We start from the raw sequence: 41910 nt of genomic DNA, 5'->3' as shown, positions 1-41910 counted from the left end.
ATCCGTACAACTTGTAATATTGGAGGGCTGGGGACATCCCCCGTACCCTCAAATGCTAACTCTTATATCTAAATTCCAGTATACAAGCGCATTTCGACGGAACGAAGTATAGCAGAGCCAATGACTCTGACCTGGCCCAAAGGACCAGGTTTCCTGAACTGAAATGAAAAGGATATCGAACTGATGAGAAAAAGAGACGTGATATGTGCGCGGTTCGCGCCGTGGCTCCCTTATCTGTGTGTGGTTCTGTTCCTCATGTCGTTTGCTCTTTTGTCCCGGCACACCTGTGCTGCCTCGGACTGTCTTTCGATTTCCGAAATCTTTGAGCAGGTTCAGCGCCGGTATGCAGCAGCCGATTTTGAGGCTGATTTTTTCCAGGAATCTCGCATAGAAGCGATGGGTATAGTCGATACAGCAGAGGGACACGTCTGTTTCAGGCGCCCTGCCATGATGCGTTGGCACTATAGAATACCGGAGGAATACTTTATTATTTCGGACGGAGAAAATGTGTGGATCTATCGGCCGGCAGATAACCAGGTCATGGTTGGAAGTTGTGCGGACTATTTTGGCGACACCAAACTGGCAGAGTTTTTTACCGAACCTCGCAAGCTCCTTGATGATTTTGTCGTACGGTTGTCAGCCACGGAGTCACAAAAGAAGGACCTGTTTGTCCTGAAGCTTCTTCCCAAGAAAAAGCGGCCGAATCTGGTGGAACTTCTGATGACTGTATCAAAGAACACCTTCGATATCTTGGAATCGGTTACTGCTAACGCTTTTGGCGACAAAACGAGCATTCGATTTTCTGACTTCAAATTTGATCAAGGGCTGGATTTGTCTTTGTTTGTCTTCAAGATTCCCAAGAACGCAGACGTGCTTGAGCTGGAAGGGCAATAGGGCAAATCTGTTTTTCTGATTGTTGGCCTGTGGCGGATACTGGTTGGACGTACATACTATGACTAACACGATAGCCAAGGAAATAAGGGCGCTTTTGAGTGAGCGAAATGCCATTCTGCTCGCTCACAACTACCAGTCCGCTGAAATTCAGGATGTTGCCGACCTCACGGGAGATTCCCTTGAACTCAGCATCCTTGCGGGGAAAACCGATGCGGATGCAATCGTTTTTTGTGGTGTCCTCTTTATGGCGGAGACGGCTGCCATAGTATCTCCCGACAAAACCGTGCTTATGCCTCGCATGGACACAGGGTGTCCCATGGCTGACATGATTACGGTTGAGGCGCTTGAGGCAAAGCTTGCCCGGCTTGGCGAAATCCCCGTTGTAACCTATGTCAACTCCCCTGCCTCGGTGAAGGCACACTCCACTATCTGCTGTACTTCCGCCAATGCTGTTGCTGTTGTAAACAGCCTGCCGGAGCATGAACTCCTCATGACGCCGGATCGGAACCTCTCCCAATACGCCGCATCCAAGACCAGCAAGAAAGTCAACTACTGGGACGGATACTGCCCGATCCACGACCGGTTGTCGGCCCAAGAAGTGATGATTGCAAAGGCAGCCCATCCAGAGGCCCTGTTTATGGCTCACCCAGAATGTCGTCCGGAGGTTCTGGCCCTGGCCGATGCTGTCTTGAGTACCTCCGGTATGCTGAATTTTGCCAAACGTTCTGAGAATCAGTCATTTATCGTGGGAACGGAGGAAGGGCTGATCTACCCGCTGCAAAAAGCAAACCCCCGCAAGTCGTTCTACAAGGTCTCCGACAACATGGTATGTGAAGACATGAAAAGAACAACGCTCAGTGATGTCCTCAGAGCCATAAGGACAATGACCTATGAGGTGAAAGTGCCCGAAACAGTTCGGAAGAAAGCCTTCAGGGCAGTAAAACGGATGCAGGAAATTACTGGGAAGTGAGGGCTCGTATGGGTTTGTTAAGACCGTGCTCAAAGGGGCTTGCTGAGTACATATTCCTCGTAATCGTCGGCCGACATGAGGAGCTCTAATTCGTCTAAGGAATAGACCCTGGCTCGAATCACCCACCCTTGGCTGTATGGTGAGCGATTGATTAGTGTGGGGTTGTCAATGACATCTCGGTTCACTGCCAGCACCTTCCCGCAGACAGGGGCATAGAGATCGTTAACCAGCTTTGCACATTCAACGCTGCCGAAGGGCTCGCAGTACACTATTTCATCACCTTCGTTTGGGAGTTCTATGTAGTTAAGATCACCCAACTCCAATTGGGCGTAATCGGTTATTCCGAGAGTCACTGTGTGATCGCCTTCCCGGCGGACCCATATATGCTCCTCGGAGTAATGCAGTTCGTCCAGTACTAACAAAGCGGCCTCGCCTTCGTCTTTGCCACTATCGTATCAATCCCGGATGCCTATATACCGAACCAAGAGTTCTTGTAAGAAGAAGTACGGAAAACCTCCGGATTTCCGCGGGCAACCTAGCCTCCGCCGATCTCTTCAAGGGTCTTATCGGAGATATCAAAATTGGAATATACTTTCTGGACATCGTCTGAGTCTTCCAGTCCGTCCATGAGGCGAAGCATCTGTTCGGCCTCCTTGCCTTCAAGTTTAATCGTGCTTTGGGGCAACATCGTGATCTCGGCAACGACATATCCGAGCGCTCGATCATCCAGTGCCTTCTTCACCTGCTCAAAATCTTCCGTGGAAGTAATGACCTCGAAGGCTCCTTCCTCGTCATGGATGTCTTCTGCCCCTGCATCCAGTGTTATATCCATGAGGGTCTCTTCGTCCACGCTTCCCTTCTCGAATGCAAACAGCCCCTTTTTTTGAAACATCCAGGCCACGCATCCTGCCTCACCCAGGCCTCCCCCGGCCTTGCTGAAGGCATGGCGTATATCGGCCACTGTACGGTTCTTATTGTCGGTCAAAGACTCCACGAGCACAGCCGCCCCGCCAGGCCCGTATCCTTCATAATAGACCTCTTCATAGGCGGCGCCTTCCAGATCACCTGTTCCTTTCTTTATTGCTCTTTCAATGTTGTCCTTTGGCATGTTTTCTGACTTTGCTGCAGCGATAGCCGTACGGAGGCGAGGGTTGGCATCCGGATCGCCTCCCCCAAAGCGAGCAGCAACGGTGATCTCTTTTATCAACTTGGTAAAAATCTTGCCTCGCTTGGCATCTGTCGCGCCCTTTTTGCGCTTGATCGTGCTCCACTTTGAATGCCCGGACATCGTGCCTCCTGAGTTGGCCTTTTACATACTTGCCTTTCGTGAGATCAGTTTTTTCCCAATCCTACGACATATATTTCCCTGCTTGCCTTCCTGGTGCTCTTTGGCCTTACGTGCACGACCCTGCCAAAGGACTTCTTGACCTGGTCCGAAAAAACCTTGAAGTCAGCCCCGTGAAAGATCTTACAGACAAAGGCTCCTCCGGCTTCCAGAACGTGACCTGCAATAGCCAGGGCCGATTCACACAGTTCAAGGGACCTGTGTGCATCCAGGAACTTGTTCCCTGTGCTAGAAGGCGCCATATCGCTCAATACCGTGTCAAACGGGCCTCCAACGGTGTCCAAGAATGACGCGTCAGGGCGTAGCACGTCGTGCTGGACAAATCGAACGTTGGGCGGAAGCTTCAGAGAAATCGGCGTGATATCCACTCCAACAACGAAACCTTTGCTCCCCACTGTCCTTGAAGCAAACAGCAGCCATGAGCCGGGGACGCAGCCCAAATCAAGCACACGGCCACCTTTTTTCAGGATACGAAAGGATTCTTGTATCTCTTGAAGTTTAAAGACTGATCGAGCTGGGAATCCTTCCTTACGAGCACGTATTGTATAAGAGTCATTCCATCGGTTAAGTTTCACCGCGGAGGCAATATATCAACAATTGGATCTATTGCAAGACAAAATTGACGGCTCCCTAAAAAGCTGGTTTATGCCGCTTTGCGGCGTCCTGTCGGCAACGAACTTGATGTTTAAGTTCGTTGGAAGTCCATCTGTCCGCCTCCGGTGGATTCCGCTTCATCCCCGCTCTGTTAAATTCTCGCTATGCGAGACGGCGAAGCCGATTTAACAGGGTAAGTCATTGCGATCCGCCTAGGCGGACCTGACTCCTCAAGATTGCGCCTGACGGCTTAGGAAAAGACGCGCGCCTTGCAACTGGTCCGCCTGAGGCGGATTACTGTGCCGTCTGTTTGCGGATTTTTTGCGAGTCCATCAAAATTGCCGCTAAAAGAGTGAATCGACCACATCAGAGATCGTGCGGACGCCAACAAGCTCCATAGTATCCGGTCTTTTGAGATGTTTCAGGTTGTCGTCTGGAAGGAGGCACCGCTCAAAGCCCATCTTTCCTGCCTCATGCACCCTCGGTTCGATCCGACTGATTGGCCTGACCTCTCCGGTCAACCCGATCTCTCCCAGCACCACTGTGTGTCCCTTGACAGGTTTGTCAAAGAGACTCGATGCAATAACTGAGACAATCCCCAGATCCACGGCTGGCTCATCTATTCTTACGCCACCTGCTACATTCACAAAGATATCATCGTCTTTCAACTGCAAGCCGAGTTTCTTCTCCATGACTGCTACCAGAAGAGAAACCCTGTTGTAGTCAACTCCAAGGACTGTCCGCCGCGGTGTGCCAAAGCCGGACTTGGCAACAAGACCCTGGATCTCAAGCAATATGGGTCTAGAACCCTCAATACTGGCTGTAACCACAGAACCAGGGACCAAAGAGGTACGTTCGGGGAGGAATACCGAAGAAGGATTCAGAACCTCGCAAAGCCCGCTGTCCTTCATCTCAAACACACCGATCTCATTGGTGGAACCAAACCGGTTCTTTACTGCCCGCAGTATCCGGAAAAGGTTGTTTTGGCCCCCTTCGAAATAGAGCACCGTATCAACCATATGTTCCAGCAGCTTGGGGCCGGCAATGGCTCCATCTTTTGTCACGTGTCCCACCAGAAAAATCGGAATACCTGTACGCTTCGCCAGGAGCATTAGGTGCATAGTGGCCTCCCGAACCTGGCTTACGCTACCTGGGGCAGAGGTCAATTCCGGGCTAAAGATGGTCTGAACGGAATCAACTACCATGACATCGGGCTCCATCTCGCCGGCCATGGCTCTGATCGATTCAAGGCCTGTCTCCGAGACGGCCCAGAGTCCATCTGAACATGTGCCCAGTCGGTTGCTTCTGAGCTTGATTTGCTGTACAGATTCCTCACCGGAAATGTACAGCAGCTTGTACTTGTGCGATGCAAGTCTGTGTGAAACCTGAAGCATGAGGGTGGATTTGCCGATGCCGGGATCTCCACCTATTAGGATAAGAGATCCTGGGACCACTCCCCCTCCGAGGACACGGTCAAATTCGTGTATTCCTGTGGCAATACGTTTGACCTGGCTGATTTCTACACTGTTGATAGGAACCGGCCGGGATGGTGAGGTTGCAGAAAATGCATGAACTGCAAGCCCGGACTCCAACTGGCGCCTTTCCTCAACGAGGCTGTTCCATTCACCACAGTCCGGACATCTTCCCATCCATTTTGGCGCTTGATAGCCGCAGTTTTGACACAAGAAAACCGTCTTGCCTGCCTTCTTACGTTCCATGGCAATTTCATTTGGACACTGAAAGCGTTTAGATCCAGAGAAAGACAATCAGAGATGGGCTTTGCACTTCCGGCAGTAACCAGTTACCTCAAACTTGTGGCCCTTGATCGAAAAATCATATTTCTCTGCCAGCTTCTTTTCAAGCCGTATCAAAGACTTTTCTTGGAATTCGATGGTCTTGCCGCATTTTATACACCGAAGATGACAATGGTGTTCGTGGCCGTAGATGTGCTCATAGTGAAGGTGGCCATCTTCAAAATAGGCCTCTTGAATCAGACCGGTCTCCAACAGATGCGGAATCAGGCGATAGATGGATGGCTTTGAGACCTTATGTTTGTTTCGTTTCAAGCGTAAATAGAGTTCGTCCACGTCAAAGTGATCGTGAGTGGCAAAGATCTCCTTGATAATGAGTTCACGCTCGGGGGTATTTCTAAGGCCTTTTTCTCGAATAAACTCTCTGAACACCTCAATTTCGCTTTTCATCTCTCACCCCTCGGTCAATTGGATAAGAAAAGTGCCTTTTTCTGACTGCAGAGTTCCGTCGAAGGAGGGACTACATAGAATCGCAGAGCGATTTTGTGAGTCGGCATGTTTTTTCTTTAACAGCTTGTAGCACCCTAGTCAATAAGCAAACCCTTCCATTAGGTTCATTCTAGGTTTGACAATGATAGGTGAATTGGTCAACAGGCTGGGGGCGTCACGCCTATGAATGGGCGGGGTTCAATGCGTCGCCAAAAAAAATGACCACAAGAATCACCCACCCAGACTAGACACATCTGCAACCAGTCGATGCCCAATTGTGAAGCCGCCCGTTTTACATGACCGCGAGACAAAGATCCGTGCAGTTTTGCGGGCAGTGATTAGGAAATAGAGATTATCACTAGAAGCAGGGAAGTGGGCGCCTGGGTTACGTCCCTACATATACTCCTCTTCCTGTTCTCTTAATTTTGCCCTGGCTAAACGCCCTGGAAACGATATTTCTTACCTTCTTTTCATCAAACCCAGTGTTGTTCATCAACGTGGGGACGTCAACGCCTTTCTTCGATCTATTGATGATCTTGAGCACCTGGTCAGTCGCAGTCGGCGCAGTGGCTTTTTTCTTCGCAGGAGCTTTTTTCTTCGCAGCTTTGGCCTTGACTTTGGTTTTGGCTTTCGGTTTCTTAGAAATATTAGCCTTCTCGATCTCATCAACCGCGCTGACCAGTCTTTCTGTCTTCTTTGTGATGGCCTTCAGTTCCTTGGCTACGGCTTGAAGATCCTTTGTCAGACTTTTCATCCGTGGTTTCCTTCCTTTGAGATTTCTATTTCAATAGCTGTTTGCTCAACTGCTGCTGTGGACACTAAATGGCGTCTTTGAGGCCTTTGCCCGGTTTGAACTTTACAGCATTGCGTGCCTTGATCTTTATCTTTTTGCCTGTCGCGGGGTTTACGCCTGTACGGGCCTTGCGACGGATTTTGGCAAATGTGCCGAAACCAACCAGTGTGAGCTTTCCGTCCTTTTTCTTAAGAGCTTTCTTGACACTGTCAACAAATGAGTTCAGCGCCTTGGTGGCCGCAGCCTTTGAGATCCCCGCATCCTTTGCCATCCGTTCCACCAGTTCTGCCTTTGTCATGATACTTTCCTCCTTTGGTCTGAGTGAATAACGAGCCATGTCGAACGTTATCGCTCAATAGAACAGGATTTTTCCGAAAGTCAAGAGAAAAAACACAATATATGGGCTCAAAAATGTCAGGAGGCACAATATAATGTAGTGAGCCGGGCCTTTTTTGTTGGTTCCCGCGATGGCGATGATTCGGCGTGCCAGAGAGCTTCTCTCAAGAAAAGTGTGGGTGTGACCGTATCTGTCACGGGTGTAGCTGTAGTAGTCTGCCGTGCGCCGCGGTACAACGCAGGAGATGCGGCATCCCTCGTGTGGCGCATCTTCGACATCGGCTTTCCCAAAGGGCAAAAAACACGGCAGATTTTTCGGTCTTCATGGACGTCACTGTCGGTGGATTTGCGAACAAGGCATCATCAATGCTCAACTATATGTTATTCTTGGTTTTTGTCTTCTGTTGCCATGTTGTTTATGCAACATTCGGAGGGTCAACTATTTCGATACGAAGCCGACTGCCACCGCTGTAGCGGTAAGAAACCAAGGAAAACTGCGGCGCGATTTGGTGGGAGCGAATCAGGGTAACCCAGGCGAGTCGAAGAATCCGGATAAAGCAAAAAAATGAAAAAAGCTCGGAAAGCTTGTTACGAAGACGGTGAAGGAACTGCCCTTGTCAAATGTGTAGGGACTCTGACACCATTTTTTCCGAAGGCCGGCTGTAAAGAGGCCATGGCGTTGAAACCAAGACAATACGTTCGAGTTGATCCGCGCGCTCTGTCTTCATGTTAACCGGCTTGCTACCCGTCCACGAAACACTGCCACAAGGTGAACCCCGGCCCTGCAGGCGGAGAGGTTTGTTTTGAAATACACCCTATTAGAATCTGTGTATCATTTGCACGGACTATACCCTGAATCCGACCCCTTTTCCCACTCAACATACTCTTTAAAGTGCTTTTTCAAGCCCCGAGAAATTGTTATTGGGGCGTTTGTTGTGGAGTTTTTGGTCTGGATGATGGCAGGATGAGCCGCATTAAACAGGCAAGAACTCCACCGCGATGACTCCGAAACTCTTAAAGTAAGGTCATTGAGGGCCTTAGGCGATAGGACGGCGCATCGGAGCCCATAAAAGCTGCTGCTAAGCATCGAGTAGATGCTCATATTGGTAGGTTTAGTTTGCTTATCTCGAGGCACCTCTGGTCCAAGGAATCTTTGATGAAATCGATAAGTTGGAGGGTTTCCTCGTATAGCTTTCGGCCAAGCTCTCGGCTGGCCTGAAAATGTAACCTCTGGTAGTCCTTCCTCCTCTTATCCAGCCGGTTCTCGATGATATCCTCCATGGACCAATCCACATTTCCAACCATCATCCCCCGCAGCATCCCGATTAACCCCAGTCGGTCCAGATCATCTGCATCAAAGACCACCTTCTCAGCCACAGTCTCCGGGGGCAACATAGAGGTCTCCGTGTGCCGGACCACGATCCGCACAATCTGTTCGCGCATTTCATTGCCTATGCCAACAGCTCTCAAGTATTCGTCGGCGATGGTCGCCCCTCGCAGTCCGTGCAGCCGTCCGGTAATGGTCCCTACCCGACCGATATCGTGAAACAGGCCTCCACAGATCAGCGCGAATGGATCTACCGAGTCAGGTATACTCTGAGCGATTTCAATAGCATATTGCGTGACAGCCATGACATGAGAGTAGTCATGACCCTGCAATTTGTGGTGTTTGTCTCGAACGAACACCTCTATCTTGCGAATAATGGCTACCTCCTCCTCGCTCAAATTTCTGGTGAACATAGATGAACTCCTCTCTCACACGGCATATTATGGCTAATTGAAGGACCATTGTCCTATATCTTGAGCACATATCGGGGAAGCAACTTGGCCACCAGTTCACACAGATTCAGCTCCAATGTTTTGAGCACTACTTCCCGGCCCCGATAGGTGTAAGGGATTTCCCTAACGTCGGAGAGCACCTTTTTGCCCCGGTCATTGAGCAGGTCTACCTCGAAGTATCTGTGATCGTTATGTTCGAAGACCCGGCAAACACTCAGCAGGTCCGGGAAGGTATAGCCAGACCCATGGGGGATGATGTTGGCCTTCTTCAACCTATCATATACCCCCAACCTTTTTGATCGCTGTGCAAAGCCCAGGGATTCGATTTCTTTCTCATCTATGTTGGGCTTGCCCTTTACCAGATAGGCCGGCAAGTCCGCCCTCAATACTAAGGGAAAGATATGCTCCGGGTTGTTCTCATGCAGTAGGTGACAACCGAGGATGATCTCGTTCATATTCGCCAGCCCTTGGTGCACTTCGTTAGAGATGAGCTGAAACCCGCCGAAAAGCCCCTCGGCCGCCAGAATACGCTTTTTTTTGGAGTATCCTTCCGCATAGCGGTAGAACTCATAGTATTCCTTGGCCCGAGAGCCGGTCAAAACGTGGAGGGGGCCGAAGGGAGTATCGAACCTCTCCGCCGTGTCTCTAAGGAGCATGCTGCGGTCATAATAGAGGCCGAATCCTATCGAGTTATCCCCTGTTAATTCAGGGGCAGACGAATGGATGATAAAGACATATTCGGAGAATTTGACATCCCCCAGGGGTTTTACCCAAAAGAGGTCTATGAAGTGGTTGGAGAGGTGGAAGTCCCACTGGATCTCAATCCCATCAATTTCTCTCTTTCGGTCTTTTAGTTTGTCGACCATACAGACCAGCTCTGAGCTGTCGGGCAATCGGTCTAGTCCTCCCACCAGCATCCCGCAGGTATTAGGTTTTACATCCAGGATCACCAGTTCGATGTCACCATCGCCCCAGGTAAGTTTTCCCCCATAGCCAAACCCGCTCTTCCACCGGGCGGCATTCCGGCTAATGGTCATGTCCGGACTAGAAATGAAGGTGGCATCCGACTTCAGGCCAAGCCGCTCCTGAACCCAGTGGATCTTGGCCAACCCATACTTCATATTGGCCCGACAGAGATGGGTCGCTCCATCCCGCAGACCGGTGGAGAATATGTGGGCCTCAGCCCGGGCCAAAAGCTCATCCTTATGTTTCATGTTCTATACCCTGTATAAATTCAAGATCATTGACGTTACGCTCGAATCAAGAATGGGTTATCCATTCGCCGTATTTACTTCATAAAAAGGTTAGACAGATTCCCGGGCGCTCTTTTCTTCCAGGCACCTCGGTGGTAGGCATCGCTGACAAGCAGAGGAAACGTAAGAGTGGCTTCACCAAAGACCATCTGCTCGTACTTCAGGTCTACTTTACCCCAGGAGCATGCCTCTTTCAGCGTGGACCCTGATAGTCCCCCATCCCGCTCATCAGCCACGGTGAGCTGTATGGCGTACTTATGCATGGGCTTTTCTTCACCCAAGATATCTGTGGCCACCACGACGTCCTGAGTGAAGTTCTTGGGTACCCCACCACCTACCATGATGATGCCCGTATCTTTGACGGCCAACTTGATCTCTGTCAGTTCACGGAAGTCCCGGACGGAATCGATGGTAACATGCCCATCTTTCTTGTGCCATTGATGGTACACGAGTCCGAAACCAGCAGAGCAATCAGAAAATGCAGGGACAAAGATTGGCGCCCCTTTCTTATAAGCAGAGTGAATTGCGGATCTTTCCGCTTTTAACCCTTCCCTGTCCAAATAAGCTCCCATGGCATGGATGAATTCTCTGGAGGAATACGGTCCTGGAGGTAACATGTCGGCAATTTTTGCTATGGCCATGTCACAGACTCTCAGTTCATCTTCGTCGATATACGTATCGTAGATCCGGTCAATGGCAAGTTCTCGTAACGCCGTATCGTCCGCGAATGCGCTCCCCATATAATGTCTAAAACCGAGCGCCTCGAAAAAATCCTGATCTACGATGATTGCGCCCGTAGATACGATGACATCCACCATATTGTGATCAACCATATCCGCAACTATATGCTTTAAGCCGGCGCTGAATAGAGAGCCTGCGAGTGTAAGGATAATTTTGCAGTCGTGGTCTGCCAGCATACGGTTATACACATCCGCGGCACTCGCAAGATTCCGTGCCTGGAAGGCCATCAAAGCGTAACGCTCTATGATCGGTCTGGCATCAAACGTCTTGATGTCGATATGCTCGATCGGTTTTCTTAGGAGATCTTGTTTCTCCATCAGCTTCCCTTTCTCTTTGCGAAGATCATGCTTAAAACCCGGTAGACCAATTTGGCGGCCATAAAATCCGATGTTCTGTTGGCAGGATTGGGCAATAGCTCAGTCACATCCATTCCGATCACGTCCTTTTCCCTTGCCACTGATTCAACAAGCCCCAGCAGAGTATACCAATCCAATCCCCCTGGTTCCGGAGTCCCGGTGGACGGCATAATGGAGGGGTCAAAAACGTCCAAATCAATCGTGATATAAACATTGTGTGTTAATGCCTTCAGCATTTTGCGGGTTACGTCTGAACGCTTAATAATTTCATGGGCGAAAAACGTCCGGTCACGATTCAATCTGTTCAGTTCGGAAGAATCCATACTCCGAATGCCCGCCTGAACATAAGGACAGATTTCACCAATTCTTGACATAACACAGGCGTGATTGTACGGGCTGCCCTTATACTCACTACGCGTATCAGAGTGAGCGTCAAACTGAAGAACGGATAGGTTTCGGAATTTTTCTGCCGTGGCGCGCACCAATCCCACCGAAATGGAATGCTCGCCACCTATTCCAACGATGAATTTCCCGTCCTGCAAAATGCGCCTTGCACGTTCATAGACAACAGTGACCATTGCTTCCGGATCGTCCGGGCACGAAACGGGGTCCAGAGTGACAATGCCGTGCTTGAACACCTCGGAATCGGTTTCAATGTCGTATAATTCCAGATTGGCAGAGGCATCTATTAGAGCCTGGGGTCCACGGCTTGAGCCTCTCATCCATGTGGATGTGCCGTCGTAGGGAACGGGTAAAATGGCAATGGATGCCGTTTCATACCGGCAAAATTCTTCGGGAACAGCGCCAAAAGCGCCAGGATGCACACTAAATTTCATGAGAATCCCTATGATGGAGTCGGATGGCTCTGGCAAAGGCTGAGCCGCGTTCTTGTATGTGAACTGCGGGGGACTTCGACTGGAAGAATTGGACGATATAGTCCTTGGCTCTCTCCACATCGAATGGTTTGCATGAAAACAGGTCCACAAATACGAAGTTTTTCCTTGGGTAGGTATGAAGTGAGATATGACTCTCGGCGATGACGGTCACTCCGGTAATCCCTTCATCTTCGGGTACCAGCCCGCTGTATCGAAACACGTAGGGTTGGGTTATCTTTGTCATGCCGATCTTATCGGGTAGCTCGTTCAACAGTTTGAAGCAAGCGTTAAGATCATCTAGGATTACCGGATTGCAATCATTCAGATCCAGCATTAAATGGGGGCCGTATCCACGGGTCTGGTTCTTCATTTTTCATAAATCCTCCTAAAAACGATTTCGATCCTGAGCCAAATGGAAAACTTGGAAAACGCGTCACCACTCGTCCGCCGCGTCACCTCACATTGCGCCAGAACATTCTCAGATAGCGTCTTTCAGGGCTTTGCCGGGTTTAAACCTCATCGCATGACGGGCCTTAATGGTTATTTTTTCACCAGTTGAGGGATTTACTCCCTGACGGGCTTTCCGATAAACTTTTGAAAACGTGCCCAAACCAGGGAGTGTGATTCTGCCATCCTCCTCTTTGATGGCCTCCGCGATGCTGTCAAAAAGCGAGTCAAGGGCCCTGCCTGCCTCATCCTTTGAGATGCTGGCTTCATTTGCAATCTGTTCAATGAGTTGTGTCTTTGTCACTACTTTCCTCCTTTGTTGATCAGAATAAAGGTTTCCACGAAACCCAGGGTCTTTGGGAGCAATGCAGCTCCTTTTATTCGAAAAAGAGGGGGGACGAATCCCCCCTCACGGGGTCACGACGACAGTATTTATTCAATCTGTTTGCGCGGACCCCCTTTTCTCTTGACCCTATTCCGGCATCACCTCGTAGTTGGTAACAGCAAGGGTCTTATTGCCCTTACTGTCTTCGCCAATAACACCAGAAGCCTTGACAATCTTATTGTCCAGTTTGAACAATTCTTGTCCAGCGGCGTTGTTGACGACAACATATTCCTCGACCATGTCGGCTATAATGACGGCGGTTACATTGTCCATATCATCCCAAGCCACTGCATACACTGTTCCAGTAATCGTAACCTGGTCTGCGGCACACACATTCGTTGCACACACGACACAAAGCAATACCAGGGCGCAGAGTCCCGAAATCAAAGACCTTTTGTTCCGTTTCATTGTCAATTACTCCCTTCTTAATTGTATGGTTTTTCCCGTGGATCATCCTTGCCAATCACCATCCGTTTTCAACCTGTAACTTTTCACTGTAACGGTCTTGCGACCTTTGATTGCCTTTCTGACCACGCCGATGACCTCTATCTCTTGCCTTATGAGCTCCCGCAATTCTTTCCCCTTTTCATCTTGTTCAATTACGTACTCCTGCTCATCTGAGCCCGAAATAGCAGCAGCAAGCGCATTGCCTTCTTCATCCCAATCCACCGGGATCATAATGCCCCTAACCGTGGTCAGTTCATCGCCTGTTCCCTGGTTTTTTTTCACCTCCTTTCTGAATGCCGTTGTGCTCATAGTCAGGCTCTACCGGCCTTCTCTTTCATCAGCTCTTCGAACTTCTCTGTCTCCGCATTGAAGCCGAAGCTTCCCTTTTCCGCTTTGACTTCCTCGACCACGACTGAGCCGTCATGGCCCGCATTCTCTGCGATCTGCCTCAGCGGCTCCTCAAGGGCCCTCTGAACGAAGTTGACACCAAACTGCTGGCCTCCGGCAAGCTTGAGCTTCTCCAGTCCCGAAATACACCGAACAAAGGCTACGCCACCACCGACTATAACCCCCTCCTAAACAGAAGGACTGCCCGCTGTCACAAGCTTCAGACCCTGCCGGTAGATCGCCTGAGCAAGTACTGTGGCTGTGGTCGTCCCGTCTCCAGCCAAAAGCATTACCCGTGCCAGAACTATAATCATTTGATATTGCAGGGTTTGTTGTGTTGAGACAAAATGGCAAGCGGAACTACTGGTTCCGATACTTGCAGAAAAATATACCCTTTGCCCTCCGTAAAGACTTCTATGATTGTTCAACGGACTGAAATAAATGGAAAACTTGTAGACCGGAACTCTAGATTCCGGTATTTTTCATGATTAGAACTCATGGTTCTGTTTTTTGTGTTGTAAGCCTTAAATTTGTGGTGCAATATGTGGAAAAGGGCTTGAGGTTTTTGAGCCACGACAATAAATTGATCTAATCTCAATCACCATTGATATGACCGTGGAGGTATGGATGAAAGGCGTTCTGGTTGCTTCTAAAAACCAATCGGCCTGTAATGCGATCCGGGCTAGCATGCGCTCAGAATATAGGGTCGATGTGGTGTCCAGCCAGGGTGGCTGTTTGGAGATCTTTCGGAAAAAGCGGTATGAATTCCTATTTATAGATGTGGAAATTCTTTGCGGCTCGATGCCTGACAACAACTACAAGACGACATTGCAACCATTTTGGCATGCGTATCCGACGGCTCAAATCATTGTCATGTCATCTCAGGAAATGATCAGGGAAGCCGTGAGGGCAGTCAAGGCGGGAGCCAGCGATTATCTCACCTATCCTATCAATCCGGATGAGGTCAAACATGTCACCGAAAGTATTTATGAATCTATCATCATGGAATCCGAACTCGATTATCTTCGGGACAGATTTTGGCAAGAGGATTCCATCGAAATCGTGCGGACGAGAAGCTCCTTGATGAAAACGGTCTTTGATAAGGTGCGATCCGTGGCGCCAACCAAAAGCACGGTCCTGCTGAGCGGTGAAACAGGAACGGGAAAAGGCGTGTTAGCGAGACTGATTTATCGGCATAGTAACCGAAACGATGGCCCGTTCATCAGTGTTCATTGCGGCGCGATCCCGGACAGCCTTTTGGAAAGTGAGCTGTTCGGACACGAGAAGGGTGCGTTCACAGGGGCTGTCCGGAGAAAGCTGGGCAAGTTTGAGATCGCCCAGGAGGGCACGATCTTCCTTGACGAAATCGGCACCATTACGCCCTCTGCACAGATCAAGCTCTTGGAAATACTCCAGGATGGGACTTTTCATCGCGTTGGAGGGGAAGAGACGATAGAGGCCAATGTGAGAGTCATAGGGGCCACGAATACGGACTTAGTGAAAATGTGCGAAGCCGGCCAATTTAGAAGAGACCTCTATTATCGGTTAAATGTGTTCCCGCTCGAAATCCCGCCATTGAGAGAGAGAATGGAGGACGTCGCATATATTGTCGAGGTCATTCTTAAAAGGCTGAACAAATTTGATCTAAAGGAGATTCGCGACATTCATCCAGATGTGATGGAAGCCTTTAGAAACTACTCATGGCCCGGAAACATCCGTGAACTGGAAAACCTTATGGAGCGTGCCTATATATTAGAAGCGTCTCCAATACTGACGCCTGAGGGCTTCCCAAACGAGCTTTTTACCTCTGATCCTTCGCAGGTACAAGTCAAGGCGGACATTTCTCTTACCCTGGCCGAGGCGAGACGTGCGGCTATGGAACACACTGAAAGGTACTATTTGGAAGGGGCCTTGGCTGCAAACAAGGGTCAAATAAAACAGACTGCCGAGGCAGCCGGAATCAGTGCCCGTCAACTACATAAATTGATGAAAAAATATGGCATCAGAAAGGAAGAGTTCAAATCACCTATTAAGCTTACCCACAGAGAAGAACTTTGAGTTCCGATAGTTAAGAAAACCGGAACTCAAAGTTCGTATCATTTAATCCTCCATTATTTCAATAGACTGCATTACATACATCGCTCTATCACCCGCCTGATCAAGTTTCCTCCCATCAAGATCGGAACTGTTAGTTCTGGTTTCTCTTCGTGACAATCATACAAAAACCTGCATTATCAATAGGTTAAGAATGTGGCACGACTGTTGCCCATTAAGGGAAATTCTATGGCACAGGTGCGGGGGCGTCTTAACGGGAAGATCCTGGACACCAACCACAAGATTGCTCAGAAAGGTATTGACATGAAAAAAAACAAGAGATTTTTTTTGGCAGGTCTTTGTGCTCTGGTATCGGCTTTGTTTGTCTTTTCGGCGAATGTATTGGCGTCCGAAGTATCCATTACGGAAACGGCCGAGTCATACTACGAAAGGGGAGCCGATGGTGACTACGGGGACTCAGGTGGATGGAGCGACAAGGAGGGGGATATGAAGAACGAGTATGAAGAGGAATACAAAGAGGAACCTGAGGAGAGGAACGAGGAGTACGAGAACACCCCACCAGATCCAGAAGACGAACCTTCCACAGAGGAACCATCTGGGGGAAATGGCGACTACTACAAAGATGAGTACCAAGACGAAAGTGAAAAGAGTGACGAGCAGAACGAGAACACCCCACCAGATCCAGAAGACGAATCCTCCTCAGAGGAACCATCTGGGGGAAGTGGCGACGACTACAAAGATGAGTCCCAACACGAAAGTGAAGAGAAGCAAGATGAGTTCGAGAGAACTCCATCAGATCCAGAAGACGAACCTTCCACAGAGGAACCATTTAAGGAAGACGAGTTGGCGACTGTTGACCAAGGCTAAAATGTGAAACGCACAGGTTGAGGCGGAGCGTTAAGAATACAGGCAAGCGAGGTAGCCCTCAAACCAGTAGGCGCAAAAGGTGATAGACACAAGAGTGTAACTAGTTTTCATCCAGAAATGGCCCTTTTCTCCGCCTCCGGCGGATCAATCTGTGGGATCGCTTGTGCGGCGTACCAAATTACAAGATGATGGCCGTGTGCGACTTCATGGTCCTGCCGTCTACCGATGAGACACAGTCAGGCACGTTGGCCGGAATCATCGCTCTGAACAAGCCATATATCACCACCGCACCCATGGAAGGGCTGACCGCCCAGACTTTGGAAAGCGAAGGAGGACTACTATTCACCACCAAGGATATGCTGAAACAAAAGGTGATCCGGCTGGCCTGCCAGGAACAGCTTCGGCTGAAACTCGGCGAGAATCTGAAATGTTATCTGGACGAGGTCGTCTCCTGGGAAGTAGTAGCGGGGCTGTACAACAGGGCCTACGAACTGGCCCGGGAAGCCAAGCGGACCGGCCAGCCCGTTGTTCTGGATCCGGAGTTCTAGAGAAATGAAAAACCTGCACTTCAAAGAGCTGTTTCGACGTCACGGGGGCAATCCTATCATTACTGTCAAAGACATCCCTTACCCGGCCAATTCTGTCTTCAACGCCGGTGCAACCAGGGTGGGTGACGAGGTTCTGCTTTTGATGCGGGTTGAGGACAGACGGGGCATATCTCATCTCACTGCGGCTCGGAGCGGAGACGGGATCGGCAACTGGCGCATCGATAAACAGCCAAGCATGATGCCCAGCCCGGAAACCTATCCTGAGGAGATCTGGGGAATAGAAGATCCCAGGATAACCTACCTCGAGGACCAAGAACGATGGGCCATAGCTTATACGGCCTATTCGGAGGGTGGGCCTCTGGTCTCCTTGGCCACGACCGTTGACTTTGAGAGCTTCCAACGTCTTGGCCCTGTTATGCCGCCGGAAGACAAAGACGCGGCCCTTTTTCCGGTTCGCTTTACGGAACGCTGGGCAATGATCCACCGCCCGGTTTCCACTTTTCCGTCCACTGGAGCTCACATCTGGATCTCATTTTCACCCGATCTGAAGCACTGGGGTGACCATCGTATGCTCATCCTAGCGAGAAAAGGCGCCTGGTGGGATGCCAAGAAGATCGGCCTCTCGCCGCCGCCGCTCAAGACTGACGAGGGCTGGTTGATCCTCTACCATGGCGTCAAAGTGACAGCCAGCGGGGCCATTTATCGGCTGGGATTGGCTCTTCTCGATTTGGAGAATCCCTGCCAAGTTATGACCCGGTCTGACCAGTGGGTCTTTGCGCCTGAAGAAAAATACGAGGTTTTCGGAGATGTTGACAAGGTCGTTTTTCCGTGTGGCTGGATAGCCGATGGGGACACGGTGCGGCTCTACTATGGCGGGGCGGACAAATGCCTAGCCATGGCCACGGCCAGCCTTTCCGAGCTACTGGCCTGGCTCAAAAAGCACAACAGTTACTCTGGGAAATCACTATAGATCTATTTAGAATATATGGCATTTAGAATAATAAAACTAAGCTATCCCGAAAAAGCGCCAAATGAACCAAGGACCTTTATATCAGAAATTGAGGTTTCCAAAAATGGGAATACGGTCTATGACGCTGTTTCTTTTTTTGAGAAGAATATGCTTCCAACACTCCAAAAAAAGCTAGCGCTGAAGAAAGTTGAGGAAAAAGTCGCTTTAAGGGACATCCTGAACATCCACAATGATGACGCAATTAGAGACTTGGCACAAGTAAGAAGGATGACGGCCGCCATAAAATCCGGAAAACACATATTCTTTCAAGGAATCCCTAATGTAAAGCTAGTCAAGACAAAAGACAATCAACTACTACTATTTGACGGGCATCATTCAATGCTAGCTTACATGAATTCCGGGAAAACATATTTGGAAGAGATCCCTCATATGATTATTGCAGATGAAGACAAAGGATATATTGAAGACAAAGATATTGTGGTTTTCTACGGAGAACATGCAAAAGCAATAAAGAACTACGGGTGGAAACAGTATGTAATAAATTGGCAAGCAGTTAAAGAAAAGCAGCTCTGCAGAAGAGTGCAGAGGGACATGGGAGAGTTATTCTGTGCAATCAAAGACAGAATAAAGTAAACATAGTCGACTAGCAGCAAAGGTGAAAAATATGGGAAAAACGCGCGTATGGTAGTTTGCGCTTTCGAAAGTATCACCAAAGTCTTTGAGAAAAAAGAGACAGTAACAGTGAATAAGGTTCGGCAGGTTCAAAGAAGGAGGTCGAGATGAAAAGGAAAAGGGGTAGGCAACGTACAATCACTGGCATTGTCGTCGAGGAAGACTGGGACGAAAACGGCAACGTCATTCGTGTCGCCATCAAAACGCGCGATTACCTGGAATATGTTGTCGAACACAATAAAAAGGGCAAGGAATTGTTGGCTTTCGTCGATAACAAACTGCGGTTTACAGGCACAGTAAGAGAGCGATTAGATGGTGATATGATCATCACTGTGGAGAGCTATGAACCGATCAAGGACAATGATGAAGACGAAGAGGATGAATACAAAGAAGACTATGCGTAACACAGCAAAACGACAATGAGGGAGATGGCAACCTTCTGACCGTACACGGGGAGCGAAAAAAGAGCGCGAGGAGAAAGGTATAAATTTCCACAATGGATAAGGACATCCTTTTTACTGATGAGGGGGAACCTCCTGGTACGTTGTCTACTCTTGGACAAGTGGACAAGCGAACCGGTGTTGTTCCATCGAAGTACAGCATCAGTTCACATTCAGAAAAAGGAAAAATTGTATGCATCGGAAAAAGTCAAGGGGTTTCAAGATTTCAACCAGGCCCACGGACCCTGAGATTTCGTAAACGATTCTTTCCTCAAGCCACCAACGCCGAATGGAACGACTGGCACTGGCAATTGCGCCACCGCGTCACCCGCCTTCCTGAACTGGAGCGCATCATCCGCCTTTCAGAAGACGAGCGTAATGCCATCCTTCGTTCTTCTGCTTCACCTCCAGTGGCGATTACTCCTTACTTTGCGAGCCTACTCGATGAAGAAGACTCGTTACAATCGCTCCGTCGCACCGTTGTCCCGGTCACGGCCGAATACGAGCGCTCCCGGGGGGAAGCAACCGACCCTCTTGGAGAAGAGGGGGACAGCCCGGTGCCCTGGCTGGTGCACCGTTATCCAGATCGGGTCCTTTTCCTTGCAACGGGTTTCTGCTCGACGTACTGCCGTTATTGCACCCGTTCACGGATGGTGGGTTCCCACAGGTCACATCACTTCAACTTGCGTCAATGGCAAAGGGCAATTGACTACATTGAAGCGACGCCCGCTGTGCGGGATGTCCTTCTATCCGGTGGCGATCCATTGACCCTCAGGGACGAGAATTTGGAGTGGCTTTTATCTCGATTGCGACGGATCCGACACGTTGAATTGCTCCGTATTGGAACAAAGGCCCCTGTGGTCTTGCCGCAGCGGATCACGGGAACTCTCACTCGTATGTTGAGGCGATATCATCCTTTGTGGATGAGCATTCACTTTACTCATCCAGACGAGTTGACGCCTGAGGTTCGCCGAGCCTGTGAGTCTTTGGCAAACGCTGGCATCCCTCTGGGAAGCCAGACCGTGCTTCTAGCAGGCGTCAATGACAACGCGGAAACGATGAGGCGCCTGTTTCATGGCCTTCTCCAAATGCGTGTGAGGCCTTACTACCTCTATCAATGCGACCCTGTCTCCGGGTCAGCCCACTTTCGAACGCCCGTTCAGAAGGGCATGGAGATTATCAAGGGCCTGCGGGGACACACCAGTGGCTACGCGGTGCCGACTTATGTGATCGACGCACCCGGAGGGGGCGGCAAGATCCCATTACTTCCCGAATACGTTATCGGACGCGATGGCAGTGATTTGTTGCTTAGGAACTACGAGGGACACCTTTATCGTTACCCGGACCCAGATGGGAATCTCGTATCAGAAAGATCAGGCAAGGCACATGCCGTACAACAAAAGGAGGGCATGTGAAGATAGGACTTTCGTATGATCTCCGTACCGATTACCTCGCCGAAGGATTTACGGAGGAGGAGACTGCAGAATTTGACGGTGCAGATACCATCGAGGCGATCGAGCACACACTGGAGGATTTGGGGTTTGAGACAGCTCGCATAGGTAACATAAGAAACTTGGCAAGACGGCTGCTGGCTGGGGATCGCTGGGATATGGTTTTCAATATTGCCGAGGGACTTAGAGGGTTTGGACGGGAAGCACAAGTCCCTGCCATCTTGGACGCATACGACGTACCGTACACCTTTTCGGATCCTCTGGTGCTCTCGCTGACGCTGCACAAAGGGATGTCCAAGCGCGTTATTCGAGACATGGGTCTTCCCACGCCAAATTTCTTTGTCGTAGAGAGGGTGTCCGATCTGGAGAGGGTTGCTCTGCCCTTCCCCCTTTTTGCAAAACCGGTGGCCGAGGGGACCGGAAAAGGAATCAACGGCGCATCGAAGATTGCAACTCGAGACGAACTCCTTTCCGTCTGTGAGAGACTCTTGCAGACGTACAATCAAGCTGCTCTTGTGGAGATCTTTTTACCTGGGCGGGAATTCACGGTCGGGATCATAGGCACAGGAGAAGATGCAATGGCCATCGGAGCGCTGGAAGTTATTCTTAAAAAAGATGCGGAACCCTACGCGCACTCGTATCGGAACAAGAAAAGATGCGAAGACCTGGTTGAATATCACCTTGCAAAAGACACCGTCGCGGAAGAGGCTGAGGAATTGGCCTTGACTGTCTGGAGAGGTCTTGGCTGCCGCGATGGGGGGCGAGTCGATCTACGTGTAGACGAAGATGGGACACCGAACATTATGGAAGTCAACCCCCTGGCCGGTCTCCACCCTGAGCACTCCGACCTTTGCATCCTCGCCCGTCAGGCAGGCATAACATACAAGTCCCTTATCGGGGCGATCATGTCATCAGCCATCAAACGGTATCCGTCAACAAGCAGGGGCATATAGGTCATAGTCATGGGTGGGAGGGTCATCGGCATTGTCCATAACGAACCGGCTCCACAGGGGCAGGCTTTTTCGGAAGCCTCCATGGACGTAATGGCCCAGGTAGAGGCTGTTGAGAAGGCCCTGGAGGAATTGGGTCATTCATCGGTACGTATCTTTTTTACAAGGGACCTGGGTCGCTTCATCCAGAGAATGAAAGAAGAAAAGGTGGAAATGGTTTTCAACCTGTGTGAGACGGTGAATGAAGATGGAAGATTGTCAGGGCATCCGGCCGCTGTCTTTGAAGTCCTTGAAATTCCCTTTTCGGGCTCCCCGTCCATGGCGCTCATGCTCACAACCGATAAGTTCATCACCAAGCGACTCCTTCACGCCAGTGCGATTGCCACGCCCAATTACACAACTTACAATGCAATGGAACCATTTCATCCCACGGGCCTGACGTTTCCTGTTATGGCCAAACCGAGATTCGAGGATGCCAGCATCGGCATTGATCAGGAATCGATTTTTGAGAACGAGGCACAGCTTAGAAAACGTCTCCCGGAGTTATCAGAGCGCTTCGAGGCCCTTCTGGTAGAAGAGTATATTGAGGGCAGAGAGTTCAATGCTTCCCTTCTCGGTTACCCCTCTCCGAGCGTGCTGCCGGTAGCAGAGATCGATTTTTCCGACTTTCCCGAGAGTCTCCGGTCCATCGTGGGCTACCGGGCCAAATGGGATAAGACGTCTTTTGAGTACCATCACACACCCAGAGAGTTTCCACAAGATCTTCCCCAAGCCCTCCTAATAGCCATAAAAAGGACAGCGCTTGATTGCTTCCGTCTTTTTATGCTCAAAGACTATGGACGCATCGATATGAGGGTCGACGGCCAGGGAAGAATATATGTCCTTGAAATTAATGGCAATCCATGTCTCAGTCCTGACGCCGGATTTTCGGCGGCCGCCGAAAAAGCCGGTATGAGCTATTCGGATATGGTGAGCCGCATCGTGCATTTCATACTTCAAAGGTCCGGAAAAGATGGTCATCAGACCTCTCGTGCCTCAGGATAAGGACAAGATACGCCTTCTTATTGAACTGAGGGGCACCTTCAACAAGAACGAGATTCAGATCGCTATGGAGGTCGTGGGAGAAGCTTTGCGGCATCCGGAACGTGAGGAGTATCATGTCTTTTGCGCGGTGGATCGCACCGGCTCATTGGTCGGGTTCACCTGTTTTGGCCCTATTCCGATGACGGATAATTGTTACGACGTTTATTGGATCGTAGTGGACGAGAAATTTTCAAGAAAAGGGATTGGAGGGAGGCTTCTTGAATGCATGGAAGCGTTTGTCGTCAGGAAAAAGGCAAGGCGTATCTACGTGGACACCTCGTCAACCGCGGCCTACGCAGCCGCAAGATCTTTTTATGAGAAATGCGGCTATCGTGTGGTTTGTGTGCTGCATGATTTCTATCGAAAAAGTGACCACAAGATGATCTTCATGAAGGAGGTTTAGAAGCTTGCTAAGGAAGACCGGGATGAAAAATAAGATCATGGCGTGCATACAATGTGGAAACGCATTTGGCTTCACGGCTGCCGAACAGGCGCGTTTTATTGCTCGCGGTTTCGACAGACCAAAACGCTGCCCGCAGTGTCGAAAAAATAGGGTGCGAGGGATTGAGATAAATAACAGTGGAAAGGGCAAAAACAACAAGAGACGCAGGCGCCGAAGGGATGACTATGAATTCCACGAGAGGTGAAACTCCGGTGATTTCCGTCAACATCATTCCTCGTCCGCTGGTGGGGTGAATGGGATCGATTCGTTTATTTCTTGCCTTTGCCGTTTTGATGTCGCATGCGGATGCATTCGATATCAGTATCATACCCGGACAGGTTGCGGTTCAGGCCTTTTTCATGATATCCGGCTTTTATATGTCGTTGATTCTTGCTCAGAAATACAAGACGTGCAGCGTTTTTGTTTTTTATACAAATAGGTTGCTGCGTCTATTTCCAACGTATTTGTTCATGTTATTTCTGTCGTTCGGAGTTCTCTATGCTTTTGATGTGGGCATATTTGTTTACATTGATAAGTTTAAGAAAGTCTTTACACACGGTGTGTTCATGGCCGTATTGTATTTGTGGGCAAACGTAGCGGTGCTGGGGCAGGAAATGCTGTTTCTGCTTGGCATAGACACCACGAATTACTCCTTCTATTGGGCGCCAAATGGAACGGCCTCAGTAAAAGCCTGGAGCTACATGTTAGTCCCGCAAGCGTGGTCTCTTTCTCTGGAATTATGTTTTTACCTGTTAGCCCCCCTTATTTTGCGACGTAGTATGCGTTGGGTGGGGGCGATCTTCATCCTGAGCCTTGCCTTGCGTCTTTTTATTGTTTCAAAAGGTCCGGAATATGATTTGTTTTTGCGAAGATTCTTTCCCGCTGAATTGTGTCTTTTTCTTATCGGTTATTTCAGCTATTTTCTTTTCACCCGGATCAAAGAGTATAGAAGGAAATATTCACTGGGGTTGATTTGTTGGACAACATTGCTGGCCGTGCTTGTTTTCTACAACGAAATAAACGAGAAATTCTCGCTGGCACTGCTTGCTTTCACTATGTTCTTATCCATGCCACTCATATTCAATCTTACAAAGGACAGCAGGCTAGACAGGTTTCTCGGCAACATTTCCTATCCAATCTATATCATCCACTTCCTCATAATTGCAGTCTTTGAAGAGTATTTTGAAGAAGAATATCCGTTTATCCTGTTGCTGCTGGCTGTCTTCTTCGCTTCGTTGGTCGTTTATTATGCAATAGAAGCGCCTATTGATCGTTGGAGACAGAGGCGAGTTACACCCTTGCTTTCCTATGGTTAGCGAGGCGATAGTGCGGAAAAGAATAAGAGATTTCTCGTCCTTGTGAGTGGTGACCGCGGAGCGGAATAGTTCATGGCAAAGTGAGTTTGTTAAGCTTTTTTTTGGAGATGACTATGCATTACCCATTTAAAGAAAAGCAGACAAACCGAAAATTTCGAGGGCACAGCGAAAACAAGCTGCCAGCGCTAGAGCGATTGGGAAATCCCAGCCTGATTGTTCCCCTCATTATAATTCTGATGCTCTTGTGGCTTGGCATGCCGCTGGCGGATTCAGCCGAAGAATCGCCCGGGAGAGTCACTAATGAAGAGGTGTCTTCTGGGATGACTCCCACCGTGGCAGAGAATAAAATAAAGGAGATTCAAGAGCGTATAAAGGTATCCGAAGCTGCTGAGAATGATAACACAGCGCAGCAGTTTGGGGTGTCACTTTTCGATCTGCAGGCCCGTACTGCTGAACTGCGAGAGACTCATATAATGTATCAACGCCTTCTCACTGCCTTAAAGGAGCAGGCAACTCTGTATAAGGAAGAGGATCTCTTACGGGAGAAGCGAAAAGCGCAGCAACAGGTTGGACTTTCCCAAAAGCCACCGTATTCTTTGAGTTTTTATGATCACCTCCTGGATGAAATGACCGCTTCCAAACAAGAAAAGGAAGCGGCTGAGTTGGGAAAAAGGTCAGCGGAAAGAGCCGTAGAAGATGCCAGGCTGAGGCTTCAAGAGGCGGAAAAGACCTTGCGCCGCCTCAAGGAACAAACAAAAACCGCAGAAACTGGGAAAGACTCAGGTAAATTCAGATGGGATCTTGAACAAGGGACATTGGATGTGGAACTGGCTCATGCGATCCTCGATTTTCAAAAAGTAAATCTTGAAAACCTTCAGTCAAGACTCCGGCTAGCAGAACTGGAAACAGATATCGGACAACAGAGCGTCAGCTGGGTGCGCGGCCGCCTCCATTTTGAGCAAAGTGATCTGGAAAAGCAGCTGCAGAGCCTTGAAAAAAAGAGGGCTGAATTACAAGAACGCCGGGGAAAATTGCTGCGCGAACAGAGACAGATAGAGACCGCATGGCTCCTGGCCCAGCAAAAGATATCAGATGCCAGGAATGAAAGCGAGCTTGTCATAGCCTCTGCCTTCCTTAAAGCACGGGTGACATGGCGCGAAACCTATCAAAGGGTTTTGGAGCAGACCGAGCATATGTTGCATCTCATAAATCAGAGGGAGCAGGTTTGGAAAAGACGTTATGAGCTTGTCAAAGATGAGGCAAGTCATGAACAGATTGATGTCTGGCGGAGAGATGCCGAGACTCAAATCAAGAGCATTGATGGGGTATTGTCTCTGCAACAGAGTTACGGGACCAACTTACAGTCTCAGATTGCAGCTTTAGAAAAACAAGTTTCGGAAGAGGCCGTAAATCCGGAGATAAGACAACATTTACAGGAACAGCGGCAGGCTCTTCAAAAGTTGGCTGAACGAAGCCTTGAGTATCTATCAATGCTGCTGGCCACTAAAGAGCCAAGTCACAGACTTTTGGATGAAATTGTTTCAAGGCGTGAGCATGTTGCGTTGTGGGAGACGGTCCTGGCCGTGGGAAGCAAGGCAAAAGATGTCTGGAACTTTGAACTATGGGTGATTGATGACCAGGCTGTGACGGTGAGAAAGGTCGTGATCGCCCTGTTGATTTTAGTCTTGGGTCTTTTCATGGTTAAGCACTTCATCCGGGTCATGAGGAACCGTCTCCTGCCTCGAATGAACCTGGAAGCAAGCGCCGCCGCCGCACTTGAAAAGATAATCTATTACCTCGGCTTCCTGTTGATCATTCTCTTTGGCTTGCGCATGGTTAACATTCCCCTTACGGCTTTTACTTTCCTTGGTGGTGCTATTGCCATTGGTGTCGGTTTTGGCGCCCAGAACCTCATCAACAATTTCATCAGCGGATTCATTATCATGGCTGAGCGGCCGATTAAGATAGGCGACCTGGTCGAAATAGAAGGGAACTTCGCTAAAGTTGAAGAGATTGGCGCACGGTGCACACGCATACGAACGGCTGGCAATATACATATCCTGGTGCCGAATAGCACTTTTTTGGAAAAAAATATAACAAATTGGACTCTCTCAGACAAGATGATCCGGGCCCGCATCACCGTTGGAGTAGCCTATGGGTCCCCTGTACGTGAAGTGAAACGTCTTATGATTAAAGCCGTTTCGGCCACGGAAGTGTTCTCAAGGTACCTGAGCCTTTTGTGCTTTTCAGTGATTTCGGGGATAACTCTCTCGTATTTCATGCATATTTTTGGATTATAGTGATTCGAATTATGGAGCGTCGCATAATTGAAAGCGATGTGCGATTCCGCATTGATGGCCTCTTCCGTGAAGCTGGCATCGTCATTGCTTTCCCACAGAGGGATGTCCATCTCGATACCACAAGACCTCTGGAGCTCAAGATCTTGAATGCCAATGGTCCGACCGAAAAGATTGATAATTCGTCATGACGAAGGCAACGGGTAGATTGCTCAGAGGTCGAAACCCTTCCAACTCTCGGCGCCAATCCGTAAATAAGAATCTGTAATTCTGGTATGGGCAAAAGTGGAACCTGGAGTTCTCTTAGTTGAATCTCTCACTATTTCAATAGGTTAAATCCCGCTCACCGCTCTATCAGAGAGGACATCGAACTTTCTTCCACGGAAACCGGAACTGACAGTTCCGAGTGCCATTCATTAAAAATTATCAAGAGCTTGAAATATCAATAAGTTAATTTGATTGGCACGGCAGTTGCTCATTTGTTAAAGCCATAAGAGATCTGTATGGGCCGATAGCCTAACCATCAAAAGCAAAACAGGGAAAGGGGGTGATAGTATGAAAAATTCTAGTTTGGTACCGTGGAGCCGGCGTAGCGAACTGACCGGTTTCAGACGCGAGATGGACAGGCTCTTCGATCGGTTCTTTGAGGGGTGGCCTTTCAGGCCTTCCGGTGCGGAAGGCGCGTGGGCACCGTCCGTGGATGTGTCGGAAACCGCCAACAAAGTTGTCGTCAAGGCAGAGGTTCCTGGCATGGATGCCAAAGACATCGACATCACCATCACCGGTGACATTCTGAGCATTCGCGGGGAACGGAAGCAGGAGAAGGAAGAAAAGGACGAAAACTTTCACGGTATCGAGCGAAGCTATGGGGCCTTTTCCCGCTCGATTCGCCTTCCTGCTGAGGTTGAAAAAGACAAGGTGGATGCCGCTTACAAGGATGGTGTGTTGAAAATCACCTATGGCCACAAAATTCAGTTGGATTTTGACTTATTTAGCATCAATTATGGCATCAGTTTAAGATATTTTGGATTATCTCAGAAAACATCGGCTTAGCAATAATCTTTTTGATTTTGGCTGGAACTTTATCCACAGATTTTTTGACATTCTGTAATTCTTTTCGTACAGCTTTGTTATCAATGGTCCCAAACAGTTCTTCCAAAGTAGCCTTGCCATCGAGCAAGACATTTACATATTGGCGGTTTTCGAGATTTTTGACTAAAGGCGTATCTGCAAGCATCGCCTGGAGTGTTTTGGACATGGAGTTGTTACCTGTCTTTCGACGGTTTCCCCGTTTCAGGTCCCTAAAAAAACGCTCCATTATATTGTTAGTTCGTTGTGGCTGTATTGTAACTTTGCCAAATGCAGTTTTAATGTCAATAGGATCGGCGAACAGTTTTTCCCAGTATTTGTCTAATTGCGCAATGAGCTTCCCGTAATCCGTGTTCTTTGAAAACTTGTCATGATTGCTGAGCCAGTCGTGGAATTTCTTGACCCTCTTTTCGATGGTTTGGATGTTCGTATCCACGCCATCACAGTTAAGCCCCTGGCATCCTGACTTTGGAGCGATTCGCATGGCATCCCGAAGTTTCTCAAAAACCTTGATCTTTGATTCAATTTCGGCAATCGTCTGGCATAAAACAGTATCGCTAATGACTTGCTTAAGATCGCCTGAGACCTTGACAAGCGCTTTGTGGTCATTTCTTGCATCGTTTGATCGAACATTTTTCAGCCGATTGATTTGCGCATAAACAACGTTAAGTCTTTGGGCAAACGCGACAAGGGGTTGATCGAATGGAAAACCATATCCTTTGCCCTGATTTTTACCATCCAAAGCCCATTGAATAAGACTGTATGCGATAACTGCCGGAGAGAGCCCGGCGGTGGCCTCCGGCCTGCCTGATGGGTTTTCAACATGGCAGTAAAACGCATCGATCAGGCAAGGATTGTCATCCATGATCTTTTTCAGTGCGCTTGCTCTCTGCCGTAGCCTTGAAGTGATTCCGTGTTTTTTTAATCGGTTTCTGATTATGGCGTACTCATTTCCAAACAGGTCCTTGCCAATGTCTCTGAGGAAATGAAAGTGACAAACAAAGTCAGGTGTGTCAGGCAATACCTTTGCAACAGCTTTCAAAATGCCCCGGCCCATGTCATGAACAACGGCAAGAGGGTAGTCAAACATGCTAATGATCTCACGTAAAAAAGGGATGATTTTGTCTGCCTTTTCAGAGGGGAGTTTCACGTTGCCCAAGACAATTTCCGAGATAGAATCCAATCCGGTCATTAATAACGGGCTGTTACCCTCACAGGTACCATCCAGGTGCAAAACATATCCGCCTTTTACTTGCATGGCTGCTTTGATTTTATCAGCGCGTTGTCGATGGGCTATGGCGAGGTAAACAATGAATTTTTTTCCCAGGTAATCAATTTCGCTGGCACTTATCGGGATGTTTTTGGCTGCCAGCTCATCAATGACTTCCCTGGTATTGCGATGCCTGAGAAAGAGAGCTTTGCCGACGTGGACCGAAACATCATAACCAAATGTGCAACGATCCGGCACCAATTTGTGTAGATCATCGGAAGCATAAACCGTTTCAGCCCCGCACCGCTTGCAGTGAAGAAGCGTTTCATGGGCAATAAATGGGCCAATATGCATGGTAAGAGCCGATTTTACCCGAGTCTTCAGCACATTAAGTTGAGCATGGCAATCTGAACAAGTTGTTTGCATGGGCTTAAAACATAAAATAGGAGGTTCAGGCAAAAGACAGCATGATGAGGTATCCTCAATCATCCTATCTACACAGGTCTTTAGCGTATCTAATGCGTTAAGATCGATGAATCCGGCATTTTTTTTATACCGTGTTGCTGGAAAAACCGGGCAATGTCTTCCGCCAATACTGTAATATTCTTATTTTGCTTGAGCCTTGCGGCAATATTCTGAAAGGACAGTTGAGGCTCTTTGATATATTCAACTAAAACAAGAACTGCCGTTTCTGCGCTTAAAGGTTGTAAGGTTCTTTTGACTCTTTGTATCTCAAGACGTTTATACTGCTGCCGATTGATTTTATCATTCATCGAAAGGTACGAGAATTCATGAGTGAATTTAACCCGATCAATCAGCCTGGCTTTGTACATGTTCGTCAAAACGGCATGGCATGAATAATGGAGTTTGTCGGCAAGGTATTTGGCTGTACAACCTTGAGGGGATTTGTAGATCATATGAATGATTGTCCGTGTCAAATTTCCATGTTTGGAAAAGGCAATATCTTCATGCAGCCAGATTCCGTCTTTATTGAAATGGGGAATAGAATGCAGTGTGTACCATTTTGCATTATGGGTAAAACTTCTGAAATATCCGATCTGTTTCAAGAAACGTCGAATAGAGATAACAGCATAACCAAGATTCTTTGAGATATCATCGATCATCCAGCATTTTTCATGAGAAAACAACTCTACCAGAAGTTCCAACGGCGAAGGCTGAGTACTCATTATGGCCCCTGTGATAAAGTATTAAGTAGCAAATCTCCCAACCGGAAGATACTCAATACTTTATCACAAAAAACGGTAATGTCAACCCTAAGTAGTGAAAAAGACGAAATAAGACGGGACCTTGGTTTCAGATACCGGAGCTGCGAAACTTATTTTGGTGTTACACAATATACAAGGTGTATCGACTTCCCTGCAGCAAATTTTGAAAGGAAAAATAAACGGAATGTAGCAAAGTCTAAGGAAGAGGGAGGCTTCTGCGATGAAAGTGAGACCTTTACATGACAGGGTGATAGTCACCCGGACTGATCAGGAAGAAAAGACGACAGGGGGCATCATCATCCCTGACACGGCCAAGGAAAAACCCCAGGAGGGCAAAGTGGTCGCCGTAGGACCTGGAAAAACGAGCGACAACGGAAAGCGCGTTCCGTTAGACATTAAAGAAAACGACCGCGTACTCTTCGGGAAGTACGCTGGCACAGACATCAAGATCGATGGCGTGGAACACCTGATACTTCGAGAAGATGATATCCTGGGGGTCATCGAAAAGTAATTGGAAAGGAGGTTTGAACCATGACAGCCAAGGAAATCAGATACAGCATGACTGCCAGGGAAAAAATGATGAAAGGCATAGACACGCTGGCCGATGCTGTAAAGGTGACCCTGGGTCCAAGGGGTCGCAATGTGCTCATCGAAAAGTCCTGGGGATCGCCCAGGGTAACAAAGGATGGCGTGACCGTTGCCAAGGAAATTGAACTCGCGGACAAGTTCGAAAACCTGGGTGCCCAGATGGTGAAGGAAGTTGCCTCCAAGACCTCTGATGTAGCAGGCGATGGCACGACCACGGCAACGATTCTCGCCCAGGCCATTTATCGTGAGGGGTGCAAGCTGGTGGCGGCAGGGTCAAATCCCATGTCCATCAAACGTGGCATCGAAAAGGCCGTAGATCTGGTGGTTGAAGACCTCAAAAACATGTCCAAACAGACCAAGGACAAGACAGAGATCGCCCAGGTGGGGACCATTTCCGCCAACAACGACAAAACCATCGGCGATATCATTGCAGAAGCCATGGATAAGGTGGGCAAAGAAGGGGTCATTACCGTGGAGGAAGCCAAAAGCATGGAGACGACCCTTGAGATTGTTGAGGGGATGCAGTTTGATAAGGGGTACCTGAGCCCATACTTCGTCACTAACGCTGAGAAGATGGAGGTCCACCTGGAAGAGGCATCCATACTCCTGCACGAGAAGAAACTGAACAGCATGAAGGACCTGCTTCCTGTTTTGGAACGGGTCGCCAAGATGGGAAGGCCGCTTTTGATCATCGCAGAAGATGTGGAGGGAGAGGCTTTGGCCACACTGGTGGTCAACAAACTCCGCGGAACGCTCAGATGTGCTGCTGTGAAGGCCCCGGGATTCGGTGACCGGCGCAAGGCCATGTTGCAAGACATTGCCGTCCTGACCGGCGGCCAAGTAGTCAGCGAGGAGCTGGGTGTCAAGTTGGAGAATATCTCCATCGACGATCTGGGAACGGCAAAACGCATCACCGTGAACAAGGACAACACCACCATCGTCGAAGGTGGCGGGAGTCGTGAGACCCTGGAAGGCCGTGTCAAGCAGCTTCGGGTACAGATCGAGGAAACCACCAGTGACTATGATCGTGAAAAACTCCAGGAACGCCTGGCAAAACTGGTTGGCGGGGTGGCTGTGATCAATGTGGGGGCTGCCACGGAGACCGAGATGAAGGAGAAAAAGGCCCGGGTGGAGGACGCCCTCAACGCGACCCGTGCGGCTGTGGAGGAAGGTATTGTCCCAGGTGGTGGCGTGGCCTATATCCGTGCACTTAACGCCCTTGAGAAGGCCAGCTTTCCCGGTGAAGAACAACTGGGCGTGAAAATCATCAAAAGGGCCTTGCAAGAACCTGTCAGGCAAATTGCTGGTAATGCCGGGTTTGAAGGGTCCGTGGTGGTTCAAAAGGTGATGGAGGGCAAAGATGCCTTTGGTTTCAATGCCGAGACTGGGAAGTACGAAGACCTGGCAAAAACTGGGGTCATCGACCCTACAAAGGTGGCCAGATTCGCCCTGCAAAATGCTGCATCAGTGGCTGCGCTCCTCTTGACCACAGAGGCTGCCGTTGCGGAGAAGCCAAAAAAGAAAAAAGGGGGTATGCCCCAGATGCCTGCTGAGGACATGTATTAGGGACAACACACGGGGGATAACTTGTTGTGAAATTGGCGGGGTACTTCAACCAATCGGCCGGGGATACGAGACAAGTATCCCTTGGCCGACCGGCATTGAACGAACCAATTCCTCACGAGATTTTCCTACAAGGAGGTTTGGTCATGCCCACATACGAGTTTTTTTGCGAGAAGTGTAACAAAACGTTCACGGTAACCATGCGTGTCTCAGAATATCAAAAGAAGAAGATCCAGTGCCCAAAGTGTAAAGGAAAAAAAATAAAGCAGGTCATCTCGTCCTTTCAAACCATAACTTCCAAAAAAAGTTGACGATGAACCATGACTGGGCTGACATGTCCGCCCAGTCATCAGGGCAATCCTAACCGCCGCCAAGTTCGGAAATAAGGAAGATCATAACATGACAAGACAGATTTCTTTCAGCAAGTTGGAACAAGACCTCCGAGCCAGGCTCAGAGAGAAAGTAAGCGCCGCAGAATCAACGGAGGATGTGAAAAAGTTCTTTGCCCAGACAGTTGGGGAGTTGTTGCAGAAGGTTTTGGGAGATAATGTCGACCTTCGGTACGAGGACATACGATTCAATCCTCGTGAAAAGGGCGCCTATGTTATTAGTGAGCGTCTTCAAAAAATGAAGGGCTTTGCCTCTGTCTGGAGAGAATCGGATCTGCCGCACATTATTAAACGCATGGCTGAATTTGCCTTGAAACGGCACGAACACCTGGAAAGACATCGGGATAAAACAGAGGCCAAGATGTATCCCGTTCCGGGCAAGGCCACGCAACGATCAAGCGGACATGGCGTAGAGAGCCGAGACAGGAGACAAAGATGAAAACCTTTGAGGATTTTGAGCGGTTTTTTGGGGGGCTGAAGCAACAACGAGACGAACTGAAGTTAAAACTTCATCTCCTAAAAGCTGACGTCAGAGATGAATGGGAAAAGGATGTCCACGAGTCGGCCATCTTGAAGAAAAAGTCCCTGGGGCGCGAAAGGTATCTGACCGATTTTGAGGCCCAATTCGAGGTGGCCAATAATCCGAATGTTGATTCGGAAATCCGATCCATGAGCCTGAATCGTCTGCTTCCGGAAATCATTGCCTGTGTTCGGTCGCAAGGACTTAGCGCTCAGCGATATATCGGAGAAATAACGAGCACAAGCCAAGCCATCGCCAAAGGAATTCTTTATTTATCGTGTAGATGGGAGTTGAATGATAAAAAGCGGGTTGTTGGTAAGGTAAGTCACTGGGATGTTCTCCGAGCCCTGGAGCCAAAATACAAATCCATGGGAGACGGCAGGGCAATCTCGCAATGTGGATGGAGTGCTGACTTTGTCAAGTCCATGGTAGAAAACTACGGTCTCCTTCAGAATCCATTGGATGATGCATGTCACAAAGCAGCCAACCTAAAGGTCCGTAACGTGATGACGCCCATTTCGGAAGAGGAATTGCTTCACCGCGAAAAGGAAATTGTGGAGCACGATGCGCCACTGAATGAAGTGATCCACCTTCTTGTCCTGGGAAACCTGATGTTTCTGTATGTTCGCAAGGAAGGACGCATCGTCGGAATCATTCGTCTTAGCGATGTGTTCCGAATGATAAGCGATATAATCAAAGGCTGTTCCTAACCCCAAAACTAGATGGAAATCTTCCAAAAATAATCTTCTGAAATATCAGACCTGACCGCCTTTCCCGGTATTGATCCCAGGTCTTTGGGGGATTTCTTCGATGCCAGATTGCCATGAAACTGCTTGCTGTCCCGGACTTCAGGAATTCCTTTTACGATGGGATCTTTGCTCACGTGTTCGCCACGCTCACAGGAGGGGTCTTTCTCACCGGATTTGCACTCCATCTCGGCATGAGCGATTTCATGATCGGCATTCTGGCGGCACTACCGTTTGTGGTAACTATATTCCAGCTCCCGACATCAAGGCTCATACAGAAAAACGGGACGCGAAAGAAAGTTGCCTATGTCTCTTCCTGGGTTTCAAGGGGGCTGTGGGTTCCTGTTTTGGGTTTTGGCCTCTTGCCTTTTTCTGACGATACTGTTAAACACACAACTGTCCTGGGCCTTATTTTTCTATCCCACGCCTTTGCCACCGTCGGTTATATTGCGTGGCTCTCTTGGACATCAGACCTGGTTCCCTGCGACATCAGAGGGAGGTTCTTTGGCACCAGGAATATGCTTTGTGGGGCAGCTGGGATCGGCGCTACTATCCTTTTTGGAAATTTCCTGGATTTTTCGAAGTCGCAAGCACTTGGTCCCTCTTTTGGATTCACAATAACTTTTTCATCAGCTGTCATTTTTGGCCTGATGAGTCTGCGGTTTTTGCGCCGCGTATCCGAAGTGCCTATAAGCCCTTCCCGGGATGACATTTCTTTTCGCAGGAATCTTGCCCTTCCTTTCAAAGATGCCAATTTTCGACGTTTCCTGGTTTTTATGTCCATGTGGAACTGCGCAGTCTATTTGGCAAGCCCTTTTTTCACCCTGTATTTTCTTCGGGACCTTCAATTCAGCTATGGATTTGTGGCTGCTTTGGCCATGGTTTCCGCTCTGGCTGATCTGCTGGGTATGCATGTGTGGGGCAAAGTGTCTGATAAAGTCAAAAACAAGGTGGTCATTCGCATTGCCAGTTGGGTGGTTGTCTTCCTGCCCTTAGCGTGGGCAACAGTCAGACCAGGCAGTCTCGTCATCCCAATCCTTCTACACCTGATGGGAGGTGCATTTTGGGCCGGTATCAATCTGTGCACCAATAACCTGTTGTTAGCCGTTTCTCCACAAAAGACCAGGCCTCTGTATATATCTGCTTACAACATTATCGGAGGGCTTGGTGCCGTCTTAGGGCCAGTTGTGGCCGGATTGGCACTCGAATCCTTTGACGGTCACCAATTTAACGTCTTTTCCCGGAACCTCGTGCCCCTGCAAGTCGTTTTCTTTGCCTCAACCCTTTTGAGATTTCTGAGTCTGTGGATGCTGAGGTATGTGCATGAACCGGACGAGGTTTCAATAGGTCAAATGGTTAGAATCATCAGAAGTGTCAGGGGGTTGAACACAGCAAACGGGTACAATCAGCTATTGCACCCGACGATAGAAGTCCCGAAGAACCCAATGAAACGGCCGGGACCGCATCACGTCGAACAAGAACAAGGAGGTCCGTAAAAAATACACGGGGCTAACCCGCCCCGGTTCTGATGAGGCGTCACAAAGCCCGAGGCGTTGTTTGACCCCATTTCACCACCCTTTCGTACATGCTTCATCAGAAAGAGAATCCGCTGTTCTCCTAAGAAAAAATGGGGAACTTCCAGTTCCTGTGGTTGTTTTGCCTTAAATTGTAATGTCTTGTGGCCGACCCAGTGGGGGAATTCGTCTCGAGACTAGGCGGTCCTACACATCGGGGAACAAGGAGTTCCTTTGTCGGCTGCCGGAACGCTTGAAACTGCTGTAATGTTAATGGGTTAATGTCTTGGCACAACAGTTGCTCAGATCCCCGTATAACTGGAAGAACTCTGGAAGCAAAAAGCGGGGCAAGAGATCGGTCCGTACATGAAGAAAGCCCAAGAGATGATTGTCAGGGCGGGATCCAGTGAGAATCAAATTGCAACAAAGCTCGTTGACGGTAGCCGAAGTGCGGCGAGTGATATCTTAGAAGAGGCCAAAGGGAGTAGTTATGGGACCGTATTACTGGGACGAAAAGGACAGTCGGCAGTGAAAGACTATTCAATGGGCAGTGTGGCCGGCAAGGTCCTGGAGGCCTCCGCCGGGATGACAATGCCTATCGTTCCATAGGGAAAACAGCTTGCTGGTTCTTGTCAGTACGTTCCCGTTTTAGCCATAACGTATTGGGGCAAGTTCATGCTACTGCACGGTGATTGTTGTAAAAAGGGGAGCAACTTATCATGAAACGTTTTAAAAACATACTTTTTGCCTACGACGGGAAACCTGGCAGAGAGCAGATCTTCAATCGGGCAGTTAGGTTGGCGCAAAGTAATAGTGCTTCGCTGACAGTGATCCAGGTTCTAAAATACTATCCCTTTGGCGCAGAGCTGTTGGTGGAAGCACAGGGTTTTGAAGAAATCCCGAAGAGCGACAGGGACGAAACGGAAGAGCAATTGAAGAGGTTTAGATCAGCTGCCAAGGCAAAGGGGGTCGAACTGACCACGAGAGTTCTGTGGGGTACCCCATTTCTCGAAATCATCCGGGAAGTCCTTAAAAGAAGCCACGACTTGGTGATGGTCGGAATTGAATCGAACGACGGAATGGAAGGAATGCTTCTGGGAAGTACGGCTATGCGCCTTATGCGCAAATGTCCCTGCCCAGTCTGGGCGGTCAAACCGACCCATGGCAGACAAGTCGATCGAATTCTAGCTGCAGTAGATCCTGCGCCTTTTGATGACAAGATGAATGACCTCGATATCAAGATCATGGCATTGGCCACGTCATTAGCCCGTTCCCAAGGAAGTACCCTTCACGTAGTCAATTGCTGGAGCCGGAATCGAGAAAAAACGTTTAGGGCACGCTCGCGACTAAAACAGGCCGTAGTGGATGACCTCCTCAAGGAAACCCGAAAGGCCCACGAGACCCGAGTCAAAGAGCTTTTGGAAAGGTTTTCATTGGATTACCGATCCTCCAGAGTCCATCTATTGGAAGGCAAGCCCAGTCAGTTGATCGTGGATCTGGCAAAAAAGAAGCAGGTGGAACTGGTTGTCATGGGAACTGTAGCAAGAACAGGCATCACTGGTTTTTTAATCGGAAACACTGCTGAAAAGGTGCTCAATCACCTTGAATGTTCTGTTTTGGCGGTCAAGCCGGATGATTCAAAACACCGGTGGAAATGACAGAGGAAGGGCGACGCAATGTGTATGTCCGCACTACTGGCATTGGGGAAGACAAGGTGGAGGCTCTGACCGATGAACTTGAGAAAAGATTTGTCGTTCTTTACACCGGCCGGGATTTCCTCGATGAGATTGAAAGACGGCGGGTCCGGATTCCTTATTGAGGAATTACAACAACAGGTCAAACGCTATTGTACGGACTGAAGCCGCTGTTCTTTTCTTGGAAGATACCTATGTCGGAAAACAGAAAACACATAACTGTCAAGTTCAGTAAGGCTAAGCTGGGACGGAGAAACAAGGGTCTCGCCATTCTCCATGACGTCGGTAGCGATCTGACCAGCTCTCTTAGTCTTCGAGAAATCTTGGACAGGGCCGTTCGGAAGGTTTCAGAGCACTATAAGGTAGACGTTGTAAGGATCTATTTGATGGATGAGTCTGGCCACCAACTGGAACTGGCGGCCTGTGCAGGATTTTGTGAGGTGGGGACAGAGGACCTCCGCAGAATCGCCATCGGGGAGGGTTTTTCCGGGAAAGCGGTCAGAACCAAAAGCTTTATCGCTCAGAAAGTCACAGACCTGGAAAACGCAGCCAGGACAAAACTTGTTCAAGGTCAGGGTTTCAAGGTGATTATCTGTGTGCCACTCATTGTCAACGAAGAGGTTCTTGGGGTCATGAACCTGGCTTCCAAACGGACCGTGTCTTTGACCCAATCCGATGTAGATCTTTTTGTGGCAGTCGGCAATCAAATTGCAATTGCCGTCAATGTGGCAAGACTTCATGAAGCCATTAAGATTAAGGCCGAGGAAATCAAAAAGAAAAAAGACGAGATTGAATTCTTTGCGTATACGATTTCTCACGATCTCAAAAACCCGACCGTAGGCATTGTCGGTATGATGGAATCCATCCTTGAAAGATACGGCGATGCTTTGGATGACAAGCTGAAAAAGTACTGCAAGGCCATTAAAAAGGCAGCCGATCAGGTTTTGAGATTGGTCATGGCCATTAACGAATACATCAGTGCCACTGAAGCCGCCCTGAACATGGAGAAGACAGACATTCATAAGGTCGTGGAGCAGATTCGAGATGAGGTCTCAGAAGTGCTCGAAAAGCGAAGCATTCGTCTTTTAGGACCTGAAGGCGTCCGAGAAGTCATGGCCGACGAACTGGCCATGACAAGGGTGTTTAGAAACCTGATTAACAATGCCTTGAAGCATGGAGGTGACAGCCTCAGCAAGATCGCCCAAGATCGCCATTGGATACCACCATGACGATCACTTTCACATCTTTTCTGTAAACAATAACGGTAGAATCATCAACGAAGAGGAATGTAATCAGGTTTACCACATGTTTCGCAGGCTGTCAGTTTCACGGCAAACAGAGGGTTCTGGTTTGGGTCTGGCCATTGTGCGGGATATCATGGAAGCCCATGGTGGAAAGGCCTGGGTCGAATCCGACCCTGCTAACGGAACGACCTTTTACATTTCTATTTCCAGGGAGGTTGGACAATGAAGAGACAAAAAGCGTGGTTTGCTACTTTTATGTTGCTTGCTGGGTTGTTGGTTTCAGGAACGATTGCCCAGACAGACCCTGTCACGATTGAGGGGATGGTCAATGAAAGGGCTCAAATCGTGACGGATGATGGGGAAGCGTATGACTTGGCCCGGACTGACCTGGGCAAAGCCGTGGCTGAGCTCATTGGGGCAAGAGTACTGGTGACAGGTACTGTTGAAGAGACGGAAAAGCAAAAGACAATCACAGTGGATAGATACCTTGTCATTGATGAAGAGGGGAGAATTTCTATGAGGTAGGCAACGAGATCCGTTACACACGTGGCAAAGAGAGCAACAGGCCGAATGTTTGGCGGATAGACTGTGGAGGTTCCGATGAGATTCCAGGACATTCAAAAAATGGCAAAATGCATGGACATCAACACCTATAGGATGAAAAAGACTGACATGATCCGGGCTATTCAAAGAGCGGAAAACAACATTCCGTGTTATGGCACTGAAAGAATACACGGCTGTCACGAGGAGACATGTTTGTGGAGGAATGACTGCCTGGCCTCAAACAATAATATGCCTGCTCAATAGCTCTTTGCAGCGGGTTTACCCATCGGGATTCAAGTGGGGATTGGACGAAACCGGTGGTGCTTCGGCTTCCTGAGCGACCTGTCTAGACCGGATCAGGGCTGCAAGACGAAAAATCCAAATCGTATTAGGTTCCTGTTGACGCATGGGTTCCTGTTGACGCATGGTGGATCTGGAAATAAAATCGTTTTGGCTTTGTTTCGTTCCCCTTTTTGTCGCTGTTGACGCTATCGGTGTTCTTCCCATGTTTATGGGGCTTACTGAAGGCCTGGGAAGGCCTGTTGTGCGTCGAGTCCTGCGTCAGTCGGTAATCACGGCTTCAATCGTAGGGATCGCTTTTCTCGCGATCGGGAAAGGCGCGCTGAACCTGCTGGGGATAAGCGTGGCGGATTTCATGGTTGCCGGTGGCATTCTGCTCTTTGTGATCTCAATGAGCGACCTCCTTAGAGCCGAAAAGGTCCAAAGGCAAGTGGACCCGGAGAGTCTTGGCGCGGTGCCCCTGGGAGTCCCTTTGATCACAGGACCTGCAGTACTCACGACGTCAGTACTGCTCCTGAATGAATACGGCTTTTTGCCCACAGCCACAATGTTGTTATTAAATATTCTCATTGCAGGATTGATTTTCAAATCTGCCGAGACAATCAACGGCTTCCTTGGTCACGCGGGAACCAAGACCACGTCCAAAATTGCCAGTCTTCTGTTGGCTGCCATAGCCGTCATGATCGTCCGTAAAGGGATCGAATTACTGGTATATGGCCGTGTCTCTGGTTAGAAACAAGCCGTTTAAACGGACCGACACCGCAAAGAGGGTTCACAAACAGGAAAGCACAAGATGCCAGAATTAATTCGTAGGAAGTGACCGCCGAAGCCAGTCTGAAAAGAAGGTGAGCAAAAATAGGGTGCTAATCATGACAGGTGCCTATATGAAGGTCTTCGGCGAAGTGGGCAAGGTAGGCGTAGTCGCGATGAACGGGTCTGAGTACCTGAATTCATACAGGCAATGGGTATGGATCATACCGATTGCGCGTCCGTTCAGCCTATATCGCAACACAGGATTTGGGAATGTATGGATGGGTATTCTCCGGGCGCAGCTGACCGGGCTATTGACGAAGTAAAAAGGAAGTATCCTGGTTTTGATCTGGATAGGGCGTCATGGACGAACAACAAGAGTTGGGTGGAAGGGTACAAAGATCTTCTTGATCCTTTGAGCGACCTGAGTGTTACATTCCATAAACGTTTTGATGGTGGAAAAATCGACGAAAACGACCCTGTCCACCGGGAAGCTCTTCTTTATCTTCTTCTTTCGCAAACAAGCTGTTTCAGGTACTGGGGAACAGGATTATGGACGGACTATGGGAAGGAGATTTACCGGAGAGGGATGGAAATCGTTGGGGCTTGAGAGATAGGTTCATTTAGTTAATTGGTTCCTGATACGGCAACCGACGGTGTTTCAACGAACCTCGGTGATGTATGAGACAGGCTAGAGAAACAGCCCGAATCAACACAAGGCACTTTTTGTCGCTAAATAAAACAATAAAGGCGTAGCCCCAGTGAGCGATATCCGCTTGCAGACACAAAAAGACGGCGAAGTATCCGTAACACTTTCGGACCGTTTCTCTTCCCTGCCACTGTATGATCAAGTCCAGGAATTGGAGGCGTTCCTTGGTCAGTATCGCGGAAAAAGATCATCTTGGTACGAAACGTCCAGCGATGAGAGCCCAGATGGCCTTGAGACCAGACTGATGGAAAGCCTGCTTTCCGCGATTGAAGACGGGATTAAGATCAAGAAGATAACCTGGAAAATTGACGCAGCCATCCAAGACATGTTACATGATGAATTGAAAGAGTATTGGCTGAAAAATAGCTGTTAGGATGAAAACGAGATTAGGCCATCCAAAAAAAATTTCTGGGCAAACGAGGCCGAGAAAAGGAAATGGAGACCTTTGATCGAAGACACCTTCAAGAAGAGTTGAGTGTCGTTTATGATGCACTGAATTCATCTGCCAATGGCGTCATTATAACAAATCTTGATGGACGTATCACGTTCGTGAACCCAGCCCTTCTCAGGACCTTCGAGTATTTGGAAAAGACGGAGGTGCTGGGCAAAAACGCCGCCGAATTGTTCGTTGAAGGCAAAGTAAGGAAATTTTCTGACGTCGAGGCCCTCATAGACAAAACAAAAGGAGAGATTGAGGAGTTCGACGTTCAGCGAAGTGGTGGTACCGTATTTCCAGTGGAGGTCTCCTATTCCAACGTGACAGACCACAGGGGAAACGTCGTTGGTCGAATGGCCTCATTTGTAGACCCTAACGTTGCATAAATGTTTTGAGGTTTTACTTATCGGAGCCTATGCAGCTTTTCTTATTGTGTCCAGGAAATGGAGCAGATCT

At 48.9% G+C, this 41910-nt stretch carries 51 protein-coding genes and 1 pseudogene; 34 read left to right on the top strand and 18 right to left on the bottom strand.

Going from position 1 to position 41910, the window contains the following annotated elements; all coding sequences use genetic code 11:
- Positions 1-183: 183 nt before the first annotated feature.
- Positions 184-894, top strand: a complete 711-nt coding sequence (locus tag JW883_13555; protein ID MBN1843292.1) for an outer membrane lipoprotein carrier protein LolA — start codon at positions 184-186, stop codon at positions 892-894.
- Positions 895-952: 58 nt separating this feature from the next.
- Complete coding sequence (nadA, locus tag JW883_13550; protein ID MBN1843291.1) at positions 953-1864, top strand: quinolinate synthase NadA; 912 nt, start codon at positions 953-955, stop codon at positions 1862-1864.
- A 29-nt stretch (positions 1865-1893) separates the two neighbouring features.
- Here the strand turns inward: nadA and gcvH are convergent, their stop codons facing one another.
- From gcvH to JW883_13470, 16 genes and pseudogenes are all read right to left on the bottom strand, one after another.
- Positions 1894-2286 carry a glycine cleavage system protein GcvH gene (gcvH, locus tag JW883_13545; GenBank protein ID MBN1843290.1) on the bottom strand — a complete coding sequence of 131 codons (393 nt, stop codon included), beginning with the start codon at positions 2284-2286 and terminating at the stop codon, positions 1894-1896.
- A 113-nt stretch (positions 2287-2399) separates the two neighbouring features.
- A complete protein-coding gene (locus JW883_13540) occupies positions 2400-3152 on the bottom strand; it encodes a YebC/PmpR family DNA-binding transcriptional regulator (protein ID MBN1843289.1) in 753 nt (250 codons plus the stop codon).
- Between the two features lie 44 nt (positions 3153-3196).
- Complete coding sequence (locus JW883_13535) at positions 3197-3796, bottom strand: RlmE family RNA methyltransferase (protein ID MBN1843288.1); 600 nt, start codon at positions 3794-3796, stop codon at positions 3197-3199.
- Between the two features lie 351 nt (positions 3797-4147).
- Entirely contained in the window at positions 4148-5521 is a 1374-nt protein-coding gene (gene radA / locus JW883_13530; GenBank protein ID MBN1843287.1) for a DNA repair protein RadA, read from the bottom strand.
- Positions 5522-5569: 48 nt separating this feature from the next.
- A complete protein-coding gene (locus JW883_13525; protein ID MBN1843286.1) occupies positions 5570-6004 on the bottom strand; it encodes a transcriptional repressor in 435 nt (144 codons plus the stop codon).
- Between the two features lie 424 nt (positions 6005-6428).
- On the bottom strand, positions 6429-6797 hold the full coding sequence (locus tag JW883_13520; GenBank protein ID MBN1843285.1) for a hypothetical protein: 369 nt from the start codon (positions 6795-6797) through the stop codon (positions 6429-6431).
- 64 nt (positions 6798-6861) lie between these two features.
- Positions 6862-7134 (bottom strand): HU family DNA-binding protein, encoded by a 273-nt coding sequence (locus tag JW883_13515; protein MBN1843284.1) that lies wholly within the window; start codon positions 7132-7134, stop codon positions 6862-6864.
- Between the two features lie 1136 nt (positions 7135-8270).
- Positions 8271-8912 carry an HD domain-containing protein gene (locus JW883_13510; GenBank protein MBN1843283.1) on the bottom strand — a complete coding sequence of 214 codons (642 nt, stop codon included), beginning with the start codon at positions 8910-8912 and terminating at the stop codon, positions 8271-8273.
- Positions 8913-8965: 53 nt separating this feature from the next.
- Positions 8966-10165: a hypothetical protein gene (locus JW883_13505; protein ID MBN1843282.1), complete on the bottom strand. Its 1200-nt coding sequence runs from the start codon at positions 10163-10165 to the stop codon at positions 8966-8968.
- A 74-nt stretch (positions 10166-10239) separates the two neighbouring features.
- Complete coding sequence (locus tag JW883_13500; protein MBN1843281.1) at positions 10240-11262, bottom strand: deoxyhypusine synthase; 1023 nt, start codon at positions 11260-11262, stop codon at positions 10240-10242.
- Positions 11262-12137, bottom strand: coding sequence for an agmatinase (gene speB, locus JW883_13495; GenBank protein MBN1843280.1), 876 nt, complete (start codon positions 12135-12137; stop codon positions 11262-11264). The genes JW883_13500 and speB overlap by 1 nt, the downstream gene beginning before the upstream one ends.
- Entirely contained in the window at positions 12127-12546 is a 420-nt protein-coding gene (locus JW883_13490) for an S-adenosylmethionine decarboxylase (protein MBN1843279.1), read from the bottom strand. The genes speB and JW883_13490 overlap by 11 nt, the downstream gene beginning before the upstream one ends.
- Positions 12547-12654: 108 nt before the next feature.
- The gene (locus tag JW883_13485; protein ID MBN1843278.1) at positions 12655-12990 is read right to left on the bottom strand and encodes an HU family DNA-binding protein; all 336 of its coding nucleotides are present in this window, start codon (positions 12988-12990) and stop codon (positions 12655-12657) included.
- A gap of 105 nt (positions 12991-13095) precedes the next feature.
- On the bottom strand, positions 13096-13416 hold the full coding sequence (locus tag JW883_13480; GenBank protein ID MBN1843277.1) for a hypothetical protein: 321 nt from the start codon (positions 13414-13416) through the stop codon (positions 13096-13098).
- Between the two features lie 42 nt (positions 13417-13458).
- On the bottom strand, positions 13459-13764 hold the full coding sequence (locus JW883_13475) for a hypothetical protein (protein ID MBN1843276.1): 306 nt from the start codon (positions 13762-13764) through the stop codon (positions 13459-13461).
- Positions 13765-13766: 2 nt separating this feature from the next.
- Positions 13767-14156, bottom strand: a pseudogene (locus JW883_13470) (hypothetical protein).
- A gap of 313 nt (positions 14157-14469) precedes the next feature.
- Here JW883_13470 and JW883_13465 point away from each other — a divergent pair.
- From JW883_13465 to JW883_13395, 15 genes are all read left to right on the top strand, one after another.
- Positions 14470-15900 carry a sigma-54-dependent Fis family transcriptional regulator gene (locus tag JW883_13465; GenBank protein ID MBN1843275.1) on the top strand — a complete coding sequence of 477 codons (1431 nt, stop codon included), beginning with the start codon at positions 14470-14472 and terminating at the stop codon, positions 15898-15900.
- A 300-nt stretch (positions 15901-16200) separates the two neighbouring features.
- The gene (locus JW883_13460; GenBank protein MBN1843274.1) at positions 16201-16764 is read left to right on the top strand and encodes a hypothetical protein; all 564 of its coding nucleotides are present in this window, start codon (positions 16201-16203) and stop codon (positions 16762-16764) included.
- A 161-nt stretch (positions 16765-16925) separates the two neighbouring features.
- Positions 16926-17312 carry a hypothetical protein gene (locus JW883_13455; GenBank protein MBN1843273.1) on the top strand — a complete coding sequence of 129 codons (387 nt, stop codon included), beginning with the start codon at positions 16926-16928 and terminating at the stop codon, positions 17310-17312.
- A 4-nt stretch (positions 17313-17316) separates the two neighbouring features.
- A complete protein-coding gene (locus JW883_13450) occupies positions 17317-18282 on the top strand; it encodes a glycosidase (protein MBN1843272.1) in 966 nt (321 codons plus the stop codon).
- Between the two features lie 15 nt (positions 18283-18297).
- The gene (locus tag JW883_13445) at positions 18298-18915 is read left to right on the top strand and encodes a hypothetical protein (protein ID MBN1843271.1); all 618 of its coding nucleotides are present in this window, start codon (positions 18298-18300) and stop codon (positions 18913-18915) included.
- A 146-nt stretch (positions 18916-19061) separates the two neighbouring features.
- Positions 19062-19358, top strand: coding sequence for a hypothetical protein (locus tag JW883_13440; protein MBN1843270.1), 297 nt, complete (start codon positions 19062-19064; stop codon positions 19356-19358).
- 92 nt (positions 19359-19450) lie between these two features.
- Positions 19451-20809, top strand: coding sequence for a KamA family radical SAM protein (locus JW883_13435; GenBank protein MBN1843269.1), 1359 nt, complete (start codon positions 19451-19453; stop codon positions 20807-20809).
- Positions 20806-21798, top strand: a complete 993-nt coding sequence (locus tag JW883_13430) for a D-alanine--D-alanine ligase (protein ID MBN1843268.1) — start codon at positions 20806-20808, stop codon at positions 21796-21798. Before JW883_13435 ends, JW883_13430 begins: the two co-directional genes overlap by 4 nt.
- 9 nt (positions 21799-21807) lie before the next feature.
- Positions 21808-22839, top strand: a complete 1032-nt coding sequence (locus JW883_13425; protein ID MBN1843267.1) for a D-alanine--D-alanine ligase — start codon at positions 21808-21810, stop codon at positions 22837-22839.
- A complete protein-coding gene (locus JW883_13420) occupies positions 22826-23281 on the top strand; it encodes a GNAT family N-acetyltransferase (protein MBN1843266.1) in 456 nt (151 codons plus the stop codon). Before JW883_13425 ends, JW883_13420 begins: the two co-directional genes overlap by 14 nt.
- A gap of 22 nt (positions 23282-23303) precedes the next feature.
- Entirely contained in the window at positions 23304-23525 is a 222-nt protein-coding gene (locus tag JW883_13415) for a zinc-ribbon domain containing protein (GenBank protein MBN1843265.1), read from the top strand.
- Positions 23526-23574: 49 nt separating this feature from the next.
- Complete coding sequence (locus JW883_13410) at positions 23575-24636, top strand: acyltransferase (protein MBN1843264.1); 1062 nt, start codon at positions 23575-23577, stop codon at positions 24634-24636.
- Between the two features lie 113 nt (positions 24637-24749).
- Positions 24750-26936: a mechanosensitive ion channel gene (locus tag JW883_13405; GenBank protein MBN1843263.1), complete on the top strand. Its 2187-nt coding sequence runs from the start codon at positions 24750-24752 to the stop codon at positions 26934-26936.
- Positions 26876-27124, top strand: coding sequence for a hypothetical protein (locus JW883_13400; GenBank protein ID MBN1843262.1), 249 nt, complete (start codon positions 26876-26878; stop codon positions 27122-27124). The genes JW883_13405 and JW883_13400 overlap by 61 nt, the downstream gene beginning before the upstream one ends.
- 364 nt (positions 27125-27488) lie before the next feature.
- Entirely contained in the window at positions 27489-27986 is a 498-nt protein-coding gene (locus JW883_13395; GenBank protein MBN1843261.1) for an Hsp20/alpha crystallin family protein, read from the top strand.
- On the opposite strand, the gene JW883_13390 is transcribed toward JW883_13395, so the two are convergent.
- Positions 27943-29658, bottom strand: a complete 1716-nt coding sequence (locus tag JW883_13390; protein ID MBN1843260.1) for a transposase — start codon at positions 29656-29658, stop codon at positions 27943-27945. The genes JW883_13395 and JW883_13390 overlap by 44 nt on opposite strands.
- A gap of 89 nt (positions 29659-29747) precedes the next feature.
- Positions 29748-30356 carry a hypothetical protein gene (locus tag JW883_13385; GenBank protein ID MBN1843259.1) on the bottom strand — a complete coding sequence of 203 codons (609 nt, stop codon included), beginning with the start codon at positions 30354-30356 and terminating at the stop codon, positions 29748-29750.
- Between the two features lie 322 nt (positions 30357-30678).
- On the opposite strand from JW883_13385, the gene groES reads away from it, so the two are divergent.
- The 17 genes from groES to JW883_13300 all read left to right on the top strand — a co-directional run bounded on the left by groES (position 30679) and on the right by JW883_13300 (position 41840).
- Complete coding sequence (groES, locus tag JW883_13380; GenBank protein MBN1843258.1) at positions 30679-30969, top strand: co-chaperone GroES; 291 nt, start codon at positions 30679-30681, stop codon at positions 30967-30969.
- 20 nt (positions 30970-30989) lie between these two features.
- Entirely contained in the window at positions 30990-32612 is a 1623-nt protein-coding gene (groL, locus tag JW883_13375) for a chaperonin GroEL (GenBank protein ID MBN1843257.1), read from the top strand.
- 143 nt (positions 32613-32755) lie between these two features.
- Positions 32756-32920 (top strand): zinc ribbon domain-containing protein, encoded by a 165-nt coding sequence (locus tag JW883_13370; GenBank protein MBN1843256.1) that lies wholly within the window; start codon positions 32756-32758, stop codon positions 32918-32920.
- 88 nt (positions 32921-33008) lie between these two features.
- Complete coding sequence (locus JW883_13365) at positions 33009-33437, top strand: hypothetical protein (protein MBN1843255.1); 429 nt, start codon at positions 33009-33011, stop codon at positions 33435-33437.
- Positions 33434-34228: a hypothetical protein gene (locus tag JW883_13360; protein ID MBN1843254.1), complete on the top strand. Its 795-nt coding sequence runs from the start codon at positions 33434-33436 to the stop codon at positions 34226-34228. The genes JW883_13365 and JW883_13360 overlap by 4 nt, the downstream gene beginning before the upstream one ends.
- 113 nt (positions 34229-34341) lie before the next feature.
- Positions 34342-35760, top strand: coding sequence for an MFS transporter (locus JW883_13355; GenBank protein ID MBN1843253.1), 1419 nt, complete (start codon positions 34342-34344; stop codon positions 35758-35760).
- A 384-nt stretch (positions 35761-36144) separates the two neighbouring features.
- Positions 36145-36387: a universal stress protein gene (locus tag JW883_13350; protein MBN1843252.1), complete on the top strand. Its 243-nt coding sequence runs from the start codon at positions 36145-36147 to the stop codon at positions 36385-36387.
- A gap of 110 nt (positions 36388-36497) precedes the next feature.
- Positions 36498-37436 carry a universal stress protein gene (locus JW883_13345; GenBank protein ID MBN1843251.1) on the top strand — a complete coding sequence of 313 codons (939 nt, stop codon included), beginning with the start codon at positions 36498-36500 and terminating at the stop codon, positions 37434-37436.
- Positions 37433-37597: a hypothetical protein gene (locus JW883_13340; GenBank protein MBN1843250.1), complete on the top strand. Its 165-nt coding sequence runs from the start codon at positions 37433-37435 to the stop codon at positions 37595-37597. Before JW883_13345 ends, JW883_13340 begins: the two co-directional genes overlap by 4 nt.
- 69 nt (positions 37598-37666) lie before the next feature.
- Positions 37667-38701, top strand: a complete 1035-nt coding sequence (locus JW883_13335; GenBank protein MBN1843249.1) for a GAF domain-containing protein — start codon at positions 37667-37669, stop codon at positions 38699-38701.
- On the top strand, positions 38652-38942 hold the full coding sequence (locus JW883_13330) for a sensor histidine kinase (GenBank protein ID MBN1843248.1): 291 nt from the start codon (positions 38652-38654) through the stop codon (positions 38940-38942). Before JW883_13335 ends, JW883_13330 begins: the two co-directional genes overlap by 50 nt.
- Positions 38939-39241 (top strand): hypothetical protein, encoded by a 303-nt coding sequence (locus JW883_13325; protein ID MBN1843247.1) that lies wholly within the window; start codon positions 38939-38941, stop codon positions 39239-39241. Before JW883_13330 ends, JW883_13325 begins: the two co-directional genes overlap by 4 nt.
- Positions 39242-39316: 75 nt before the next feature.
- Positions 39317-39523: an SAP domain-containing protein gene (locus JW883_13320; GenBank protein ID MBN1843246.1), complete on the top strand. Its 207-nt coding sequence runs from the start codon at positions 39317-39319 to the stop codon at positions 39521-39523.
- A gap of 160 nt (positions 39524-39683) precedes the next feature.
- A complete protein-coding gene (locus JW883_13315) occupies positions 39684-40292 on the top strand; it encodes a MarC family protein (GenBank protein ID MBN1843245.1) in 609 nt (202 codons plus the stop codon).
- A 294-nt stretch (positions 40293-40586) separates the two neighbouring features.
- Entirely contained in the window at positions 40587-40919 is a 333-nt protein-coding gene (locus JW883_13310) for a hypothetical protein (GenBank protein ID MBN1843244.1), read from the top strand.
- A gap of 151 nt (positions 40920-41070) precedes the next feature.
- Positions 41071-41391 (top strand): hypothetical protein, encoded by a 321-nt coding sequence (locus tag JW883_13305; protein MBN1843243.1) that lies wholly within the window; start codon positions 41071-41073, stop codon positions 41389-41391.
- A gap of 62 nt (positions 41392-41453) precedes the next feature.
- A complete protein-coding gene (locus JW883_13300; GenBank protein ID MBN1843242.1) occupies positions 41454-41840 on the top strand; it encodes a PAS domain-containing protein in 387 nt (128 codons plus the stop codon).
- The last annotated feature ends 70 nt before the right edge of the window (positions 41841-41910 follow it).

It is taken from the genome of Deltaproteobacteria bacterium, assembly GCA_016930875.1.
Classification (GTDB): Bacteria; Desulfobacterota; Desulfobacteria; order Desulfobacterales.
This window is presented reverse-complemented; position numbering and strand designations above follow the sequence as displayed.

Excerpts from the sequence above, each read along its gene's own strand:
- radA (MBN1843287.1), bottom strand. The coding sequence starts at position 5,521 with ATGGAACGTAAGAAGGCAGGCAAGACGGTTTTCTTGTGTCAAAACTGC.
- JW883_13350 (MBN1843252.1), top strand. The coding sequence starts at position 36,145 with ATGAAGAAAGCCCAAGAGATGATTGTCAGGGCGGGATCCAGTGAGAAT.
- JW883_13525 (MBN1843286.1), bottom strand. The coding sequence starts at position 6,004 with ATGAAAAGCGAAATTGAGGTGTTCAGAGAGTTTATTCGAGAAAAAGGC.
- JW883_13435 (MBN1843269.1), top strand. The coding sequence starts at position 19,451 with ATGGATAAGGACATCCTTTTTACTGATGAGGGGGAACCTCCTGGTACG.
- JW883_13440 (MBN1843270.1), top strand. The coding sequence starts at position 19,062 with ATGAAAAGGAAAAGGGGTAGGCAACGTACAATCACTGGCATTGTCGTC.
- JW883_13480 (MBN1843277.1), bottom strand. The coding sequence starts at position 13,416 with ATGAAACGGAACAAAAGGTCTTTGATTTCGGGACTCTGCGCCCTGGTA.
- JW883_13475 (MBN1843276.1), bottom strand. The coding sequence starts at position 13,764 with ATGAGCACAACGGCATTCAGAAAGGAGGTGAAAAAAAACCAGGGAACA.
- JW883_13340 (MBN1843250.1), top strand. The coding sequence starts at position 37,433 with ATGACAGAGGAAGGGCGACGCAATGTGTATGTCCGCACTACTGGCATT.
- JW883_13325 (MBN1843247.1), top strand. The coding sequence starts at position 38,939 with ATGAAGAGACAAAAAGCGTGGTTTGCTACTTTTATGTTGCTTGCTGGG.
- JW883_13500 (MBN1843281.1), bottom strand. The coding sequence starts at position 11,262 with ATGGAGAAACAAGATCTCCTAAGAAAACCGATCGAGCATATCGACATC.
- JW883_13300 (MBN1843242.1), top strand. The coding sequence starts at position 41,454 with ATGGAGACCTTTGATCGAAGACACCTTCAAGAAGAGTTGAGTGTCGTT.
- JW883_13510 (MBN1843283.1), bottom strand. The coding sequence starts at position 8,912 with ATGTTCACCAGAAATTTGAGCGAGGAGGAGGTAGCCATTATTCGCAAG.
- JW883_13320 (MBN1843246.1), top strand. The coding sequence starts at position 39,317 with ATGAGATTCCAGGACATTCAAAAAATGGCAAAATGCATGGACATCAAC.
- JW883_13460 (MBN1843274.1), top strand. The coding sequence starts at position 16,201 with ATGAAAAAAAACAAGAGATTTTTTTTGGCAGGTCTTTGTGCTCTGGTA.
- nadA (MBN1843291.1), top strand. The coding sequence starts at position 953 with ATGACTAACACGATAGCCAAGGAAATAAGGGCGCTTTTGAGTGAGCGA.
- speB (MBN1843280.1), bottom strand. The coding sequence starts at position 12,137 with ATGAAATTTAGTGTGCATCCTGGCGCTTTTGGCGCTGTTCCCGAAGAA.
- groL (MBN1843257.1), top strand. The coding sequence starts at position 30,990 with ATGACAGCCAAGGAAATCAGATACAGCATGACTGCCAGGGAAAAAATG.
- JW883_13385 (MBN1843259.1), bottom strand. The coding sequence starts at position 30,356 with ATGATCGATGATATCTCAAAGAATCTTGGTTATGCTGTTATCTCTATT.
- JW883_13515 (MBN1843284.1), bottom strand. The coding sequence starts at position 7,134 with ATGACAAAGGCAGAACTGGTGGAACGGATGGCAAAGGATGCGGGGATC.
- JW883_13365 (MBN1843255.1), top strand. The coding sequence starts at position 33,009 with ATGACAAGACAGATTTCTTTCAGCAAGTTGGAACAAGACCTCCGAGCC.
- JW883_13465 (MBN1843275.1), top strand. The coding sequence starts at position 14,470 with ATGAAAGGCGTTCTGGTTGCTTCTAAAAACCAATCGGCCTGTAATGCG.
- JW883_13520 (MBN1843285.1), bottom strand. The coding sequence starts at position 6,797 with ATGAAAAGTCTGACAAAGGATCTTCAAGCCGTAGCCAAGGAACTGAAG.
- JW883_13345 (MBN1843251.1), top strand. The coding sequence starts at position 36,498 with ATGAAACGTTTTAAAAACATACTTTTTGCCTACGACGGGAAACCTGGC.
- JW883_13370 (MBN1843256.1), top strand. The coding sequence starts at position 32,756 with ATGCCCACATACGAGTTTTTTTGCGAGAAGTGTAACAAAACGTTCACG.
- JW883_13445 (MBN1843271.1), top strand. The coding sequence starts at position 18,298 with ATGGCATTTAGAATAATAAAACTAAGCTATCCCGAAAAAGCGCCAAAT.
- JW883_13355 (MBN1843253.1), top strand. The coding sequence starts at position 34,342 with ATGAAACTGCTTGCTGTCCCGGACTTCAGGAATTCCTTTTACGATGGG.
- JW883_13425 (MBN1843267.1), top strand. The coding sequence starts at position 21,808 with ATGGGTGGGAGGGTCATCGGCATTGTCCATAACGAACCGGCTCCACAG.
- JW883_13405 (MBN1843263.1), top strand. The coding sequence starts at position 24,750 with ATGCATTACCCATTTAAAGAAAAGCAGACAAACCGAAAATTTCGAGGG.
- JW883_13555 (MBN1843292.1), top strand. The coding sequence starts at position 184 with ATGAGAAAAAGAGACGTGATATGTGCGCGGTTCGCGCCGTGGCTCCCT.
- JW883_13415 (MBN1843265.1), top strand. The coding sequence starts at position 23,304 with ATGAAAAATAAGATCATGGCGTGCATACAATGTGGAAACGCATTTGGC.
- JW883_13390 (MBN1843260.1), bottom strand. The coding sequence starts at position 29,658 with ATGCAAACAACTTGTTCAGATTGCCATGCTCAACTTAATGTGCTGAAG.
- JW883_13395 (MBN1843261.1), top strand. The coding sequence starts at position 27,489 with ATGAAAAATTCTAGTTTGGTACCGTGGAGCCGGCGTAGCGAACTGACC.
- groES (MBN1843258.1), top strand. The coding sequence starts at position 30,679 with ATGAAAGTGAGACCTTTACATGACAGGGTGATAGTCACCCGGACTGAT.
- JW883_13450 (MBN1843272.1), top strand. The coding sequence starts at position 17,317 with ATGAAAAACCTGCACTTCAAAGAGCTGTTTCGACGTCACGGGGGCAAT.
- JW883_13335 (MBN1843249.1), top strand. The coding sequence starts at position 37,667 with ATGTCGGAAAACAGAAAACACATAACTGTCAAGTTCAGTAAGGCTAAG.
- JW883_13505 (MBN1843282.1), bottom strand. The coding sequence starts at position 10,165 with ATGAAACATAAGGATGAGCTTTTGGCCCGGGCTGAGGCCCACATATTC.
- JW883_13315 (MBN1843245.1), top strand. The coding sequence starts at position 39,684 with ATGGTGGATCTGGAAATAAAATCGTTTTGGCTTTGTTTCGTTCCCCTT.
- JW883_13540 (MBN1843289.1), bottom strand. The coding sequence starts at position 3,152 with ATGTCCGGGCATTCAAAGTGGAGCACGATCAAGCGCAAAAAGGGCGCG.
- JW883_13410 (MBN1843264.1), top strand. The coding sequence starts at position 23,575 with ATGGGATCGATTCGTTTATTTCTTGCCTTTGCCGTTTTGATGTCGCAT.
- JW883_13490 (MBN1843279.1), bottom strand. The coding sequence starts at position 12,546 with ATGAAGAACCAGACCCGTGGATACGGCCCCCATTTAATGCTGGATCTG.
- JW883_13310 (MBN1843244.1), top strand. The coding sequence starts at position 40,587 with ATGGATGGGTATTCTCCGGGCGCAGCTGACCGGGCTATTGACGAAGTA.
- JW883_13360 (MBN1843254.1), top strand. The coding sequence starts at position 33,434 with ATGAAAACCTTTGAGGATTTTGAGCGGTTTTTTGGGGGGCTGAAGCAA.